This window comes from Variovorax sp. SG517, assembly GCF_013376045.1.
Taxonomy (GTDB): domain Bacteria; phylum Pseudomonadota; class Gammaproteobacteria; order Burkholderiales; family Burkholderiaceae_C; genus Variovorax.
Window position 1 is genome coordinate 1 of the sequence record NZ_JABMJG010000018.1, and the last position, 52,721, is coordinate 52,721.

At 67.4% G+C, this 52,721-nt stretch carries 61 protein-coding genes, 1 tRNA gene and 1 pseudogene (1 of these 63 running past the window's edge); 27 read left to right on the top strand and 36 right to left on the bottom strand.

The annotated features are described in order from the left end of the window. Positions 1–304 precede the first annotated feature (304 nt). The 3 genes and pseudogenes from FHT32_RS33505 to FHT32_RS33510 form a co-directional block, all read right to left on the bottom strand. Positions 305–1,480 carry an ATP-dependent endonuclease gene (locus FHT32_RS33505; protein ID WP_256099269.1) on the bottom strand — a complete coding sequence of 392 codons (1,176 nt, stop codon included), beginning with the start codon at positions 1,478–1,480 and terminating at the stop codon, positions 305–307. A gap of 465 nt (positions 1,481–1,945) precedes the next feature. Then, a pseudogene (locus tag FHT32_RS35535) lies at positions 1,946–2,098 on the bottom strand (AAA family ATPase); the annotation flags it as partial. A 406-nt stretch (positions 2,099–2,504) separates the two neighbouring features. Then, a complete protein-coding gene (locus FHT32_RS33510; RefSeq protein WP_176668852.1) occupies positions 2,505–2,849 on the bottom strand; it encodes a helix-turn-helix transcriptional regulator in 345 nt (114 codons plus the stop codon). Between the two features lie 93 nt (positions 2,850–2,942). Here FHT32_RS33510 and FHT32_RS33515 point away from each other — a divergent pair, with 93 nt between their 5' ends. From FHT32_RS33515 to FHT32_RS33575, 14 genes are all read left to right on the top strand, one after another. Next, positions 2,943–3,149 (top strand): hypothetical protein, encoded by a 207-nt coding sequence (locus tag FHT32_RS33515; RefSeq protein WP_176668853.1) that lies wholly within the window; start codon positions 2,943–2,945, stop codon positions 3,147–3,149. Between the two features lie 35 nt (positions 3,150–3,184). After that, a complete protein-coding gene (locus FHT32_RS33520) occupies positions 3,185–3,382 on the top strand; it encodes a hypothetical protein (protein WP_176668854.1) in 198 nt (65 codons plus the stop codon). Positions 3,383–3,432: 50 nt separating this feature from the next. Further along, entirely contained in the window at positions 3,433–3,636 is a 204-nt protein-coding gene (locus tag FHT32_RS33525; protein WP_176668855.1) for a hypothetical protein, read from the top strand. Further along, positions 3,633–3,956, top strand: coding sequence for an ogr/Delta-like zinc finger family protein (locus FHT32_RS33530; RefSeq protein WP_176668856.1), 324 nt, complete (start codon positions 3,633–3,635; stop codon positions 3,954–3,956). The genes FHT32_RS33525 and FHT32_RS33530 overlap by 4 nt, the downstream gene beginning before the upstream one ends. Before the next feature lie 93 nt (positions 3,957–4,049). Continuing rightward, positions 4,050–4,424: a hypothetical protein gene (locus tag FHT32_RS33535; RefSeq protein WP_176668857.1), complete on the top strand. Its 375-nt coding sequence runs from the start codon at positions 4,050–4,052 to the stop codon at positions 4,422–4,424. After that, positions 4,421–4,744, top strand: coding sequence for a hypothetical protein (locus FHT32_RS33540; protein ID WP_176668858.1), 324 nt, complete (start codon positions 4,421–4,423; stop codon positions 4,742–4,744). Before FHT32_RS33535 ends, FHT32_RS33540 begins: the two co-directional genes overlap by 4 nt. Beyond that, positions 4,744–4,878 (top strand): hypothetical protein, encoded by a 135-nt coding sequence (locus FHT32_RS35245; protein ID WP_256099270.1) that lies wholly within the window; start codon positions 4,744–4,746, stop codon positions 4,876–4,878. Before FHT32_RS33540 ends, FHT32_RS35245 begins: the two co-directional genes overlap by 1 nt. Positions 4,879–4,885: 7 nt before the next feature. Beyond that, positions 4,886–7,741 (top strand): toprim domain-containing protein, encoded by a 2,856-nt coding sequence (locus tag FHT32_RS33545; RefSeq protein WP_176668859.1) that lies wholly within the window; start codon positions 4,886–4,888, stop codon positions 7,739–7,741. A 14-nt stretch (positions 7,742–7,755) separates the two neighbouring features. Further along, complete coding sequence (locus FHT32_RS33550; protein ID WP_176668860.1) at positions 7,756–7,962, top strand: hypothetical protein; 207 nt, start codon at positions 7,756–7,758, stop codon at positions 7,960–7,962. Positions 7,963–7,964: 2 nt separating this feature from the next. Further along, on the top strand, positions 7,965–8,111 hold the full coding sequence (locus FHT32_RS33555; protein WP_176668861.1) for a hypothetical protein: 147 nt from the start codon (positions 7,965–7,967) through the stop codon (positions 8,109–8,111). Continuing rightward, on the top strand, positions 8,108–8,314 hold the full coding sequence (locus tag FHT32_RS33560; RefSeq protein WP_176668862.1) for a hypothetical protein: 207 nt from the start codon (positions 8,108–8,110) through the stop codon (positions 8,312–8,314). The genes FHT32_RS33555 and FHT32_RS33560 overlap by 4 nt, the downstream gene beginning before the upstream one ends. 272 nt (positions 8,315–8,586) lie before the next feature. Continuing rightward, complete coding sequence (locus FHT32_RS33565) at positions 8,587–8,856, top strand: hypothetical protein (protein ID WP_176668863.1); 270 nt, start codon at positions 8,587–8,589, stop codon at positions 8,854–8,856. 23 nt (positions 8,857–8,879) lie between these two features. Further along, positions 8,880–9,587: a hypothetical protein gene (locus FHT32_RS33570; RefSeq protein WP_176668864.1), complete on the top strand. Its 708-nt coding sequence runs from the start codon at positions 8,880–8,882 to the stop codon at positions 9,585–9,587. 316 nt (positions 9,588–9,903) lie between these two features. Beyond that, positions 9,904–10,968, top strand: a complete 1,065-nt coding sequence (locus FHT32_RS33575) for a tyrosine-type recombinase/integrase (RefSeq protein ID WP_176668865.1) — start codon at positions 9,904–9,906, stop codon at positions 10,966–10,968. A 306-nt stretch (positions 10,969–11,274) separates the two neighbouring features. Here FHT32_RS33575 and FHT32_RS33580 read toward each other — a convergent pair. From FHT32_RS33580 to FHT32_RS33680, 21 genes are all read right to left on the bottom strand, one after another. Beyond that, a tRNA-Arg gene (locus FHT32_RS33580) sits at positions 11,275–11,351 on the bottom strand. Positions 11,352–11,715: 364 nt separating this feature from the next. After that, positions 11,716–12,327 carry an alkylhydroperoxidase domain protein gene (locus tag FHT32_RS33585; protein WP_176668866.1) on the bottom strand — a complete coding sequence of 204 codons (612 nt, stop codon included), beginning with the start codon at positions 12,325–12,327 and terminating at the stop codon, positions 11,716–11,718. A gap of 13 nt (positions 12,328–12,340) precedes the next feature. After that, positions 12,341–13,018: a CMD domain protein gene (locus FHT32_RS33590; RefSeq protein ID WP_176668867.1), complete on the bottom strand. Its 678-nt coding sequence runs from the start codon at positions 13,016–13,018 to the stop codon at positions 12,341–12,343. Between the two features lie 16 nt (positions 13,019–13,034). Continuing rightward, entirely contained in the window at positions 13,035–14,108 is a 1,074-nt protein-coding gene (locus FHT32_RS33595) for a putative FMN-dependent luciferase-like monooxygenase (RefSeq protein WP_176668868.1), read from the bottom strand. A 165-nt stretch (positions 14,109–14,273) separates the two neighbouring features. Then, positions 14,274–15,806 (bottom strand): sensor domain-containing diguanylate cyclase, encoded by a 1,533-nt coding sequence (locus FHT32_RS33600; protein ID WP_176668869.1) that lies wholly within the window; start codon positions 15,804–15,806, stop codon positions 14,274–14,276. A 98-nt stretch (positions 15,807–15,904) separates the two neighbouring features. After that, the gene (locus FHT32_RS33605; RefSeq protein ID WP_176668870.1) at positions 15,905–16,366 is read right to left on the bottom strand and encodes a hypothetical protein; all 462 of its coding nucleotides are present in this window, start codon (positions 16,364–16,366) and stop codon (positions 15,905–15,907) included. A gap of 112 nt (positions 16,367–16,478) precedes the next feature. After that, complete coding sequence (locus FHT32_RS33610) at positions 16,479–16,676, bottom strand: hypothetical protein (RefSeq protein ID WP_176668871.1); 198 nt, start codon at positions 16,674–16,676, stop codon at positions 16,479–16,481. Between the two features lie 87 nt (positions 16,677–16,763). Beyond that, entirely contained in the window at positions 16,764–17,024 is a 261-nt protein-coding gene (locus FHT32_RS33615) for a hypothetical protein (RefSeq protein WP_176668872.1), read from the bottom strand. A gap of 175 nt (positions 17,025–17,199) precedes the next feature. After that, the gene (locus FHT32_RS33620; protein WP_176668873.1) at positions 17,200–17,466 is read right to left on the bottom strand and encodes a hypothetical protein; all 267 of its coding nucleotides are present in this window, start codon (positions 17,464–17,466) and stop codon (positions 17,200–17,202) included. A 91-nt stretch (positions 17,467–17,557) separates the two neighbouring features. Continuing rightward, positions 17,558–18,496, bottom strand: a complete 939-nt coding sequence (locus FHT32_RS33625) for a cupin domain-containing protein (RefSeq protein ID WP_176668874.1) — start codon at positions 18,494–18,496, stop codon at positions 17,558–17,560. Continuing rightward, positions 18,493–19,797, bottom strand: a complete 1,305-nt coding sequence (locus FHT32_RS33630) for a Zn-dependent hydrolase (RefSeq protein ID WP_176668875.1) — start codon at positions 19,795–19,797, stop codon at positions 18,493–18,495. Before FHT32_RS33630 ends, FHT32_RS33625 begins: the two co-directional genes overlap by 4 nt. Beyond that, entirely contained in the window at positions 19,797–20,678 is an 882-nt protein-coding gene (locus FHT32_RS33635) for an alpha/beta fold hydrolase (RefSeq protein ID WP_176668876.1), read from the bottom strand. The genes FHT32_RS33630 and FHT32_RS33635 overlap by 1 nt, the downstream gene beginning before the upstream one ends. Before the next feature lie 13 nt (positions 20,679–20,691). Then, on the bottom strand, positions 20,692–21,867 hold the full coding sequence (locus FHT32_RS33640) for a pyridoxal phosphate-dependent aminotransferase (RefSeq protein WP_176668877.1): 1,176 nt from the start codon (positions 21,865–21,867) through the stop codon (positions 20,692–20,694). Then, positions 21,864–22,697: an SDR family oxidoreductase gene (locus FHT32_RS33645; protein WP_176668878.1), complete on the bottom strand. Its 834-nt coding sequence runs from the start codon at positions 22,695–22,697 to the stop codon at positions 21,864–21,866. Before FHT32_RS33645 ends, FHT32_RS33640 begins: the two co-directional genes overlap by 4 nt. Positions 22,698–22,759: 62 nt before the next feature. Then, positions 22,760–23,497, bottom strand: a complete 738-nt coding sequence (locus tag FHT32_RS33650) for a GntR family transcriptional regulator (RefSeq protein WP_176668879.1) — start codon at positions 23,495–23,497, stop codon at positions 22,760–22,762. A gap of 67 nt (positions 23,498–23,564) precedes the next feature. Continuing rightward, positions 23,565–24,404, bottom strand: coding sequence for a TauD/TfdA family dioxygenase (locus tag FHT32_RS33655; RefSeq protein ID WP_176668880.1), 840 nt, complete (start codon positions 24,402–24,404; stop codon positions 23,565–23,567). A gap of 47 nt (positions 24,405–24,451) precedes the next feature. Then, entirely contained in the window at positions 24,452–25,222 is a 771-nt protein-coding gene (locus FHT32_RS33660; RefSeq protein WP_176668881.1) for a class II aldolase/adducin family protein, read from the bottom strand. After that, entirely contained in the window at positions 25,222–25,980 is a 759-nt protein-coding gene (locus FHT32_RS33665; RefSeq protein ID WP_176668882.1) for an ABC transporter permease, read from the bottom strand. Before FHT32_RS33665 ends, FHT32_RS33660 begins: the two co-directional genes overlap by 1 nt. Continuing rightward, entirely contained in the window at positions 25,959–26,717 is a 759-nt protein-coding gene (locus FHT32_RS33670) for an ABC transporter permease (RefSeq protein WP_176668883.1), read from the bottom strand. Before FHT32_RS33670 ends, FHT32_RS33665 begins: the two co-directional genes overlap by 22 nt. Further along, positions 26,714–27,565 carry an ABC transporter ATP-binding protein gene (locus FHT32_RS33675; protein ID WP_176668884.1) on the bottom strand — a complete coding sequence of 284 codons (852 nt, stop codon included), beginning with the start codon at positions 27,563–27,565 and terminating at the stop codon, positions 26,714–26,716. The genes FHT32_RS33670 and FHT32_RS33675 overlap by 4 nt, the downstream gene beginning before the upstream one ends. An 11-nt stretch (positions 27,566–27,576) precedes the next feature. Beyond that, on the bottom strand, positions 27,577–28,584 hold the full coding sequence (locus tag FHT32_RS33680) for an ABC transporter substrate-binding protein (RefSeq protein WP_176668885.1): 1,008 nt from the start codon (positions 28,582–28,584) through the stop codon (positions 27,577–27,579). Between the two features lie 138 nt (positions 28,585–28,722). Between FHT32_RS33680 and iaaH the strand changes: the two genes are divergently transcribed. The 4 genes from iaaH to FHT32_RS33700 all read left to right on the top strand — a co-directional run bounded on the left by iaaH (position 28,723) and on the right by FHT32_RS33700 (position 33,217). Beyond that, entirely contained in the window at positions 28,723–30,165 is a 1,443-nt protein-coding gene (gene iaaH / locus FHT32_RS33685) for an indoleacetamide hydrolase (RefSeq protein ID WP_176668886.1), read from the top strand. A gap of 78 nt (positions 30,166–30,243) precedes the next feature. After that, on the top strand, positions 30,244–30,552 hold the full coding sequence (locus tag FHT32_RS33690) for a hypothetical protein (protein WP_176668887.1): 309 nt from the start codon (positions 30,244–30,246) through the stop codon (positions 30,550–30,552). A gap of 132 nt (positions 30,553–30,684) precedes the next feature. After that, positions 30,685–31,842: a DSD1 family PLP-dependent enzyme gene (locus FHT32_RS33695; protein ID WP_176668888.1), complete on the top strand. Its 1,158-nt coding sequence runs from the start codon at positions 30,685–30,687 to the stop codon at positions 31,840–31,842. 121 nt (positions 31,843–31,963) lie between these two features. Beyond that, entirely contained in the window at positions 31,964–33,217 is a 1,254-nt protein-coding gene (locus FHT32_RS33700) for an acyl-CoA dehydrogenase family protein (RefSeq protein WP_176668889.1), read from the top strand. Between the two features lie 48 nt (positions 33,218–33,265). Here the strand turns inward: FHT32_RS33700 and FHT32_RS33705 are convergent, their stop codons facing one another. After that, a complete protein-coding gene (locus FHT32_RS33705) occupies positions 33,266–33,580 on the bottom strand; it encodes a hypothetical protein (protein WP_019653070.1) in 315 nt (104 codons plus the stop codon). 393 nt (positions 33,581–33,973) lie between these two features. Then, on the bottom strand, positions 33,974–34,804 hold the full coding sequence (locus tag FHT32_RS33710) for a crotonase/enoyl-CoA hydratase family protein (protein WP_176668890.1): 831 nt from the start codon (positions 34,802–34,804) through the stop codon (positions 33,974–33,976). An 89-nt stretch (positions 34,805–34,893) separates the two neighbouring features. On the opposite strand from FHT32_RS33710, the gene FHT32_RS33715 reads away from it, so the two are divergent. After that, complete coding sequence (locus FHT32_RS33715; RefSeq protein ID WP_176668891.1) at positions 34,894–36,768, top strand: PhoX family phosphatase; 1,875 nt, start codon at positions 34,894–34,896, stop codon at positions 36,766–36,768. Between the two features lie 37 nt (positions 36,769–36,805). Beyond that, positions 36,806–37,204, top strand: coding sequence for a DUF488 domain-containing protein (locus FHT32_RS33720; RefSeq protein WP_176668892.1), 399 nt, complete (start codon positions 36,806–36,808; stop codon positions 37,202–37,204). A 6-nt stretch (positions 37,205–37,210) separates the two neighbouring features. Here FHT32_RS33720 and FHT32_RS33725 read toward each other — a convergent pair whose 3' ends face one another. Beyond that, positions 37,211–37,819, bottom strand: a complete 609-nt coding sequence (locus FHT32_RS33725; protein WP_176668893.1) for a glutathione S-transferase — start codon at positions 37,817–37,819, stop codon at positions 37,211–37,213. 129 nt (positions 37,820–37,948) lie between these two features. Between FHT32_RS33725 and FHT32_RS33730 the strand changes: the two genes are divergently transcribed. After that, entirely contained in the window at positions 37,949–38,407 is a 459-nt protein-coding gene (locus tag FHT32_RS33730) for an Lrp/AsnC family transcriptional regulator (protein WP_176668894.1), read from the top strand. A gap of 17 nt (positions 38,408–38,424) precedes the next feature. On the opposite strand, the gene FHT32_RS33735 is transcribed toward FHT32_RS33730, so the two are convergent. Beyond that, positions 38,425–39,327 carry an SDR family oxidoreductase gene (locus FHT32_RS33735; protein WP_176668895.1) on the bottom strand — a complete coding sequence of 301 codons (903 nt, stop codon included), beginning with the start codon at positions 39,325–39,327 and terminating at the stop codon, positions 38,425–38,427. A 141-nt stretch (positions 39,328–39,468) separates the two neighbouring features. Between FHT32_RS33735 and FHT32_RS33740 the strand changes: the two genes are divergently transcribed. Then, positions 39,469–40,344: a CoA transferase gene (locus FHT32_RS33740; protein ID WP_176668896.1), complete on the top strand. Its 876-nt coding sequence runs from the start codon at positions 39,469–39,471 to the stop codon at positions 40,342–40,344. A 6-nt stretch (positions 40,345–40,350) separates the two neighbouring features. Here the strand turns inward: FHT32_RS33740 and FHT32_RS33745 are convergent, their stop codons facing one another. Both FHT32_RS33745 and FHT32_RS33750 read right to left on the bottom strand, forming a co-directional pair. Continuing rightward, positions 40,351–41,265 (bottom strand): hypothetical protein, encoded by a 915-nt coding sequence (locus tag FHT32_RS33745; RefSeq protein ID WP_176668897.1) that lies wholly within the window; start codon positions 41,263–41,265, stop codon positions 40,351–40,353. Positions 41,266–41,302: 37 nt separating this feature from the next. Continuing rightward, positions 41,303–42,220 carry a DMT family transporter gene (locus tag FHT32_RS33750; protein WP_176668898.1) on the bottom strand — a complete coding sequence of 306 codons (918 nt, stop codon included), beginning with the start codon at positions 42,218–42,220 and terminating at the stop codon, positions 41,303–41,305. Positions 42,221–42,454: 234 nt separating this feature from the next. Between FHT32_RS33750 and FHT32_RS33755 the strand changes: the two genes are divergently transcribed. Both FHT32_RS33755 and FHT32_RS33760 read left to right on the top strand, forming a co-directional pair. Continuing rightward, entirely contained in the window at positions 42,455–42,835 is a 381-nt protein-coding gene (locus tag FHT32_RS33755; protein ID WP_176668899.1) for a tautomerase family protein, read from the top strand. Between the two features lie 17 nt (positions 42,836–42,852). Further along, positions 42,853–43,497 carry a cold shock and DUF1294 domain-containing protein gene (locus tag FHT32_RS33760; protein WP_176668900.1) on the top strand — a complete coding sequence of 215 codons (645 nt, stop codon included), beginning with the start codon at positions 42,853–42,855 and terminating at the stop codon, positions 43,495–43,497. Positions 43,498–43,513: 16 nt separating this feature from the next. Here FHT32_RS33760 and FHT32_RS33765 read toward each other — a convergent pair whose 3' ends face one another. Further along, complete coding sequence (locus tag FHT32_RS33765) at positions 43,514–45,922, bottom strand: YgiQ family radical SAM protein (RefSeq protein ID WP_176668901.1); 2,409 nt, start codon at positions 45,920–45,922, stop codon at positions 43,514–43,516. A 157-nt stretch (positions 45,923–46,079) separates the two neighbouring features. Between FHT32_RS33765 and FHT32_RS33770 the strand changes: the two genes are divergently transcribed. After that, positions 46,080–47,030 carry a helix-turn-helix domain-containing GNAT family N-acetyltransferase gene (locus FHT32_RS33770; RefSeq protein WP_176668902.1) on the top strand — a complete coding sequence of 317 codons (951 nt, stop codon included), beginning with the start codon at positions 46,080–46,082 and terminating at the stop codon, positions 47,028–47,030. Positions 47,031–47,154: 124 nt separating this feature from the next. Here FHT32_RS33770 and FHT32_RS33775 read toward each other — a convergent pair whose 3' ends face one another. From FHT32_RS33775 to FHT32_RS33790, 4 genes are all read right to left on the bottom strand, one after another. After that, a complete protein-coding gene (locus tag FHT32_RS33775) occupies positions 47,155–47,937 on the bottom strand; it encodes a 3-hydroxybutyrate dehydrogenase (RefSeq protein ID WP_176668903.1) in 783 nt (260 codons plus the stop codon). Between the two features lie 58 nt (positions 47,938–47,995). After that, positions 47,996–48,745, bottom strand: coding sequence for an acetoacetate decarboxylase (locus tag FHT32_RS33780; protein ID WP_176668904.1), 750 nt, complete (start codon positions 48,743–48,745; stop codon positions 47,996–47,998). Between the two features lie 101 nt (positions 48,746–48,846). After that, the gene (locus tag FHT32_RS33785; protein ID WP_176668921.1) at positions 48,847–49,977 is read right to left on the bottom strand and encodes a patatin-like phospholipase family protein; all 1,131 of its coding nucleotides are present in this window, start codon (positions 49,975–49,977) and stop codon (positions 48,847–48,849) included. Positions 49,978–50,119: 142 nt separating this feature from the next. Further along, positions 50,120–50,569 carry a CHRD domain-containing protein gene (locus tag FHT32_RS33790; RefSeq protein ID WP_176668905.1) on the bottom strand — a complete coding sequence of 150 codons (450 nt, stop codon included), beginning with the start codon at positions 50,567–50,569 and terminating at the stop codon, positions 50,120–50,122. Positions 50,570–50,685: 116 nt separating this feature from the next. On the opposite strand from FHT32_RS33790, the gene FHT32_RS33795 reads away from it, so the two are divergent. After that, positions 50,686–51,258 (top strand): DUF924 family protein, encoded by a 573-nt coding sequence (locus tag FHT32_RS33795; protein ID WP_176668906.1) that lies wholly within the window; start codon positions 50,686–50,688, stop codon positions 51,256–51,258. A gap of 18 nt (positions 51,259–51,276) precedes the next feature. Here FHT32_RS33795 and FHT32_RS33800 read toward each other — a convergent pair whose 3' ends face one another. After that, positions 51,277–52,200: a YihY/virulence factor BrkB family protein gene (locus FHT32_RS33800; protein ID WP_176668907.1), complete on the bottom strand. Its 924-nt coding sequence runs from the start codon at positions 52,198–52,200 to the stop codon at positions 51,277–51,279. Positions 52,201–52,298: 98 nt separating this feature from the next. Here FHT32_RS33800 and FHT32_RS33805 point away from each other — a divergent pair, with 98 nt between their 5' ends. Further along, on the top strand, positions 52,299–52,721 hold the 5' portion of the coding sequence (locus tag FHT32_RS33805; protein WP_176668908.1) for a chromate transporter. The gene runs 147 nt beyond the window's last position; the window shows 423 of its 570 coding nt (coding positions 1–423); its start codon is at positions 52,299–52,301; its stop codon lies off the right edge, out of view.

Consider the following 52,721-nt stretch of genomic DNA (forward strand, 5'->3'; position numbering starts at 1 on the left):
GGGCTAGGAGGACTGAGCCCCGTTGAGTACAGGATGAAGGACGCCATCCAGTTGGCATGATCTAGACAGTGTCCAAGGTTTGGGGGTCGGTTCAGTCTTAGTGGACACGAGCATCCTTTGCTCCTAACGCCGATTCAAGATGGGTTCACGGGACGCTTACCTTGGAACAACAGGCGCCTACCAAGTACTGAACCAGCATGGGCGTAAGGGAAAGACTAGGCATTGGCACCTCGTATCGCGATATACATCGATTCACTGCTCCCCGATTCACCCAGCGGCAGCGCTACTTGCTCCAGGCGATTCACTAACTCGAAGTGACGAGCAGGATCCTTCTCAGAAAGTCTCTGAGCGGGTCAAGATGGAGCGGATTGTTCGCGATCAGCCAAGACACAAGGGTAGGCACGTCGCGCGTTTTTCTAAACTCTTGAGTCGCGTTCGAGACAGCAGAGAACAACTGCTCGAGCACCTTTGCACCGTCAATTTCCGCCTCCCTGCTCAGATCGAAGCCCGAGAGCGCGGCTTCAACTTGTGCAAGCTCGCACTCGCAACCTAGTTCTTTGAGTGCAGCATGAATCGCGTGAGGCTCGATCAAATAGCTTTCCAGCATACGTCGATCTAAGAATCGGAGCCGATTCTTAGACTGCAACTCAATGCGAACCTTGTCCTCCCTTTTTCTTTTCTCGGCATCAAGAAGTACACATATCATCGGCGGGACTAGGCCTGCAGACGTCGACAAGCGCTCATAGATCGAAACGATCTCATCCGGCGGCATGCCGTTCTTCTTTTCAAATGTCCCGGTTCGCTCCACCCGGAGCACCGCTGTTCCTGCGGCAATTTCAGGACACGCATAGCGAAGGACTTCAGGAAAGACAAGCTCTTCTGTTTGCCCCTCGACCCATAGCACTCGATCCTTTCCGTGTAAATCGGTGACACTTATGCCTAGGCGTGCGAGTTCCCCGCGAATGGTATGCAACTTTTCGCGCGTGGCTTGCTTTACGACCGTGGCCGAGTTTTCAAGATCCAGAAAACTGATCGTCGAGGTATCAACAGCCGTCAGAACGTCGGCAGAATGGGCTGTCAATATGAACTGATGACTCTTACCTTCGGACTCTAAAATTGCCAAAAGCTCACGCAAAGCGCGCGGGTGTAGAAACGCGTTCGGCTCGTCAATTGCGATGACCTGAGGTTCGCGTGCTGTCAATAGAACGTAGAGGATTGCGACAACATTTCCGATACCAGTGCCCATTCGGCCGATGGGTGTAGCCAGATCCTGACGTCGAGCCTCCGGACCATGAGGCAGGCAATAGAGCGCAAAAACGTTGTTGGGAATCGGCGTGCTTTGCACCCATGAAACATCAGGGAAGATGCGTTGGACCCACTCGCAAAGCTTCCGATGTCCATGAGCATCGCTTGTTTGCAAACGGTTGATGAAATAGGGCAGCCGCGCCGCCTCACGATCGAGCACCAGATCGTTCACCATTCCACACTCTGATCCGGGCCTGCGTTGAGCCCCAAATCGATAAACTCTCGCCGCGCACCGATCCACCAAGTTCTTCAGGCCTTGCCCTAGCGATTGCGGTCCGATGGCAGAAGTCGTGTATTGACCAATACCGCCAGGGGAAACGCGAAACCCAGAAGTTAGAGAAGAGTCCCACTCGTACATGGACCCTTGAATCACAGTGCTGGAGGAGAAAGCCGCTGACCGACCACGTGGCTCAAGTGTCAGATTCACTTGGAGCTCCGGATCTTGCAAAAAGATCCGATCGAGGTGGCTATCAATACCGTGGGTGCCTCCACTGGGGCTGGTGATTGGTAGCCCAAACTGTTCTGATCCATACATTCGCGCCAACTCCAGAGTAGAAGTCTTGATTCCAACTTCGCCTCTTGAAGACCCACGCGGAACATCTCCGAATGATGGGAGGGTGATGCTCGAGCGATGGGGGTCGTTGTTCAAGGGCGCTAGGTCGAGCGCTTCAAGAACAGTTGATTTGCCTGCATTGTTTCCCCCGAGAATTAGATTAAACCCCTCATTGAAATGAAGAGTTTGCGCTTCATTAAAGCTCTTGTGGTTCTCGATAGTGACATGACAAATACGCATGGTGCCTTACGATGATCCGTCCGTGTCTAAGTCTGTCTGCAATCAAGGAATGCACTGTAAAGACAGAGCTTTCCCTAGTACAACCGTAGAGGTCAGCGCGTCTCACTGCGCGCTCGATCCGAGCACCAGCCGCGAAAGTGCTCGATCGGTGCATTGACTCTTCAACTGCGCCGGCTTGAGGGCGCCCTTGGGTCTAATGACTGGCATGAGGAGGACGTACTCTGGTAGAGCCCGATCTCAACATGTCGCCGTGCTCAACTTCATGTTCACCGTCCTCCAAGCAGCTCAATCATTGAAATCAAGCAAGCTGTGCGCTGCTTGGCTCGTATCCTTGGGATCAAACCACTCACCGGTCCCCAGCCACCTGAGCAGGGCCCATAGAAGCTGAAACCATGGAGATCGCCTGCTACCCGGTCTTTTGTTTCGCGAGCGAAGAAAGCACCCTCCGGGCCGCAGCGCGCCCCTCTTCATCCGAATGCTTGTAGTTGTCCAACAGCGCGGCCTCATCCGGTGTCAGTCGGCTCTCAACCGGCGCAGCTCTTTGGCCCACCAGGACGTAGAGCACATCGACGCCGAGATCAGCCGCTGCGACTAGCGCATCGGCGTTGGGCGACTGCTCACCTTTCTCCCAAGCGAGCAGCGTCCGCCGCGACACGTCGAGTGCAGCAGCAAATTGTTCCTGCGAGAGGCCCGTTCGATCGCGCTCCTCGCGCAAGCGATCACCAACAGCCGCGCGATTTTTCTCACTCATATGTTGACTTGCGAGAAATTTCTCGCAAGAATGGCTTCACTGTGCAATTTTCTGTCTCATGAGCATACACAGCCACGAGTGCCGCCGCCTCCCATGAAAACCGCCAAAACTCCTGTTCGACGCGCACCAAACGGTGCAGTCAGCGACAAGCCCATTGCGGTGCGCCTGCATCCTGAAGAGCTCGAGCGGTTTAAGAGCCGCGCCGCTCGCGAGCAGCGATCCATGGCTTCCGTAGTTCGACTCGCCGCCCTTCGCGGCCTGGACGAATGCGACCGCACCAACACGCCGCTCACGGCCTGACCTTTCGCTGCAGCAATCCTCGGAAGGCTCCACCCATGTACCCCGATCCCAAGCGCGTGCGCTCCAACCGCTACACGATCCGCCTCGACGACTACGAGGATGGCCTCGTTCAGGCCATGGCGAACTACCAGGGCGAGCAGCTCGCAACGCTGCTGCGCGAACTGGCTCTGCGCGAAGCGCGTCAGGTGCTGGGGCTGGTTCATGAGCCGAGTCTCGACCAGCGCGCCGCCTGAAGGAAGGCCGCATACAGCCGCCCCACGGCGCAACAAGAGCAGCCGAAAAGATGCCCGAGCACACCATCACCTTCACAGATGAAGACCACGCGCTGATCGAGCGCGTGCAGCTGGAGCGCGGGTTCCCCTCTTTCGAGTCCGCCGCCGAATGGCTGGTGAAGGCCCGGCTTCGCCGCGCCGCGCGCGCCACTACCGGGCGCGGCCGTGCCCTCTACCTCGTCGACCGGCGCCCTGCGCCCTCGGAGCCGGGATGAGACTGCGCTGCCCTCACTGCGACCACCTCGGGTCCATCCGGACCACCAAGGTGATGACGCCGACCGTGTCGCAGCACTACGTCGTTTGCGGCAACTTCGAATGCGGGCACACGTGGCGCGCGACCGCCGAGGCGGACATGACGATCTCGCCTTCGGCAACGCCTGCGCCGACCGTACATCTGCCGCTCGCATCGCACATGCGGCGCGACGTGCTGGCCCAGCAAATCCGCTCGGGCAGCACAGCCGAGCACACGCCCTTGATGACCCCGCCCGAGACGCGTGACCTCTTCGCGCCGGCCGGCCTCGACGGCCCTTCATAGCGCGCTCGAGCGCCCGCTCGATCTCCCCTTCCCCATCCCCTGCGGTGCCTGTTCGGAGGCCCTGCGGGACGTGCTCACCCCGGAGGTTTTCACATGAACGACTCAGCACCCAGCTACCTCGCCCCGCGCCCCGCGCAGGTGCCCCTCGAGCCGCAGTACGCCAGACAACGTCGCTTCGGCGCGGACTCGACGGACGCCTTTGCAGGCACAGCATCGGCCGACCGACAACACGAAGACGAATGCAGCCCGCCGATGGGCCGCGCGAGCGTGTACCGCGATGCCAAAGAGGATCTTGCCCAGCTGCGGATCGACATCGGTTCCGGCACTGAGCTGCGCGCCACCTTGACGCTCCATGCCGCCGGCTTGCGCGACCTCGCCGCCCGCCTCCTCGACGCCGCCCACGACGTCGAATCCAATCCTGCCGCCGTCCTGGCTGAGGTTGTACGCGCGGCGGGTGACGCACGATGAGCACCCGGGTCCTCGATCAAGGCGGCAATCACTGGGTCGCCCACGGCCAAACCATCTGCCACAAGCAGAGCGGCAATCCTGACGCGACGCCCGGCGTCGGGCTCGACGTCTACTCGTACCACAGCGCAGGCGGCAGCAACAGAAGCCATCGCCCCTTCGTGCTGGTGATCGTCGGCTCGGGCCCAACCGCCGGGATCTTGCCGCTGCACATCACCCCGGACGATGCCCGCGCGCTCGCCACAAGCCTGAACCGTGCCGCAGCTACCGCCGAGGCTGCTGATGCGGCCGTACTGGCGCGTCGCAGCAGGGTAGCTGCGTGATGGGTTCACAGCTCGCTCGCCTGCTGCTGATGCGCGCGCTGGCCGCTGCCGCGCGCTCTCTGTTGCCCGCCCTCGTGGTGGTGCTGATCTCCGCCCTGCTCGGCCGCGCGCTCGCGCTGGCTGGGCTGCTCTGAGGAATTCATGAGCGGAGATCTTCTCGACGACATCGCCGACGCGCTGGCGAACGACTACGAGTTCAAGCGCACGTCGGACGGCCGTTTCCTGCAGAAGGGCATCTGCCCGAGCTGCGGGAAGAAGTCGCTGTGGACCTATGCCGCGACCCCGTGGGTAGTGCGGTGCGACCGGCTCAACAACTGCGGCTACGAAGCCCACGCAAAAGACCTTTACCCGGACTTCTTCAACTCGTGGACCGAGCGCTACCAGAAGCCCGAACAGGACAAGCCGTCGGAGCAGCAGAACCCCACCGCCGCCGCCGATGCTTATCTCCGGGAAGGGCGCGGCTTCGACCTCTCGCTCATCAAGGGCACCTACACCCAGGAGCACTACTTCGACGCCCGCGCCGACCGTGGCAACGGCGCCGGCACGGGCACCGTGCGATTCCAGCTCGCCGGCACCTGGTGGGAACGCTTCTTCGACCGGCCGCATCGCTTCGGGAAGAAGAAGGCGAACTTCAAGGCCGGCGGCAGCTACGCGGGCACGTGGTGGGCCATGCCCGGCCTCTCGTTCGTTGCGCCGCCGCCGGCCACACCCGAGACGGCCATGGCCCAGGCAATGCAGGCCGCGTCACCTGCGGGCCCTTTGCGGCCTTCCAGCCCGCCTCCGGAAGAGCTGTGGCTGGTAGAGGGCATCTTCGATGCCATCGCGCTGGCGCACCACGGCATCGCGGCCGTGGCGCTGCTGAGCTGCAACAACTACCCGGAGAAGGCCCTGGCCGAGGTCAAGGCCGTGGTCGAGGGCCAGAACGGTGCCGTCGACCTGCCCCGGCTGGTGTGGGCCTTCGATGGCGACAAGGCCGGCCAGGACTTCACCCTGAAGTACGTCAGGCGCGCGCGGGAGGCCGGCTGGGTCTGCTCGGCGGCGCAGATCCCGCAACGCGGCAAGGCGAAGGTCGACTGGAACGACCTGCACCAGCGCGGCAGGCTCGAAGAGAACCACCTCGAAGACTACCGCTACCACGGCGCCCTGCTGCTGGCTGCCACGCCGCAGGACAAGGCCCTGCTGATCTACAACCGGACCGGCAAGCAGAGCTTCGACTTCGACCACGTCAACCGCCTGTACTGGTTCAAGCTGGATCTCGACCGGTTCGGCAAGGCCGAGGACAGGATCAAGCAGGCCATCGCCGAGGGGCATACGCCGCCGATGGGCGACGAGGATCTGCGCACGCAGGCCTTGAAGGAATCCGGCGTGCTGCAGCCCATCGCCAACTGCAAGCCGCAGGCCCTTTACTACCAGAAGAACGAGGTCACCGGCGAGGCCTGGTACTACTTCCGCGTCACGTTCCCGCACGACGGACCCGAGGTCAAGGGCACCTTCACCGCCGGCCAACTGACCACGGGCAGCGAGTTCAAGAAGCAGCTGCTGCACATGGCCGCCGGCGCGATCTACAGCGGCTCGAGCCAGCAGCTCGAGGTGATGATGCAGCGCCAGCTGGACAACATCAAAACCGTCCAGACCGTCGACTTCATCGGCTACAGCGCGGTGCACAAGACCTACCTGCTGGGCAAGGTCGCGGTGCGCGAGGGCGCGATCCACGAGGCCAACAAGGACGACTACTTCGACTTCGAGAAGCTGTCGATCAAGACGCTGCAAAAGTCGATCCAGCTGCAGGTCAACACCGACCGTGAAGGCTACGAGCGCGCCTGGCAGAAGCACCTGTGGTCCGCCTTCGGCGCGAAAGGCTACATCGCCCTCGCCTACTGGTTCGGGAGCCTGTTCGCCGAGCAGGTGCGCGCCGAGCAGCAGAGCTTCCCGTTCCTCGAGATCGTGGGCGAGCCCGGCTCGGGCAAGACCACGCTGATCCAGTTCCTCTGGAAGCTGTGCGGGCGCGACTACGAGGGCTTTGATCCGTCGAAGTCGACTTCGGCCGGCCGGCTGCGCACCTTCACGCAGGTAAGCAACCTGCCCATCGTGCTGATCGAGTCCGACCGCGAGACAAAGAGCGGAGGTCAGGCGCACGTGAAGAGCTTCGACTGGGACGAGCTCAAGGACGCCTACAACGGCAACAGCATCCGCACCACCGGTGTGAAGACCGGCGGCAACGAGACCTACGACCCGCCCTTTCGCGCGTCCATCGTCATCAGCCAGAACAACCAGGTGCAGGCCTCGCAGGCCATCATGGAGCGGATCTGCCACATGACCTTCGACACAAGAGGGTTCACGACCGCGAGCTACGAGAGCGCGAAGGCGCTGGAGAAGATCGAGATCGAGCAGGTCAGCGGTTTCATCCTGGCCGCGCTCAAGCGCGAGGCGGACGTGATGGCAACCATCGCGGCCGACCACGACCAAAACATTCAGTTCCTGCTCGCGCAGGACGGCATCCACAAGCCACGCATCGCGAAGAACCACGCGCAGCTGCTTTCCATGTCGAAGGCGCTGCGCGCTGTGGTGCCGCTGTCCGATGAACAGTTCAGCCAGGTGCAGGCGCAGATCGTCGCCATGGCTCGCGAGCGGCAGCAGGCCATCAACGCCGACCACCCGCTGGTGCAGGAGTTCTGGGAAGCCTTCGACTACCTCGACGCCTTGGGCGTGGAGTCGGTCAAGCACGGCCATCTCGACCGCCCACTGCTCAACCACAGCCGCGACGGCAAGCAGATCGCCGTCAATCTCAACGAGTTCGTCGAGAAGGCGAATACACACCGCCAGCAGATCCCCCTGCTGGCGGAGCTGAAGAAGGTGCTGCGCACCAGCAAGACCCGGCGCTTCGTCGACATCAAGTCGGTCAACAGCGCGATCCGGACCACCCCCAACGCCGAAGGCCCCGACACCCCAAAGACCGTGCACTGCTGGGTCTTCGAGCATCCGGGGCGCGGCGCCTGACCACGAAGGCTCCCATGCACATCACCGCCGCGCAGCCGTTCCGCTGCCACTACCGCCACACGGTCCCCGGCCAGGCGCCCATCGCGCTCTTCATCCAGCTGCGGGCCCGCGACGCGTTCGCCGCCCAGCAGATCGCCGAGGCCGCGCTCGGGCGCCTCGTCGACCGCGTGGAGCCCGCTCCCTTTCCCGTTTCCACCACCAACTCTGCAAAGGAGGTTTGACCATGCACGCCTACATCGTGAAGGTCATCGACGCCGCCGGCGTCTTCTACGGCTACACCCAGCTCGCAGCCTCGTGCGCCGCAGCCGAAGGCATCGCCTTCGAGCGCTTCGGCAACTTGCGGCTGCTCAGCGTGCGGAGGTCCGCATGACCGGCGCGCGCAAGACCATGCCGACGCGCGGCGTGTACGCCGCCGGCTTCAAGTACCGGGACTCGTACCACACCAACATCCGCGAGACGTTCAAGGTGGCGCGGGCCGCGCTGACGCGCGAGGCGAACCGCAAGGCCCAGGAGCGCCAGCAGAGCCTCGAACTGGACAACGTGGTACCCATGCCCGCGCGAGGCGGCAAATGAGCTGCGTGGACGTCGCTACAGCGCCAGAGGCGCCGGCCGCGCTGCTCGTGCACGGCAGGCCCGAGGCGCATGCATTCGGAACTCTGTTCCGCGCCTGCGAGCTGTGCAGGCACTCGACGGCGCTTGCCGGTCGGCTGCTCTGCGACAGCCCAGCAGTTCGCCTGACTGGTCAGCCCGAGGCGCTGGATGTAGCCCGAGCGGCTTCCAGCAGCTGTGGGCCCAACGCCCGACACCTCGACATGCCGGGCTGGCATTGATCGCTTCGAGCCTTTATGGCCCACGCAACCGAGCCCACCGACCAGATGCTGCGCGAGGCCTGCGCGCGCATGGCGGAGCGCTTTCGCTGGGCCGACGACTTCGAGGCGGTGATGCAGGACCGCGTGCGCAGCCGGATGGTGCGCATTGCAGCCCGGCACCCCGCCGCCGCAGGCAGGGCACCAGCGCCGCGCGCGCCGTCCTGCCGTCCCTTGCAGCCGTCCGCCGGCTGCCTTCCCTTCATCGACCGCAAGCGCGCCGCCGCAGGCGAGCGCGATGACGACTGATCAGATCCTTTCACAGAGTCAACATGAACCGCGTCTACATCGAATCCCCGCGCCCCGCCAGCAGCAGCTCACAACGCAGCATCATCGTGATCGCCTTCACCGGAAAGACCGGCGCAGGCAAGGACAGTGCCGCAGCTGTACTGGTCAACCGTTGCCAGTTCGAATCCATCGCGTTCGCCGACGGTCTGCGCCGCGAGATCGCGGCAGCGTGGCGCATCGACGAGCGGATGCTCGACCATCGGCCGACGAAGGAATGGGCCATCCCGGCGCTCGCCGTGGGCATGTGCAGCGACCCGGCCTTCATCAGCTGGTGCTTCGACGCCGGCGAAAGCCTGCACGAGCCCCGAAGTCCGCGCTGGGCGATGCAACACTGGGCGGACTTCCGGCGCCGGTACCGGCCCAGCTACTACGCCGACATCGCCACGCGCTGGATTGCCAGGAAGGCAGCAGTCGGGTTCCGTCGTTTCGCGATCACCGATCTGCGAGATCCCGTCGAGGTGACAGCACTGCGCGCCCTCGGCGTCCAGCTCAGCGTCGTACGGGTTCACAGCCCGAACGCGACGCCGCTCAGCGCCGACACGGCGCACCACAGCAGCGAGCGTCACCAGATCACTGTCGACTTCGATCTGCGAAACGATGGAAGTCTCGAGGCGCTGTGCGAGAACGTGCTGTCGCTGCCACCTGTGACGCCTCTACTGGCCTCATGCCGACAACAAGGAACGCATGCATGAAGTCCGTCGAGATCGAAGGCCCTATCCATGACGGAAGCCAGTCGGCGGCGATTGCGGTAAAGACACACCCGCTGGCCACACCTGCGCGCCAGAACGGGAGGGCGATCTTGACCCCTTGTGAGCTTCAAGAGCTCACGGGGTACAGGCGCGCGGCCGAACAGCTCGCAGAGCTTCTACGTCAAGGGTTCTACAGAGCGCGCCGATCTCGATTCGACGGAAGCGTCATCCTCGAGCGCCCTCACTACGATGCGATCTGCGCCGGTGCCCGCGCGCCGGCCAACGGCCCCAAACTTCGACCAGTAGCGAGGAAGAGATCATGAAGCGTGACCTCCCACCGAGGGTCTATGAGAAGAACGGCAGCTACTACCACGTCGCCGCGTTGGGCGAAAAACGGAAGTGGACCAAGCTCTGCCGCATCAAGGAAGGCCTGTCGTCGATGTACCTGGCATTGGCCAAGATCGAGACGGACAAGGCGCTCGACGACATGATGCCCAAGGTGTGCGCCGACTGGATGAAGGAGATCGGCAGCAAGCACGGGAAGAAGTCACAGGCGGACCACAGGACGCACAACAAGGCGATCTCCGAGGCGTTTCTCGAATTCCGCGCCCGCGATGTCACGCCCCCTGTCGTCGTCGAGTTCCTTGAACCGTGGGACGAGCAGCCGCGCAGCTACAACGCCTACCGTGCGGCGCTGCGCGAGCGCATGCGATTCGCCGAGGTGAAGGGTTTCAGGCCCGCCGGAAGCAACCCGGTCGACTCGGTCAAGACGAAGAAGGTGAAAGCCCGCACGAGGTACATCACGGATAGCGAGCTACGCCGGATCAAGGTTGCCGCCTGCTATGGCGACGATGGCAACAGGACGCGCTCAGGACACACCATCTGTTGCCTGATCGACATGGCATATCTGACCGGCCAACGAATCAGCGATCTGCTGGGCCTTGAGTGGACCCAGATCCGAAAGGAAGGAATCCTTTTCGAGCCGTCGAAGACGGAGGACACGACGGCGGTCCGGATCTTGATCGAGTGGACACCGAAGCTGCAGGCCGTGATCGAGCGCCTCAGGCACCCACCGCCAGTGCCTGGCCGTCGAGGCAAGGCGCGAAAGACGAAGCCGGTGAGCATGCGGTACGTTTTCTCGACACTCAAGGGCGAGCCCTACACCTACGACGGAGCATCCACCGCGTGGACCCGCGCGCGGGAGCGAGCCAAGGTCAAGAACGCGCACTTCCACGACCTGCGCGCGAAGGCACTCACAGACATCGATGGCGTCAGCGAACGCGGGATCGGCCAGGCCCAGACTATGGGGGGCCACAGCACCCAGACGCAGACGGCCGACTACGTGCGTCACAAGCGGGCGAAGAAGACCGGCGCGACACGCTGAAACCTGTCTAACGGGGAAATGCCCTCAGAGGGAAAAACACACCCAAAATCGAAAATCCGCGTTAGACAAAACGTCGGCAACCCGTTGATTTATATAGGTTTACCCACTGTTTTGGGACCAGAGGGTCGAAGGTTCGAATCCTTTCGCCCCGACCAAAAAATCGAAATGCAGACAGTCACATGGCGGGCTGTGTGCATTTTTCGTTTGTAGTCTGTATCCCGGAAGGCCGATCACCCGATCGCATGCGCCACCGCAAGGGCCAAAACCGGCCCCAAAAGACGGCGGGAACTGCTCGGGAATGAAAGTTGGCCTGCCCGGAGGGGATCGAACCCCCGACAACCTGCTTAGAAGGCAGGTGCTCTATCCAACTGAGCTACGGGCAGATTTGGAGCTGGAGAGAAGCCAGCAAAATCAATGACTTGAGCGTGAATGCTCTCACGGACGAGCGCGAATTCTACCGAGTTCCGCGTATCGGTTCGGCGGCTGCGAGGCATTGCGCAGCGCGTCGTCAGGCCCGCCAGCTCGCTCGCGGCAACAGTCTCCAAATTTCCACCCAACTGGCCGGATACGCTGGACCTCCTGGTGATGCACCGCCACCTCCAGCCTTGCCCCGAGACGCCGCAGCCCCGCCGCTGAAGGACCCTGAACTTGCTCGACGCACTCCGCGCCCTTCGCGCCGTCTGGGCCGCACTGGTCGCCATCGGCCAGTTCCTGGCCTGGTTGCTGAATCTGCTGCCGTGAGGCCGGTCAGCTGCCTGCGGCCTGCTGCGGCTCCCCCAGCGACAGCATCAGCCGGTTCGCCCAGTTGAAGAAGGCAGCGCCGTGGATGACGTCGGCGATCGCAAGATCGTCCAGTCCTTGCGCGCGCAGTTGCGCCACGTGTTCGGGCCCGAATGCGGACGGCGTGGCGGACAGCGCGACCGACGCCGCGACGATCGCATTCCAGCGTTCGCCAAGCTCGGCCTCCACGCCTTCGTCGAGCAGCCTCTGCACGTCTTGTGTGCGCTGCGAGAAATGCGAGGCGAAGCGCGCGTGCACCGAGGCGCAATAGATGCAGCCGTTGTAGCGTGAAGCCGCGGTGGCCGAGAGTTCGCGCTCGGCGCGCGGCAGGCCGGCTTCGGGGTTGTAGAAGATGTCCTTGTCGGTGCGCGTGCGGGCGCCCAGGATGTCCGGGTCGCGCGCCAGCAGGCGGAAGTACGGCGACTTCGCTCGCGATGCGTCCACCAGCCCCGCGAAATGCCGCTCGGTCAGGTCGGCCTCGGGCAGCGGTTCGAGCCAGGGCAGCCATTCGAGCTGCGCCTGCGTGAAGGCGTTCGGATGAATGTTCCCGGGGTGGTTCAACACGGATTCGGCGCTCATGGTGTTCTTCCGATCAATCGACGAGGGTGACGGGGCGTTGCGCCAGGGCCCGCAGGCCGCTGACGACACGGATCTGGAACGCGAGGAACGCCACGAGCTGCGAGAGCGTCACGACTTCGGTGCTCGACCATCCCGCGTCCAGCAGCGACTGCAGCGCCGCGGCGCTCGCATCGCGCGGGTGGAAGACGAGCAAGTGTGCGTGCTCGAGGCCGGCCGAAAGCCGCTCGCCGAACACCGCGCGCTGCGCGTCGCTCACCGTGTACGGGGCACCATCCGCATCCTCGGCGCTGAGCGGTCCGGCGGGATAGCGGCCATAGGGGCCCTGTGCGTTGCCCCGTTTCGTTTCCGCGCCGATGGCCTCGGCCACTCCTGCGCGGGCGCCCTGCCCTGGCAGCGCATCGGCGTAGAAGCGCGCCACGTCCGCCTGGCCGTGCAGTCCGGCGACGAAGGCGGCGACGGCAAACCGGTCCGCGATCTCGAAGTTCCCGAACAGCGGCGGCGTCGGTGCGAACAGTGCGAGGTAGCTCTGCTGCGCATGGATGCGTGCCTGCTCGCGCTGCGAACGGATGCGGTCGAGGTGGCTGCCGGGCTCGATGCCGGCAAGCCGGTCGATGACGTCGGGCACCGCAGAAGCAAGGGAAGCCGAGGAAAAAGAGGAGGCGGAAGAAGAGGAAGAAGCGATGGCGTTCATGGCGAAAGGAATGCAGCTAGAGAAGTGCGAGTGCCTGGAGATCCGGCGCGCTCGCCCCGCGCGTCCAGCCCAGGGCCGACGCGACCATGGTGGCGGTCAGTTCGATGGAGCGCAGGATCGCCTCGTGCGGCGGATCGACCGAATGCACCTGGCAGACGAGATCGGTCACGCGCGCGAGCGTGCTGTCGGCGCGCAGCGAGGCGATCACGTCTTCCGGCGATCCGACGTGCACGTCGTACTCGGCAATCAGCTGTTCGAGCGGCGCGTCGGGGCCGGCGCGGTCGGCAAGCCCGGCCTGCCCCGAGGCCGCGAAGCGGGCCGCCGAGCGGCGCAGGCCGATGTCGGCCAGGCGCAGCGCCTCCTTGCGCGTGTCCGCGACGAAGACGCTGCGCGAGCCCACGATCCGCGGCGCATGGCCGGAAGGCAGCGCCGCAAGGTAGGCATCGACGATCGGGTTCTGGATTTCCGCGAGCGAGGCATGCGGCGCATGCCCCGGACGCGGCTGCGTGCGCGAGAGCATCAGGCCGTCGCCCGCCTCTCCCGCGCGCGTGCCTCCGCTCACCGAAAAAGTCGCCTGCCAGATTCGTCCCAGCAGCTGCGAGCCCGTGGGGTACAGCGTGTCGCCGCCGGCCAGCGGCTGGCCAGCCCATGCCGAACGCACCGCGGCGAGCTGCCTGGCGAAGATGGCCGAACGGTCGTTGCCGTCCAGCCCGAAGGCCGCGAAGGATTCGGGCGTGCCGCCCGTTCCCACGCCCACCTCGAGCCGGCCGCCCGAGAGCAGGTCCAGCACGATCGCATCCTCGGCCACCCGCACGGCGTTTTCCAGCGGCAGCGTGACGATGCCCGTGCCGAGCCGGATGCGCCGCGTGCGCGAAGCCACGTAGGCCAGGAAGACGAAAGGCGACGGCAGCCCGCCCTCGTGCTCATGGAAGTGATGCTGCGCCACCCAGGCCGAATCGAAGCCGAAGGCCTCGGCGTGGGCGATCTGCGCGGCGGCCAGGCGGTAGCGCTGCGCGGCGGGAACGTCGTCGAGCAGGCGACTGAAGAAGCCGAGGCGAAGCGGGCGTGGGAAATGGGAAGTGCCGGGCATCCGGAGGTCTGAAGGCTGTGTTGTGGCTGGCCTTCGAGTCTTGCCCGTGATGCGGTGCGGAGGGAAATCCGCTTATCGCGCTTGCTTATGCGCTTTGCGCGTATCGCTCCTGCGCTTTGCGCGTATCGCTCCCGCGCGGCGCCGCAGCCGCGCGAGCCCCCGCGCTCATGTCTGCGTCGGATGCATGGCCGTGCAGACGCGGTTGCGGCCTGCCATCTTGGCCGCGTAGAGCGCCCTGTCGGCGGACAGGATCAGTTCCTTCGGCGGGCTCGTGGTCTTGGCGGGGCTGAGGGCGTCCACGCCGGCGCTCAGGGTCACGAAGCCCTCGGGCATGCCGGCATGCACGATCTTCAGGTCGCGAACCGCGCTGCGGATCTTTTCCGCGAGGACGGCGGCGGCGGCCACGTCGGTCTTCGGCAGGATCACGGCCAGTTCTTCCCCGCCGTAGCGCGCGGCCAGATCGCCCGGGCGCCGGGCCGCGAGGCTTGCGATGGTGCGCCCGATCGTCTGCAGGCACTCGTCGCCGGCCGCGTGGCCGTAGATGTCGTTGTACTGCTTGAAGCAGTCGACATCGATCAATATCAGCGCCAGCGTGCTCGCGTCCCGCATGGCGCGGCTGAATTCGCTGTCCAGCGTCACGTCGAACTGCCGGCGGTTCGCCAGGCCCGTGAGGCCGTCTTCCATGGCGAGGGTGTTCAGGGTCTTGTTGAGCGTCTCCAGGGCGTCGCGCGCGCGACGCAGCTCGGCCTCGGTCTTGTTCTGCAGCTCCATCTGCCTGATCAGCCGCCAGCCCACGAAGCCGACGATCGACGTCAGCAGGATGACCCCGCCGGTGTGCCAGAGCGTCTCCTGCCACCAGGCGGCCAGGATCTCGTCCTTGGAGAGAGCCGCCGCGGCGAACAGCGGATAGTTGGCAAGGCGCCGGAAGCTGTTCAGGCGCGTGATGCCGTCCTGCGCCGACAGGATCTCGGCCGTGCCGACCGGCCCCTGGGTCGTGTACGCGCGGAAAAGCCCGGTGTCGCGCATGTTCCGCCCGACCGAGTCGACGCTGAAGGGCCGGCGGGTCATCATCGTCCCGCTCTCGAGGATCAGCGCCACGGCGCCGGCTTCGCCGATGTCGAGGCTGTCGTAGAACTTGCCGAAGAACTCGACGTCGATCGTCGCGAGCGCCACCCCGCCGAAGCTGCCGTCGGGGTTGTCGATGCGCCGCGAGACGGGAATGAGCAGCTTGCCGTTGGTCCGGCTCTTCACCGGCACGCCGATGTGGGGGCCGCGCTGCGTGTGCTCGCGATGGAAGACGAAGTACTCGCGCAGCGCATTGTTCAGGTTCTGCGGCGACTCCTGCCGGGAATTGACGATCCAGTTCCCGTCCTTGTCGTAGACGTGAAGCGCGTCGAGCTGCGGGAGTTCGGCCACCCGCATCGCCAGCAGCCTGTGGAGCCGGTCGAGGGCCGCGGGCCCCGTCCCGTCGTGCTGGATGCGCTCGACGATGCCGATCAGCGCGGTATCGGCCTGCTTGATCGTGTCGTCCGCCTGCTGCGCCATCGCCCGCGCGAGATTCGACGTGGCAACGCTCATCTGCTTGAGCTGGACCGCGCGCGAATGCCAGCTGTTCAGGAAGTCGAGCGCCACGAGGGCGAGGCAGACGACGGCGACGAAGGCCGTCGTCCGGAAGGTGATGGATGGTCGACGAAACACTGCCTGCTTTCGGAACAATGATGTCTGGGCGCCTTGCGCACTTTGACACATCTCCGGCCGGATTCGCAGCAATCCGGCGTGGCCGCCAGCTACACGGCTCAGACAGGCCGCACGTCGAAGAAGGCCTCGTCGGTTTCACCCAGGTCGCGAAAGCCCGCGGTGCGCGCCGCATCGTAGGCCTTGGCCCAGCGCCTGGCCATGGCGATCTCAGCCTTCGAGAGGTCGCTTTCGCTCGACTCGCTCGCGTTCTGGAATGCGCGCAGCGCCTCGACGACGTCGTCGCCAAGCTGCCGGTCGAGCTCGCGCCGGAAGCGCTGCTCGGCGACTTTCACGGCATCGGCTGCCGGATGCGAATAGTCCGCGAGCCGCACGGTGTAGGCGAAGCGCGCCTCGACTTCGACGTCTTCGAACCGGAACGGCTCCTCGTGCGCCGTCTGCGGAAACGGCGGCTCCGCCGGCAACCGCGGTAATGGCGGCAATGGCGGCAAATGCGGCTGGGGCATGGAAACAGGCAAGGCTGCCACCGCAGCCCTCGGGAAGAAAAGCTCGAACTGGTTCATGGTTCATCGCCCAGGCGCACGGGGGCGCCGATCGGGCTTGCAGCCAAAGACTGTACGAATATACAGTCTTTGGCAACCATTAACCAGCCTGCAAACGGCAGGAGCGGCCGATTCAACGGCGCTCGTGGATCATCCGCCAGACGTTGCACCCGTTCACGCAAGGCTGGCTCGGCAGGCCTGGAGACGGCTGTACGGCCGCGACCGGCGACGTGACGAACGAGAAGCCCGCGGGGTCGCTGCCCGGCGAAGGCGTGCCGCCCATGACGATGGCAGTCATGCTGACCGCCGCCACTTTTGTAACCATCAACATGATCGTCTCCAGCAGTTGGTCACAAGTTCAAGATAGCTCTGCTGTAGACAAAAGTTGCAGGGACTTACCCTCGATGCATCGCCGGCCCTACTCCGCCGGCGGGGGCCTCTTACCCTCGCCCAGGTCGCGTGGCGGCTCGATCGCCTCCCCCGCCTCCACATAGTTGGCCTCCACCGGATGAACGATGGAGGCCGCCGACTCTCCATCGAAGCGAACCAGCAGGTGCTCGCCGCTCGCACCGGTGATGACTCCGAAGCGGCCCTGCAGTTCGACCCTGCCGCCGCGCCGTGCAGGCACCCTGAAGCGGATGCGGATGTACGGAAGACCTACCCTGAAATACTCAACCATGCGCACTCCCTGACCTGTTGTCGCTGGGGTCGAGAGCATTGCCATGGCCCCCGTGGCTGGGGCAACGTCGATGACCGGAAGGCTCAATCTCGTCGTCGGTCCATGGGGTGCGTGTCAGCCGGGACCGATCCCCGCTGACAGCCGCCGGGCATTCCGGCGGGCAGCCCGTGGCTTCTCAGCGGGGATTGCCGACTGCGGTTTCCGTGGTGGAAATCAGGTCGCCGGCCTCTTCGCGGGGTCCGACGTTCAGGTCTTCGGAGAGGCCCTTCAGCACGACGTAGCCCGCCTGCAGGGCCTCGGCGTAGGTGGCGAATCCGGTGGCGGCTTCCATCAGCGGCTCGAACTCCATCGAGTTGTCGAAGGATTCCAGCAGCACCCAGAAATAGTCGCCCGCCTCGTGTTGTTCTACGGTCAGGGCGATGGAGATGAGTTGGCCGGCCATGCGCGCATGGTGGCGCGCCCGAATGACAGCCCGAAGAAGCGGGCGTGAACGTTCTGCTTCCCTGCCCGCGCTCGTCGCAGGCAGGCGCCGCTCAGCCGATGGCCTCGAGGAATTCGAATCCCATCGTCCGCGCGTGATAGTGCAGACCGCCGTCCTGCACGATCAGGAAGCGTGCGCCGCGCGGGCCGGCGTTGTGATGCGAATGCGGCGCGCCGGGCGGCGTGACCAGCGTGGCCCACGGCGTCCAGGGGCACACCGCGTCGCCCACCACCGAGTGGCAGCCCTCGCCCTGCACCACCAGCGTCACCGCGGCCGAGTTGTGGCGATGGGTGCGCTGGTGCGTGTGCGGCTCCAGGGTGTTGAAGCTCAGCGTCAGCGTGGGCGTGAGGTTGCGCGCGGCGGCCTGGCGGTCGGACGAGAAGATCAGCGCGCGGCCGGAGGTCTCGTCGCGCGTGGCGCAAGAGAACATCAGCTCGAACTGGCGCTCGATCTCCGCGGCCGGATAGTGCACGACATCGATGGTCGCCCCGTCGACCGGCGCCGGCTGCGCACGCTCGAAGGCCAGTTGCGGCTCGTTGCCGACCGTCCACAGCAGCGCGCCCTCGGCGCCCGCCTCGATGCGGTAGCCCGATGCGCCGGGCAGCAGGAACACGTCGCCCGGGCCAAAGGCGAAACCGTCGGTCGCCCCCGCCAGCCTGCCGCTGCCGGAAATCACGTACCAGACCGACCCGGTAGCGCGCACATCCAGCGGCAGCAGCGCATCGCGGGCGGCGATGCGCACATAGCGCGCGAGCATCAGCGGCGTGGTGGCCGGAAAGCCGCAGTCGAGCGCGCGCGACTGGTCGCAGTCGAAGACGCCATGGTGCCCCTGCGGAGGCGGCGCGAAGAGCCGCGCGGGCACTTCGGGCAGCTTCACGTCGAAGGCGTTGCCGGAGTTGAAGAAACGCGCCCTGGCCTGCGCCGCGCTGGCCGGCGCGCGCGGGTGCTGCATGGGCAGGTCGGCCATGTCGACGGCAGCGGCGGCATTCATGGCTCGTCTCCCATTCCGCCCCTTGCATAGGGCAACAGCACGCGCAGCAGCACGTTCGCCCCGGCCGCCACGTGCGCGGGCTCGGCCCACTCGTGCTCCGCATGGCTCACGCCGTCGCGGCAGGGAATGAAGATCATCGCGCTGGGACACAGCGGCGCCAGGTGGCGCGCGTCGTGGCCGGCGGCCGAGAGAATGGGCATGTGCGGCTGCCCGATGCGCTCGGCCGCATCCGCGATCGCCCGCTGCAGCTTCGCGTCGAAGCCGTTGGACGGGGCATCGACGAGGGCCGTCACGCTCGCCTGGCACGGCGCGGCGAGCGACTCGCACAGTTCGACCAACCGCTTTCCCAGACGGTCGAGCACCGCGTTGTCGGGATGCCGCAGGTCGATGCGCAACGCCACCCGCTCGGGCACCACCGAGGGCGCGTTGGGCTCCGCCTGCAGCCGGCCGATGGTGAACTTCACCGCCTCGTCATGACCGCCGATCTCGGCGTAGAGCGCCGCCGCGACGCGCGAGAAGGCCGCGAGCGCGTCGCGCCGGTCCGCCATCGCGAGCGTGCCGGCGTGGCCGCGCTCGCCTTCGATCACGACATCGAATGTCTTCTTGCCCTGGATGCCGGTGACCACGCCGATCACGCGTTCGTGCGCCTCCAGCAGCGGCCCCTGCTCGATGTGCGCCTCGACATAGGCCGCCACCGGAAAGCCCAGCGGGCGCCGGCGCAGTTCCGGAAAAGCCGCATGCAGCGCATCGAGCGCGTCGCCGACCGCGACGCCCTCGGCATCGCGCGCCTCGCGCACGGCCTGCAGGCTGCGCACGCCGGCAAAGGCTTCCGAGCCCATCATGCCCGGCGCGAAGCGCGAGCCCTCTTCGTTCATCCACGCCACGCAGACGATGTCCACCGGCGGACGTACGCCGCGCCCGGCCAGCGTGGTCAGCACCTCCAGCGCCGCGACCACGCCATACACCCCGTCGAAGCGCCCGCCTCCGGGCTGGCTGTCGAGGTGGCTGCCCGCGAGCACGGGCGGCGCCTCGCGGTCGGCACCCGGCAGCGCGATGAAGAGGTTGCCCGCCGCGTCGGTCGACGGCTCCAGCCCGGCCGACAGCGCCCAGCCGATCATCGCGTGCCATGACGCGATCTCTTCCGCGCTCAGCGCCTGCCGGTTCACGCCGCCGCCCGGCGTGGCGCCGATGCGGGCGAGCGCCATGAGCCGGTCCCACAGCCGGTCGGCGTCGATGCGCCAGATGCCCTGCCCCTCGGCGGCGGCGACAACGGCGTCGGCGGAGGCGGTTGCCGCGCTCATCAGTCGGTCTTCATGATCTGGCTGGGCAGCGCGCGCGGGTCGCGCGGCTTCCACTGGCCGGCCTCGACCTGGGCGAAGAATTCGGCCAGCAAGGCGTTGAACGCGGCGGGCTCTTCCAGGTTGAGCGTGTGGCCGGTCTTGGGCATCACGGCGAGGCCGCAGGCCGGCAGCGTCTTCTTGAGGAAGATGCCGGGCTGAAGGCAATGGTCGTCCTCGTCGCCGACCACCACGAGCGAGGGCACGGCCATCGCGCGCAGGTCGCCTTCCAGGTCGTAGATCGAGGGGCGCCGCGCCTGCACGCCGCGCATGGTGTTGGCCGCGCCAACGGCATCGTGCTGGCCCAGCCAGGTCGCGAATTCCTGCCAGCCGCGCGGGTCCTTGTTCTGGAACTGCACGCGGCTCGCGCCCAGCGAGTAGGTGCGGGCGAATTTCTCGGAGCCCTGCGCCTCGAACTGCCTGGCCACCTCGAGCGAAACGCCGCGGAAGTACTCCTCGTGCGCCTTCTCGGCACCGTAGCCCGCGCCGGCAATCACCAGCGACGAGGCCCGCTTCGCATGCCGAAGGCCGAAATGCAGCGTCGCGAAGCCGCCCATCGACAGCCCCACGATGTGCGCGCGCGCAAGGCCCAGCGCGTCCATCACGGCCACGATGTCGTCGGCCGCGATGGCCTGCGAATAGCGCTCCACGTCGGCCGGCACGTCCGAGGGCGGGTAGCCCCGCGCGCCGAAGGTCACGCACTGGTGGCGACGCGCGAAGTAACGCATCTGCGGCTCCCAGCTGCGGTGGTCGCCGCCGAACTCGTGCACGAACACGATCGGCGTGCCGCTGCCCGCAGTCTCGTAGTAGAGGCGAACGCCGTCGGGGGTGGTGGCGAAACTCATCGTCGGCGACTCCTCAGAACAGCGCCGCCGTCACCGGCAGGCTGCGCGCGCGCTCCACGGCCTGCGGCAGCACGTCGCACAGCGCCTGCGCCCACGCCCTGGGCACGGTGGTGGAGATCTTCACGAAGCGATGGCCGAAGCGCGGCGTGTGGTACGTGCCCTGCCGCACCATGATGTCGTGCTCGCCGAGCGCGGTGACCAGCGCCTCGGGCGTCACGCCTGCCTTGCTGCACTCGACCACGATGAAGTTGGCCTGCGACGGGAACACCGGCACCTCGAAGCCCGGCAGCTTCGCGAAGGCGTCGACGATCATCCGCTGGTTCTCGCGCTGCTGCGCGATCACCTCGGCCATCCATTCGGCCTTGACCGACAGGCCCGCGATGGCCGCGCGCTGCGCCAGCACGCTCGCGCCCAGCGGCGCCTGCGAGTGCGGCAGGATGCGCGCGAGCAGTTCCGGCGAAGCCACCAGCGCGCCGAGGCGCAGGCCCGCGAGTCCGAGCCACTTCGAGAAGCTCACGATGGTCACGGTGCCTTCCGGGTAGAAGCGCGAGGCCAGCGTGTGGCTGTCGGCGAAGTCGCGGTAGGTGCAGTCGTGAATGAGGATGGCGCCGATCTCGCGCGCGCGCTCGGCGAAGGCGCGGATCTCGTCCTCGGTGTAGGTGGTGCCCAGCGGGTTGTTCGGGTCCACGAGGTAGATGACGGCGGTGTTCGCATCGGTCGACGCGGCCAGCGCCTCGGCCGAGAGCTTGAAGCCGTGCTCCGGCCCGTAGATCGGAATCTCGGTGATCGCCGAGCCCGCCTTGGCCGCGAATTGCAGCGGCCACTTCCAGCCGGGGTCGGTGGTGACGAAGCCCTTGCCCGCCACGCAGAAGGCCCGGCAGGCCAGCGCCAGCGCGGAGACCGCGCCGTCGGTCACCACGGCCGACTGGTCGGGCACGCCGAGGTCGCACACGATGGCCGAGCGCAGCGCCTCCATGCCCAGCGGCGGCGCGTAGGCGTGGAAACTCTCGTCGTCGATGGCATCGTGCAGCGCCTTGCGCACGGCAGGGTGCAGCGGAAAGTGGTTGGTGTTCTGGCCCAGCCACATCAGCTCGGGGTTGGTGAACAGGCGGTCGAAGTACCGGTTACGCGTCTCCGCATCGCTGGTCACGGCCGGCACCGCGGCGGCGGGGTTCAGGGCCGCGTTCATGCCGCGAGCCTTTGCGCCTGCTCGGCCGCCATGGCCTTCTTGCTGGTCTTGATGATCGAGCCGCGCGCCGCGATGCCGCCGTCGATGGTCACCACCGTGCCGGTGATGTAGCCCGCGCGCGGCGAGGCCAGGAACACCATCAGCTCGGCCACCTCTTCCGGCGTGGCCGGGCGTCCGCCTGGGTAGTTGTCGAACAGCTCTTCCCAACGGCCTTCGTCGCCGTGGGTGTCGAGGGCCCGGCGCTTCATCAGCTTGACCATGCGGTCCGTGGCCACCGGCCCGGGGTTCACGCCCACCACGCGGATGCCGTCGTCCAGGCTCACGCCGCCGAGCGCGCGCGTGAAGGCCATCACGGCCGCGTTGCCGGTGGAGCCGGCGATGTAGTTGGCGTCCCAGTTCTCGCCGGAGTTTCCGATGTCGTTCACGATCACGCCGCCGCCCGCGGCCTTCATGCGCGCGTAGTAGATCTGGCTGAGCTCCATGTAGCCCAGCACCTTGAGCTGGAAGCCCCGGCGCACCACCGCGAAGTCGAGCGACTCGATCGGACCCGCGGGAATGTCGCCCGCGTTGTTCACGAGGATGTCGACGTGGCCCGCCGCCTCGGCCAGTTGCGCCATGGCGCCGGGGGCAGCCAGGTCCATCGGGTGGATGCGCACATTGATCGGATGGAGCTTCTCGATCTCCTCCTTGGCCGCTGCGAGGGCGACGCCGTCGCGCGCGGCGAGTTGCAGATGGCAGCCTTCGGCCGCGAACGAGTGGGCGGCCGCAAGGCCGATGCCCTTGGAGGCACCGGTGATGAGTACGGTCTTGCCTTCGAGTTCGAGTTTCATGGGTTGTCCTGGGATGCGGGAATGCGATCGGAAAGGGGATGGAAGAAGGAAGAACGGAAGCCTCAGGCGACGCCCGCGTCCTGCTCGGACAGCGCGGCGATCAGGTCGACGATGTCGTCCTCGAGCAGGCTCACGTGGTCGATGGCGGCGTTGAACGCGGCGCCCGGGTCGTTGCGCCGGATGGCGTCGAGGATGGCGCCGTGCTCGCCGATGGTGGCGCTCATGCGCCCGGGCTGGAAGGTCACGTAGCGGCGGTACACGCGCACCCGCTTGCGCAGCGCGCGCGTCTGCTCGGCGAGGTAGTGCGTGTTGGAGGCTTCGTAGAGCGCGTCGTGGAAGTCCTGGTTCACGTCGTAGAAGCGCGAGTGATCGCCCGATGCGAGGATGCTCGTCAGGTCGTCGTGCAGCTGGCCCATGCGCTGCTTCTGCGCCTCGGTGGCGCGACGCGCGGCGAACTTGGCGCACAGGCCTTCCATCACCGCCATCATCTGGAACATCTCGATGAGCATGGGCAGCGAGATGCGCGCCACGCACACGCCGCCCTGGCGGCTGCGCAGGTCGACGAGCCCGGTGGCGGCCAGCGCTTTCAGCGCCTCGCGAACCGGCGTGCGCGACACCTTGAAGCGATCGGCCAGCTCGGCCTCGTCGAGCCGTGCGCCGGGCTTGAGCACGCCGCTGACGATCAGGTCCTCCAGCGTGTCCTTCAGCTCGTCTGACAGCGTCGCGCCCTTGCCGCGCTGGCGCTCGCGTGCGCGCGGCGCTGAAGTGTCGGCGGTCATCTCGGGTTCATCGGGTTCCATGTTCTTGCCTTCCTTGTTGTGTTTGTCTTTGTCGGTGCATTTCCAACACGCCGCGCCCTGGGCGGTTTCAGAACGGGCGGTCTCCGGCCACCGTGGTGCGGTGCATCACGCGGCGATAGACCTGGTCGTCATAGGGCGTGGCGCGGTGCATGGTGCAGCGGTTGTCCCACACCAGCAGGTCGCCCGCGAGCCACTTGTGGCGGTAGCTGAACTCCGGCGAGATGGCGTGCGCGTTCAGCTCGGCCAGCAGCGCCGCGCTCTCGTCGGCGGGCAGGCCGTCGATCTGCTTGACCACGTCCTCGCCCACGTAGAGCGAGAGGCGGCCGGTCTCGGGGTGCGTGCGCACCAGCGGATGCACCACGTCGGGCGTGGCGGCCAGCTGCTCGGGCGTGAGCGGGTTGCGGTCGGCGAAGGCCTTGCCGTAGTAGTTGGCATAGCTGTGCGTGGCCGTCATGTGCCGGATGCGCGCCTTCGTGTCGTCGTCCAGCGCCTCGTAGGCGGCGTGCATCGAGGCGAAGAAGGTGTCGCCTTCCACCGGCGGCACCTCCAGCGCGTAGAGCAGCGCGCCCATCGAGGGCTCGGCCTTGTAAGAGAGGTCGGAGTGCCAGTTCCAGCCCTCCTTGTGGTTGCCGATGGGCTTGCCGTTCTCCGACACGTTCGACAGCACGTAGACCTCCGGGTGCTCCTTCTTCAGGAACTGCGTGAGCACGTGGCCCAGCAGCGGCCCGAAGCGGCGCGAGAAGGCCACGTGCTGCGACTCGTTGATGTGCTGGCCGCGAAACAGCAGCACCGAGCGCTGGTTGAGCGTGTCGCGCAGCACCGCGAAGTCGGCGTCGCTCACGGGTTCGCGCAGGTCTAGCCCCTTGACTTCGGTGCCGATGAAGGAGGTGAGGTTCTCGAGTTGCATGGTCGGGATGTGTCTCTGGGGATGAACAGGAAGGAAGTTGCCGGCGATCAGAGCCGGTAGTCGGGCTGGGTGCGCTCCAGCATGCGCAGGAACGCAGGCCATTCGCGCGTGCCGGGCGGCAGGATGTCGCCCGCGAATTCGGTGAACTGGCGCGCGGCCAGTTCGCTCACCTCGGGCTGCGGGTACACCAGCGATTCGCCGGGCGCCACGCCGCCCTGCGCGAGCAGTTGCACCTTGGCTGCCTTCTCGAAGTAGTACATGAGGATGAAAGCCTCGGGGATGGTGCGCCCCACGGTCAGGATGCCGTGGTTGCGAAGCACCAGCGTGTGGTGCGGGCCCAGGTCGCGCACCAGCCGCTCGCGCTCGCCGGTCTCCAGCGCCACGCCCTCGTAGTCGTGGAAGGCGGTGTGGCCCTGGTAGCGCATCGCGAACTGGCTCAGCGGCGCCAGCCCGTTGGGCATGGCGGCGATGGCGGTGCCGGCTTCCGAGTGCGTGTGCAGCACGCACAGCGCGTCGGGGCGCCCCGCGTGGATCGCGCTGTGGATCACGAAGCCGGCCCGGTTGACCTCGGCGTCGGTGTCGTCCACCTTGTTGCCGTCCAGGTCGATCTTCACCAGCGAAGAAGCCGTCACTTCCGAGAACAACAGCCCGTAGGGGTTGATGAGGAAGTGATGCTCCGGCCCCGGCACGCGCGCGGAGATGTGGTTGTAGATCAGGTCGTCCATGCCGAAGTGAGCCACCAGCCGGTAGCAGGCGGCGAGCTGCACGCGCAGCTCGGCTTCGGTCTCGGGGTACGCCGCGGGATTCGCTTTCGTCATCATCGCCACCAGACCAGTTTTTGATCGATCCACACGAGCAGGCCGTAGAAGACCATGCTCGCCAGCGACGCCACCAGCACCGCCGACCACACGCTCAGCAGGTCGACCTGCTGCGTCGATTCATAGATCATTCGCCCCAGCCCCGCATAGGCACCCAGCATCTCGCCGACGATCGCAACGATCATGCTGCGCGGCACGCCGATGCGCAGGGCAGTGACCACCGAGGGCATGGCCACCGGCAGGCGCAGGCGCCAGACGATCTTCAGCTGCCCCGCACCGAAGCTGCGCATCAGGTTCACGGCCGCGAGGTCGGCCTGCTTCAGGCCGTGCAGCGCATTCACCAGCATCGTGAAGCCGACCGCCAGCGCCACCAGCGCGATCTTCGAGGCGGCACCGAGGCCGAACCAGATCAGGAAGAGCGGCGCATAGGCGACCGTTGGCACCGCGTTCACCGCCACCGCCAGCGGCATCACGATGCGTTCGAGCGGCGGCGCCAGCAGCAGCACCACGGCCAGCAGCAGCCCGAGCAGGCCACCCAGCGCATAACCGCCGAGCGCCTCGCCCAGCGTGGCCAGCAGCGCGCCCGTCAGGCGACCGGTGTCCGTGAAGGCATGCTGCACGATCGTGCCCAGGCTGGGCAGCACGAAGGGCGGAATGCCGAAGAGCCATATCGCGCCCTCCCACACCGCCAGCAGCACGGCGATGCCCAGCAGCACCGGCGCTACAGGCGATGCCATCAGCTTTCGCTGCGCCACCATACGAGCCTCCTTTCCACGAAGGCGAGCAGCCCGTAGAGCAGCGCACCCATCAGCCCGCAGGCGAACATCACCACCCACAGGCGCACCACCAGGTCGGCGTTCATCGCCTCCATGAGCATCACGCCCAGGCCCACGGTCTCGCCAAACCACTCGCCCACCACCGAGCCGATCAGGCTCAGCCCGATGGCCACGCGCAGCCCGACCATCACCTGCGGCAGCGCCGAAGGCACGGCCAGCTTGAAGAACATCACGAAACGGCCGGCACCGAAGCTCTTCATCAGCGCGATGCGTTGCGGGTCGCACGACTTCAACCCGCGCAGCGTGTTCACAGTCACCGGGAAGAAGGTCAGGAAGAAGGCGGTCATCACCTTGGCCAGCAGCGAGTTGCCGAACCAGATGACGATGAGCGCGCCGAAGGCCACCACCGGCACCGTCTGCGACACCACGAACAGCGGGAACACCGAGCGCTCCATCCAGCGCGAATAGGTGAACACCGTGCCGCAGGCGCAGCCGAACAGCGCACCCATCGCGAAGCCGAGCACGGTCTCCAGCAGCGTGCGGCCGAAGCCGCGCGCGAGCTGGGGCCACACCGACCATGCGTCCTGCGCGATGGCGCTGAGCGCCGGCAGGTAGCGCGGCGACGGCGCGAAGGCATGCACGCAGACCTCCCACACCAGCGCCAGGCCGACGAAGGCCAGCGCGGGCGAGCGCACTGCGCGCTGCAGGAAATCGTTCACGAGGCGGTGCCCTCCTGCGCGAAGGTCTTGCGGCTTTCTTCCTCGATCTCCGCCAGCAGGCGTTGCTTGATGCGGATGAACTCCGGCGTCAGCACCACCGACGGGTCGCGCGGGCGCGGCAGGTCGATCGCGGTCTCGCTCTTCACCGTGCCGGGGCGCGCGCTCATCACCAGCACGCGGTCGCCCAGCACGATGGCCTCGTCGATGTCGTGCGTGATGAAGAGCACGGTGCGCCGGTGGCGCGCCCAGATGTCGAGCAGCCAGTGCTGCATGCGGCTGCGCGTGAGCGCGTCGAGCGCGCCGAAGGGTTCGTCGAGCAGCATCAGGTCACGCTCGAACAGGAAGGTGCGCATCAGGGCCACGCGCTGGCGCATGCCGCCCGAGAGCTGGTGCGGGTGGTGGTTGGCAAAGCCCGCCAGGCCGAACTCGGGCAGCATGGCTCGGGCGCGCTCGCGCGCCTCCTTGCGCGGCACGCCCTCCACCTCGAGCGCGAGGATGGCGTTGTCCAGCACGGTGCGCCACGGAAACAGCAGGTCGCGCTGCGGCATGAACGACACCTTGCCCAGCAGCTGGCCGTCGCGCTGCGGCGCGCCGCCGAACAGCAGCGAGCCGTCGTCGTCGGGCGGCAGCAGGCCCGCGATCATGTTGAAGAGCGTCGACTTGCCGCAGCCCGAAGGCCCCACGAGCGTGACGAACTCGCCCTTGGCGATGCGCAGGTTGACGCCCGACACCGCGACGGTGCGCGCCTGCGCTTCGCCGAAGCGCTTCCAAACGTTGACCAGCTCGAGCATGGGCGGCGCCGTGTCGGCTGCCACCGGCGGCATCACTTCGTGAGGCATGAACTTCATGGCGCGGCGGCTCAGAACTTCTTGTCGGCCATGGGCACCTGGGTCCAGAAGCTGGGGTCGTAGGCCTTCGAGAGATCCGCCGGCGCCTTCAGCGCCTTGTAGCCCACGAGCTGGGTCTGCATCTTCTCGACGGTGGGCAGGTCGATGGCGAGGATGCCGTCGGTGGTGCCCTTGCCGGCCTTCACGAGCTTCTCGAACTCGTCGAGCATGGCTTCCTGGTGCGCACGGTTGAGGCTGGGGGCCGCGGCCATGACGATGTCGATGGCTTCCTTCTTGTTCTGCAGCGCGTACTTCCAGCCCTTGATGGTGGCCGTGAGGAAGGCTTGCACCTGCTGCGGCTTCTCGTTGCGGTACTTCTCGGACACGAGCACCGTGTCCTGCTGCACCACCACGCCGTAGTCGTCGGGCTTGATGAGCGTGAGCTTGTCGCCCAGGCCCTGCTCCTTCAGCGTGTTGAGCTCGTTGTAGTAGGTGGCCGCAGCTACGTCGAACTGCTTCTCGACGAAGGGCGCCATGGAGCCCGACTGGGGAACGATGGTCAGGTCGCTCTGCTTCACGCCGGCCGAAGCGAGCATCGAGTACAGCGTGTACTGCGTGCCGGTGAACCAGGTCGCGACCTTCTTGCCGGCGAAATCCTTCACCTTGGTGATGCCGGAATCCTTGTAGGTCACGTAGGTGAAGGGCGTGTTCTGCACGGTCACGCCGATGCACACCAGCGGCAGGCCCTTCTCGCGGGCGAGCAGCACGGTCTCGGTGCCGCCGGCAAGGCCGAAGGTGTCGTTGCCCGAGGCGACCAGCGTCTCGACGTTCAGGTTGGGACCGCCTGGGTTGATCGTCAGGTCGAGCCCGGCCTGGTCATAGAAGCCCTTGGCCTTGGCCACGTAGAAACCGGCGAACTGCGCCTGCGCCAGCCATTTGAGGCGCAGCGAGACCTTCTCGGCGGCGGACGCGGGCATGCCCGCCAGAAGAGCCATCGACGTTGCGACGGCGGCCAGGATACGCAAGGACTTGAAAGACATTGGACGGCCTCGTGAATACAAAAAACTCTTAAAGCAGTATCCATGCCATGTTGTTTTGGCCTGTTTTCCGGCGCCGGAAGCGTGAATTGGCCCAAAACATGCACCCGAGTGCAGCTTCTGCCCCACTTCGAGCCTTTCATGAACCGAATCCATGCGCTGACCGATCTTTCCGCTCGCGAGGCTGCCGGGCTGATGTCGCGCGGCGAACTTCGAGCCGCCGACTACGCACAGGCGCTGCTGGAGCGCGCGGATGCCACCGCCCCCTACGGCGCCCTGCTCCACCTTGACCCCGAAGCCCTCCGCACCGCGGCCGCCGAACTCGACGCCGCCCCTCGCCCCTCGCCGGGAACGCTGCCTCTATATGGCGTGCCGCTCGCCTTCAAGGACAACATCGACGTCGCCGGCATGCCGACCACGGCCGGCAGCCCGTGGATGGCGGACCACCGCCCACGCATCCACGCCGGCGTGACACAGCGGCTGCTTGACGCGGGCGCGCTGGTGCTCGGCAAGACGAACCTGCACGAGTGGTCGCAGGGCGTCACCGGCCACAACCACGGCTTCGGGCCCTCGCGCAATCCGTTCGACGCCGCGCGCATCACCGGCGGCTCCAGCGGCGGCAACGCGGCGCTGCTGGGGCTGCGCGCCGCGCCGGCGGCCATCGGCACCGACACGGGCGGCTCGGTGCGCGTGCCGGCCGCGCTGTGCGGCCTGGTGGGCTTCCGGCCGACCACGCACCGCTGGCCCGACGACGGGCTGGTGCCGATCTCGCCCACCTTCGACACCGCCGGCGTCATGGCGCGCTGCGTCGACGATTGCGTGCTGGTCGACCACGCGGTGGCCGGCGGCCCGCTGCAAGTGAGCCCGACACCGCTCGCGGGCGTGCGCCTCGGCGTGCCGGAAGCCTATTTCTGGGAGGAGCTCGATCCGCCCGTGGCGCAACTGGCCCGCGAGCGCCTCGAGCTGCTGCGCGAGGCTGGAGCCGTTCTGGTGCCCTGCGATCTGGCCGAGGCCGGCGCGCTCTTCCGCGAAGCGTCGATGACGATCTCGCTGCACGAGATCCTGCCCGCGCTGGCCGCCTACTTCGCGCGGCACGATCGCCCCTTCGACGCACGCGCGCTCACCGGCGCGGTGGTCAGCCCCGACGTGCGGCCGCTTTTCGAACGCCTCTTCGGCGCCACGGCCATCGCGCCGGAGGCCTATGCGCACGCGCTGCACACCCTGCGCCCGCGGATGCGGGCGGCATACCGCGACTGCTTCGCCCGGCACGAGCTCGCCGCCCTCGTCTTCCCGACCAGCCCGCTGACTGCCGCGCGCATCGGCGAGGACGTGGAAGTGTCGCTGTGCGGCCGTTCGACCAGTGCGTTCGCGGCCTACATCCGCAACACGGGGCCGGCCGGCATGGCGGGCCTACCGGCGGTGAGCCTGCCGATGGGACTCGCCTTCGACGGCCTGCCCGCGGGGCTGGAAATCACCGGCGCGGAAGGCTCCGATCCGGCGCTGCTGGCACTGGCCCTCGGCATCGAAGCCGTGCTGCCGAAGGCGCCAATCGCCCTCGCCGTGGAAAAGTTGGCAAGCCGCTGAAACCCTCGTCGCAAAAACACTACGCTCCTTCGCGCGACAGGCCTTCACGCCATGGCACACGATCGGCGATGCTCAAGCATGCCGATTGCAAACTCACGTCCTCCGCCCTCGCGCTTCGGATGGCGCGTCGCCGCCCTCGCCTACACGGTGACGGGCGTCGTCTGCATCCTGGCTAGCGCGGTCGCGCCCGACAGCGACGTGAGCCTGCTCGTGGCCATCGCGGGTGGGCTGCCGTGGTCGCTGAGCCTGCTGACCCTCGGCCTCTCGCCCGGCGTGGCCGACACGGCGCTGCTGATGCTGGCTGCGAGCTGGTCGGCCAATGCCGCGCTGCTCTGGTGGCTGGCGCTGCGCCGGCCCAGCCGCCACGAGCCTTCTCACCCCGCCTAGCCACCCGGACTGGCATCTCCCAGGGAGCCCGAGAGCGATTCGGTGCGATCATCTCGCCCCGAAATCCTGCGCGCCGAAATGCCGCGCGCGGGGCGCCCTCAACACGAAGACCGAGACAAAGGCTTTTCCCCGATGCCCCAAGACCTGCAGCAAGTCAACGCGCCGCTGATCGGCGTTCCCGGTGGCCGCCATCTGCTCGACACCCCCGCACTGCTGATCGACCTGCCCGCGATGACGCGCAACATCGAACGCATGGCCGCCTTCGCCAAGGCACGCGGCGTGAACCTGCGGCCGCACGTGAAGACGCACAAGTCGGTCGAGATCGCGCGGCGCCAGGTGGCGGCGGGCGCCATCGGCGTGAGCTGCGTGACGATGGGCGAGGCGGAGGTGATGGTCCAGGGCGGAATTCCGGGCGTGCTCATCACCTCGCCCGCGGTCACGCCGAGCAAGATCGCAAGACTCATCAAGCTGGCGCAGCGGGCGCGCCCGGGCGACGTGATGGTGGTGGTCGACAACCCGCAGAACCTGGCCGACCTGGCACGCGCCGCGAGCGAGCTCACGCACCCGCTCGACGTGCTGGTGGACTACGGCGCCGGCTACAACCGCACCGGCTGCGCCACGCAGGCGAAGGTGCTCGAGCTGGCCGCGCTGGTGGCTGCGGAGCCGCGCCTTCGGCTGCGCGGGCTGCAGTCGTATGCGGGCAACCTGCAGCACATCGTGGCGCGCGACGAGCGCAGCGCCGCGGCAGCCGGGCTGCGCGAGACCGTGGCGGGCATCGTGGCGGCCGCAAGGCGGCAGGGCCTGAACTTCGACATCGTGACGGGCGCGGGCACAGGCACGCACGACCTCGATTCGCAGGAGAACGCCTTCACCGAACTGCAGGCGGGCTCGTACGTGTTCATGGACGCCGAGTACTCGCGCGTGCTGGCAAACGGTGACCAGCCCTCGCCCTTCGAGACCTCGCTCTTCGTACAGACGGCGGTGGTCAGCACGAACGCGGCCGACTGGGTGACCGTGGACGGCGGCACCAAGTGCTTCTCCACCGACAGCGGCGTGCCGCTGGTGGCCAAGGGCGCGGACGCCGCGAGCCGCTACGCCTTCTTCGGCGACGAGCACGGCAAGCTGATGCCGCCTCCGGGCTCGCAGGCACCGAAGCCGACGCTGGGTACCCGGGTGGAGTTCGTCACTCCGCACTGCGACCCGACAGTCAACCTGCACGACGCCTATCACGTGGTCGAGGGCGGCACGCTGGTCGCCATCTGGCCGGTGGACGCGCGCGGCAGGCGATAGCAGAAGGGGCCGTCATAAGAAAACGCGAAAAGCGTATTTCACAAGCGCCGCACGGCGGGGGAAAGTCGGCAGCCTGTCCCTTTCTTCTTTCCGGGCGCCCTTCCGGGGCTGCCCCGCCTCCATGGAATCCATCCAAGCAACGACGCGGCCCGCATCGCCGGCGCCCGGCGTGCAAGCTCCCTCCTCGCAGCAGCTTGCCGCCCGCTTCCGCCCTATCTTCCAGCGCATCGCAGAAGGTGCGGTGCAGCGCGAGAACGATCGCGAGCTCGCCTACGAACCCGTCGCCTGGCTCAACGCCGAGCGCTTCGGCGCCCTGCGCGTGCCGCTCGAGCACGGCGGCCTGGGCGGATCGGTGGAGCAGCTCTACGACCTGCTCATCGAACTCGGCGAGGCCGACTCCAACCTGCCGCAGATCCTGCGCGCGCACTTCGGCTTCATCGAGCGGCTCTTCGCCGAGATCGACCCCGCCCTGCATGGCCCGTGGATGCGCCTGGCGGCCGAGGGGGTGATCTTCGGCAACGCCACCACCGAGCTCGGCGAAGGCCCGCTCGGGGAACTGAAGACCACGCTGCGGCGCGACGGCGACGCCTGGCGGCTCGACGGCGACAAGTTCTACAGCACCGGCACGCTCTACGCCGACTGGATCTCGGTCTCGGCCCAGCGCCTGAACGACGACGGCAGCAGCGACCGCGTGATAGCGCTCGTGCCGGCCGAGGCGCAGGGCGTGGAGCGCGTGGACGACTGGCGCGGCCTCGGCCAGCGGCTGAGCGCATCGGGCACCACGCGCTTTCGCAACGTGCGCGTGAAGCCGGAGAACGTGCTGCTCTACGTGCGCGACCAGCCCACGCCGCTGACCGCACATTTCCAGCTCATACACCTGGCCACGCTGGCGGGCATCGCGCGCGCCATCGTGCGCGACGCGGTGGCCTTCGTGCAGCCGCGCAAGCGCATCTACAGCCACGGCAGCGGCGACACGCCGCGCGAAGACCCGCTGGTGCAGCAGGTCGTCGGCCAACTCGCGAGCACGGCCTTCATCGCGGCCTCGACGGTGCAGGCGGTGGCGCGCGGCCTGGGCGAGGTCGACCGCTTCCTTCAGCGCGGCGAGGCCGCGCCCGAGAGCCTGCTGTTCGAAGTGGAGCTGAACACCGCCAAGGCGCAGGCCGGCATCGTCGATGCGGTGCTGCAGGCGGGCACGCGGCTTTTCGACATCGGCGGCGCCTCGGCGCTGCAGGAAGACCGCCGGCTCGACCGGCACTGGCGCAATGCGCGCACGCTCGCCTCGCACAACCCGACCATCTACAAGGGGCGCGTGGTGGGCGAATATCTGCTCAACGGGGTGAGGCCCACTTTCTACTGGGCGGTGGGAAGCGCTTGAAGGGCTGAGACGGCGGCAGTTGCGGCGCAGGCGATCAACGCGGCACCGTCAGACGCGCGGAAGCGCCGCCAGGAAGGTGGACACGACGATCGCCGCGGCCCGGTCGAGCTGCAGGATGTCCGCCACGTCGAAGGCGTGCGGCGCGGTGCGTCCACTCGAACCGAGTGGCTTGCGGATCTCGACAAGGACTTCGGCCGCCAGTTCGCGGTCGCTGCGCGGCCGGCCGTCGGGGTGCATCACCCATTCATCGACTTGATCGAATGGAATGCTGCGGAAGACTCCCACTATGGGGACGTACTTGTAGCGATCCTCGCCCACCAGGATGGGCACGCTGAGGTTACAGAAAAACGTGGTCGTCGACATGCAGGATCGCCGTCGCTAGGCAAAGCCTTAAATTGTTAATGAGTGCGCTGTCTGGAGCCATCCTCCGCAGGAGTTGTCAGAGGAAGAGACGTGACCTTCTGCACACAAATTGCCTCCATCCTCATCGATTCTCGCGTCAAAACAACCACTTTATTCTTACATAAAGATACACCAAAGGGAATTTCTAATGTTTTCGGCTGTTGCGGCGCGAATTGAAGGGCCAGCCGAACGAAAGACGCAGGTGTAAACACGCCTGCGGTGAGACGGGGGATGCGAGGGTGCGCGAGAACGGTGCCCGCGGACACGGGAGTTACCCGGCCGCCCTGTTCGCTCGGCGGCGCGGATTGGTCCTAATCGGCCCTTCGGGCCGGCTGCCGGAGGGGCCTGGAGAAATCAGGCCGGCGCGCTGAAGCGCGGCGCGCGCCGTTCGATGTTGGCCTTCACGGCCTCGGTCTGGTTGGGGCTGCCGATCAGCGCCTTCTGCTCCACCGATTCGGCCAGCAGCAGTTCGGCCGCGCTCTGCGAGAGCGATGCGTTCAGCAGCCGCTTGCCCGCGCGGATCGCGTCGGGGCTCTTGCCGGCGATCTCGTGCGCCATCTGCAGCGCCTCGGCCAGCGGGTCGGCGCTGACGCGGGTGGCGAAGCCCAGGCGCAGCGCCTCTTCGCCCGAGAAGATGCGCCCGGTGAAGGTGAGTTCGCGCACCACGTCGCTGCGAGCGAGTTCGCGCATCAGCACCATGCCGGCCATGTCGGGCACCAGGCCCCACTTGATCTCCATCACCGACAGCTTGGTGTCGGGCGCGACGATGCGGATGTCCGCCCCCAGCGCCACCTGCAGGCCGCCACCGAAGGCCACGCCGTGCACCGCGGCGATGACGGGCACCGGCACCTCGCGCCAGACCATCGCCACCTGCTGGGCGGCGTTCGCGATGCCGTGGGTGCGCACCACCAGGTCGGCCCCTGCGGCGCCCTCGCCCAGCACGTCGGCGCCAGCGCCCTGCTGCTGCATGCGTTCGAACGAAGCTATGTCGAGCCCCGCGCAGAAGGCCTTGCCGCGGCCCGAGATCACCACCGCGCGCACCGCCTTGTCGCCGCGCAGGGCCTCGCCGGCCTCGATGAGCGCATCGAACATCGCCGGGTCGAGCGCGTTCATCTTGTCGGCGCGGGCGAGTTGCAGTTCCACGACGCCGTCGGCGTGGCGGGTCCGTTCGATGCGGTCGGTCATTCGATGTCTCCTGGGCGGTTGCCGCGCCAGTATCGCCGGGCCCGGGCTCAGGCGATGATGGCGGCTGTCGCCTACACAACACCAAAGCCATGCCCCTGGACCGCCGCCACTTTCTCATTCAATCGGGTTCCGCCGCCGCCGTGGTCGCACTGTTCGGACAGGGCTGCGCCTCGACGCCAGCGCCTCAATCCGCGGGCCCCGGCGAGACGCTGGGCTTCACCGGCGTGCCGGCGTCCCTGCACGACGGCATCGTGATACCGCCCGAATACGAATGGCAGCTGCTCTATCCCTGGGGCACGCCCACCGGCGTCGCGGGCCGCATGCCGCCCTTCGCACCCGACGCGAGCAACAGCGCCGACGACCAGGCCGTGCAGGCCGGCATGCACCACGACGGCATGCATTTCTTCGCGCTCGATGCCACAGGCGAACGTGGCCTGCTCGTGATGAACCACGAGTACACCGACGAGCAATTGCTCCACACCGACGGCGTGAAGGAATGGACCGCCGACAAGGTCCGCAAGTCGCTGCACGCCATGGGCGTCTCGGTGATCGAAATCCGGCGCAGCGGCCAGGGCTGGCAGCAGGTGCTGCCCTCGCCCTTCGCACGCCGCGTGCACGGCAACACGCCGATGCGCATCGCCGGGCCCGCCGCCGGCACGCCGCTGATGCGCACCGCGGCCAATCCGGCGGGCGATGCGGTCTTCGGCACCTTCGCCAACTGCGCGATGGGCGTCACGCCGTGGGGCACCTACCTCACCTGCGAGGAGAACTTCCACGGCTATTTCGGCGGGCCGAAGGACGCGGCCCGCAACGCCACGCCGGCCCAGCGCCGCTACGGCACGGTGGCCGGGTCGCAGTGGGTCGAGTACTGGCGCTTCGACGAGCGCTTCGACCTCAGCCGCCACCCGAACGAGCCGCACCGCTTCGGCTGGGTGGTCGAGATCGACCCGTTCGACCCCGCGGCCACACCGGTCAAGCGCACCGCACTGGGCCGCAAGCGCCAGGAGAGCGCCACCTGCACCGTCGCGAAGGACGGCCGCCTGGTGGTCTACATGGGCGACGACTCGCGCTTCGAATACATCTACAAGTTCATCAGCCGCGACAAGGTGCGCCCCGGCACCGACGCCGCCGCGCGCGCCGCCAACCGGCACCTGCTCGACGAAGGCACGCTCTACGCGGCGCGCTACGACGCCGGCGACCGCGGCCAGTGGCTCGAACTCACGCACGGACGCAACGGCCTGGACGCGACGAACGGCTTCGCCGACCAGGCGGAGGTGCTGATCCACGCGCGGCTGGCGGGCGACCAGGTCGGCGCCACGAAGATGGACCGCCCCGAGTGGATCGCCATCCATCCGCAAAGCGGCGAGGTCTACGTCACGCTCACCAACAACAGCCAGCGCGGCGACGCCGGCAAGCCCGCTCCCGATGCGGCCAACCCGCGCGCCAACAACCTCTTCGGCGGCATCCTGCGCTGGCGTGAGGACGCAGGCGATGCGGCTTCCACCGGCTTCTCGTGGGACCACTTCGCGCTCGCAGGCGACCCCGCGCAGCCCGGCAGCGGCGCGCGCTACCCCTCGGCCGGCGCCGATGCGTTCGGCGCACCCGACGGACTGCACTTCGACCGCGGCGGCCTGCTCTGGATCCAGACCGACCTGAGCGGCCAGGTCATCGGCAAGCCGCCCTACACCTCGCTGGGCAACAACCAGATGCTGTGCGCCGACCCGGCCTCGGGCCGCATCAAGCGCTTCCTCACCGGGCCCAACGGCTGCGAGATCACCGGCTGCGTGGTCACGCCCGACCGGCGCACGCTGTTCGTCAACATCCAGCACCCGGGCGAGGCGCGCGACGACGGCGACACGAAGCACAGCAGCGCCTGGCCCGACGGCACCACGCCGGGCAGCGCCCGGCCGCGCTCGGCGACGCTGGCGATACGGCGGCGCGACGGCGGTATCGTCGGCACCTGAGACAACAAATCGAACAGGCGAGAAAAAGGACACCAGCATGAGCATCCGCATCGTCCGCCTCGGCACACCGCGCGCCCCCGACGAGGGCCTTCGCGTCGGCACCGTGCGTCGTCCGCCGCGCGGCGTTCCGAAGACCGAGTTCGCCTCGCAGGACTGGTACGACGTGTGGTACCCGAACCTCGCGCCGTCCGTCGAAGCGATGAAGCAGGCGCAGGAAGCACAGAAGGCGGAATCGCCCACGCAGTGGAACGCCTTCGTGCGCAAGTTCAAGGCCGAGATGGCCGAGCCCGACGCGAGCCGTAGCCTCGACCTGCTGGCCGCGCTGTCGCACGGCGCTTCGCTCTCGGTGGGCTGCTACTGCGAGGAAGAATCGCGCTGCCACCGCTCCGTGCTGCGCAGCCTGCTGGCGGAGCGCGGCGCGAAGATCGTCGACTGATTCCGCTCAGACCATCGGCGCGCCGACGAACACCGGCAGGCGCTCGGCTTGCGCGGAGTACGCGGCCAGCGCCGGGTAGTCGTTCGGCGAGATCGCGTCGGGCGTCATCAACTGCGTGAACGCCCAGGCCACGGCTGTCGAAATGCCGGCCTGCGTCATCGTCTCTTCATTGACCGACAGCGGCTCGGCAGCGAGCTCGCCTTCGAGCGCCGAATACGCAGCGGCGAGCTGGCCCCGCACACGGTCCATCCACGGCTGGTGCAGCTTCTCGGCCGGGCGCAGCTGGCGCTCGTAGACGATCTGCACCGTCTTCTCGCAGGCCGCGAGCGCGAGCCCCGTGAGGCGCAACTCGCGCAGCCGCCGCGCCGGGTCTGAAGGCATCAGGCTGCGCCCGCTGAGCGCCTGGGCGTAGTCGATGATGAGCGTCGAGTCCATCAGCACCGAGCCGTCGTCGCAGACCAGCGTGGGCGCCTTGACCACGGGGTTGATCGCGCGGAACTGCTCGAAGGTGCTGAAGACCGAGATCGAGCGGTGTTCGAAGGAAACGCCGAGCAGGCGCAGCGAGATGGCGGTGCGCCGCACGTAGGGCGAGTCGAGCATGCCGACGAGTTGCATTGGATGGTTTCTCCTGAAGACGGGTCCCACGATACCGGCGGGGCCGCGGATGCCGAATGGCAAGCCATCGAAAATAGCGGCCGCAAACCGATCAACCATCGGCGGCCATTCGCCTGCCCTCTTCCGCCCATGAACATCGACAAGAAAGACCGCCTGATCCTCGAAGCGCTCCAGACCGACGCGCGCCAGAGCCTGGCCGCCATCGGCAAGCGCATCGGCCTGTCACAGCCGGCCATGAGCGAGCGGGTGCGCAAGCTCGAGGAGGCCGGCGTAATCGAGGGCTACGGCGCGCGCGTCAACCTGCGCGCGCTGGGCGTGGGGCTGCAGGCCATCATCCGCATCGACACCACGCATGCGGGCATCGCCAGGTACCTGAAGCTGTTCGAATCGATGCCCGAGGTGCTGAGCGCCGACCGCGTGACCGGCGAAGACTGCTTCTTCGTGCGCTGCGCGATCGCCGAGCCGGCCGACCTGGAGCGCGTGGTGGACGCGCTGGCGGTCGATGGCTCGGTGACCACGTCGCTGGTGCTGTCGAGCCCGGTGAACAAGCGGGTCACCGTGCACGCGGCCAGGCCGCCGAAGAAATAGCAAATGGACGGCAGCCCTCAGCGCTGCGCCTTGTCCTTCTGGTTCTGCGCCTCGATGCGTTCGCGCGCGGCCAGCCAGTCGGCGTCGCTCCACTGGCGCAGTTCGTAGAAGTTGCCGCCGGTGGCCAGTGCGTTGCCGCCGTCCATCATGATGCTCTGGCCGGTGAGCCAGTCGCACTGGCCCGGCGCCATCAGGAAGGAAGCCAGGTTCTGCAGCTCGCTCATGCGGCCGGTGCGCGCCATCGGGTTGTTCTGCTTGCTGCGCGCGCCGGGCTCCTCGCCGGGGTTCAGGCGCTTGCTCATGCCTTCGGTCGGAATCTCGCCGGGGCCGACGGCGTTCAGGCGGATGCCGTGGCGCGCCCATTCGACCGCGAGCGACTTGGTCATGACCTCGATGCCGGCCTTGCTCATGGCCGAGGGCACGACGTAGGGGCTGCCGTTGTCGACCCAGGTGACGATGATGCTCATCACGCTGCGGAAGGCGTCGCCCTGCTTCCATTCGCCCGACTTCGCCTGCGCCACCCAGCGCTTGCCCACCGCCTGCGTCACGTAGAAGCTGCCGTGGAACACGATGTTGGCGATGGCGTCGAAGGCGCGCGGCGAGAGGGCCTCGGTGGGCGAGACGAAGTTGCCCGCCGCGTTGTTCACCAGCCCCGTGAGGCCGCCGCTCTGGAACAGGCTCTCGACCATCTCGTCGACCTGCTGCGCGATGCGGATGTCCACGCCGAAGGTGTCGATGCGCCGCTGCGGGAACTGCTTGCGCCATTCGGCCGCCGTCTCCTCGCAGACCGACTGGCGCCGGCCGCAGATGGCCACGTCGGCGCCGAGGCTCAGGAAGCGCTCGGCCATCGCCCGGCCGAGGCCGGTGCCCCCGCCGGTCACCAGGATGCGCTGGCCGCTCATGAGGGAAGTCTCGAACATGATTCGTCTCCTTGGTCGATGGGAGGCGGCACGCGCCGCCACCGGCACATGCTACGCGCGCAGCGCCTTTGCGGCTTGCGTGAGGTGGCTCCGGCCCTCGGGCGAGAATGCGCGAAACGATTCTTCCGGAGACGACGACCGATGCCGAGCCCCGCCGACGATCAAGCCTTCGCACCGCTGGAGGGCGTTCGCGTCCTCAGCCTCGCGCTGAACCTGCCCGGCCCCGCCGCGCTGCTGCGCTGCCGCCGAATGGGCGCCTCCTGCCTGAAGCTGGAGCCGCCCGGCGGCGATCCGATGGGCCTCTACAACCGCCCCGCCTACACCGCGCTGCACGAGGGCATCGAGATCCGCACCCTCGACCTCAAGACCGAGGCCGGCCAGCAGCAGCTGCACACCGAGCTTGCCTCCACCGACGTGCTGCTCACCTCGTTCCGCCCCTCGGCGCTCGCCAAGCTGAAGCTCGACTGGGCCACGCTGCAGGCGCGCCACCCTTCGCTGTCGCAGGTGGCCATCGTCGGCGCGCCGGGAGAGCGGGCCGAGGAGCCGGGCCACGACCTGACCTACCTTGCCGAAAGCGGCCTCGTCACCGGCACCGAGCTGCCGCCCACCCTCTACGCCGACATGGGCGGCGCCCTGCTCGCGAGCGAGGCGGTGCTCAAGGCCATGCTGCTGCGCTCGCGAAAGGCTGGCGGCGTGCACCTGGAAGTGGCGCTGAACGCGTCGGCCGACTGGCTCGCCCTGCCCCGCACCTGGGGCCTGACCCAGCCTTCGGGCGCGGTCGGCGGCGCGCATGCGGGCTACCGCGTCTATCCCTGCGCCGACGGCCGGGTGGCGGTGGCGGCGCTGGAGCCACATTTCGCGAAGCGGCTGTGCGAAGCCGCGCAGATCGCCTCGCACGACATGCTGGCGCCGGCCACGCGCGAGGCGCTGGCTGCCTGGCTGCTGACGCGCACGCGCGCCGAACTCGATGCGATGAGCCGCGAGCGCGACGTGCCGCTGCTCGCGCTGGCCGATTGAAAAGGCTCAGCGGCCGGGGCCGTCGCGCTGCCGGTCTTCTCGCTTGAGCGCGAGGTAGGTGTCCAGATCGATCTCGTGCAGCTGGCGCGGGTACTGCTCGGCGGCCGCGAACCAGCGCCGCTGGCGGCGCTCGGCCTGGTCCGGCCCCGGCGCCGAGAGGTAGGCGTCGAGCGTCAGGAAGTAGCGCATCGCGTTGCGCTCCACCAGCCCCCGCAGGCCGCGGATGTAGTCGGGCTGGCCCTCGGGCGTCTTGCCGATCACGGTGAAGCCCACCTTGTCGCTGCCGAAAGTCGCCAGATAGGCCATGGTGCCCAGGCGCACCATGGTGTTGTGGTCGTAGCTGTAGCTGAAGTGCAGGAAGCTCTTGCGCTCGTCGAGCGCCACGGCCTCGAGCGTCACGCGGTAGTTGCTGGTGCCCAGCGGGCCGCTTTCGGCGGAAAGCTCCACCAGCAGGTGATCGGGCGAGCTGCTGCTGACCCGGTAGACGAAAGGCAGTTCGAAGGCCTGATCGATCGGCTTGTCGTAGCGGCGCACCACGTAGAGCGTGAGCATCTCGCGCCCCTGCGGGCCGCTGGCGACGCTGCAGCGCCGGTTGTTGACGTGCAGGGTCAGCACCTCGCACCAGTGGGCGGAGCCCTTGAGCGCGGCGCCGATTTCAGCGAGCGGATGCTCGACCACGGCATGGACGTCGCCCTGGAGGCCGTCGGCCGTCTCCATGGAATCGAGCTGCACTGGCCGGCCGAAGCTGCTGCGGTTCAGCTTGTCGCTCAGGCGCTGGTGGGTGGCCCGCAGCGTCTCGGCGGAGGAGTTCTCCGTCGGGGCCGCGAACGAAGACCGCATCGGACAGGCTGCGAACAGCAGCAGCGCCGCCACAGCCAGAGTGCGTGTCCATGGAGCCGGCGGGTGGGGCGAACTGCTCATGGGCCACACCATACAACGGACCGCCCCGCCCTCGCCTTCAGTCGGACAGCGCGGGCTTGCTGCGCCGCACCAACAGCAGCATCGCGCCGGCCAGCAGCAGGGCCCCGGCCCACTGGCGCGGGGTCAGCGCCTGCAAGAACAGCGCCGCGGCCAGCAAGGCCGCCACCAGTGGCTCGATCAGCGTGCCGACCACCGCCGCCGTCGGCGAGAGGCGCCGCGCGCCCCAGGCGAAGGCCAGGTAGGCCACCGAGGTCGTCACCACGCCCGTGTAGCCCACGCCCAGCCACTGCGCGCCGCCGGACGGCCAGGTGATGCCCGAGGGCAGCGCGACGGCCAGCATGCACAGCGCCGCCACCGTCATACCCCAGGCCGAGGCCGTGACCGCCGGCACCCGCGCAGGCATGCGCGCGTTGCCCAGCACCACCATCGCGTAGCAGAAGGCAGAGCCCAGCGACCAGGCCACGCCGGCCGCATGCCCCGGCGCCAGCGGGCCCCATCCTCCCGCGGGCATCACCAGCAGAAGCACGCCCGCCAGCGCGAGCAGCAGGCCCGCGACGAGCCTCGGGCCGAGACGCTCATAGCCGCGCAGCACCGACACCAGCGCGACGATCACCGGCGCACAGCAGATCGAAATGACAGTCGGCAGCGCCGCCCCCAGGTGCACGATGCCGGCGAACCAGCAGCTCACGTTGAGCGCCATCGCAGCGCCCGTGGCCAGCATCTGCAACCGCTCCCGGCCACCGAGATCGGCCCAGCCGTCCCCCGGTATCGCAGGCGCGCGCCAATGTAGCCACCACAGCAGCGGCAGCCCCAGGGCGAACCGCGCCAGCGACAGGCTCTGCGGCGCGATGCCGCCGTCGATCAGGAATTGCGCCACCAGCGCACCGCCGCCCCACAGGGCGCCGGCCAGCAGCACGCCGCCCCAGGCCAGGGCGGCAGACGTTCTTGCGTTCATTGATGAAAGTTCTTTCTCCATGACGCCCGCCATGGCCGATCGCTTCAGGACCGGGGTTCAGGCAGCGGGCGTGACCATCCGAACCGCCGGCCGGCCGAGAAGGCGCGACTGGCGGCAACCGCGTGGGTCTGAGCGCGAGGCGCGCTTCAGCAGCGGACGGCGGACGGGGGAGAAAGAAGATGGCGGGCCATGTCGCGTATCTTATGCGCCCAAGACTTTTTCGAGGAACAGCACATGCCACTCGTGCGAATCGATCTTTCCAGCGACGCCGCCGAAACCCTGGGCCCGGCCATCGGCGACCTGGTCTACCAGGCCATGCGCGACACCATCAACGTGCCGGAGCACGACAAGTTCCAGGTCATCACGCGGCACGCCCCGCACGAGCTGGTGCATCCGGCGAGCTACCTCGGCGTGGCGTATTCGCCGGGCTTCGTGCTGATCCAGATCACGCTGAACCTCGGGCGCACGAAGGAGATGAAGAAGGCCTTCTACAGGCGCGTGGCCGACGACCTGCACGGCCAGCTGGGCATCCGGCGCGAGGACGTGTTCATCAATCTCGTCGAGGTGGCGAAGGAGAACTGGTCCTTCGGCAACGGGGAGATGCAGTACGCATAGCGGCGAGAATCCCGCCGATGAAACGCCAGGGCACGCTCGTTCGATGGGAGAAGGACCGGGGCTTCGGCTTCATTCGCTGTCCCGAAATCTCCGCCGATGTGTTCGTGCACCTGCGCGACTTCGCAGACCGCGGTACCACGCCGCAGGTCGGCATGCGGCTGGATTTCGATGAGATCCACGTGGGCGGCAAGGGGCCGCGCGCGGTGGCGGTTCGGGCAGCGGGTGCTCCGCAGCAGCGTCCGCAAGGGCGCGTGAAGCAACAGCAGCGCCGCCCTGCCCCTTCTTCTTCAGCTTTTTCTTCACCTTCGTCATCACTGCCGATGGCGCTGCTGCTCGTCGGCTATGCGGCGCTGCTCGGCTACGGCGTATGGACCGGCCGGATCCCGCCGATCGCCCTTGGCGTGTTGCTGCTGCTGAGCCTGTCGGCGCTCTTCATCTATGGCGTCGACAAGAGCGCGGCCCAGGCGGGCCGGTGGCGCACTGCGGAAAGCACGCTGCACCTGCTCTCGCTGGCCGGTGGCTGGCCGGGCGCGTGGATCGCGCAGCGGCTGTTCCGCCACAAGGTGAGCAAGAAGAGCTTCATGGCCGTCTACTGGGCCACGGTGCTGGCCCACGTGGCGGCTGTCGGCGCCTGGGTGGGCCGGCTCGTGCCGGCCCTTTGACGGAGTCCGAAGCCGCTCAGCGCGGCTTGCGGATGCTGCCGCGCACCGGGCCTGCGGGCTTGCGCCCAGCGGAACCCGTGCCCGAACCGTTGTCGCGCGGTGGCAGGCCGGTGTGCTGCGTGAGGATGCGGCCCTTGGAGGGCTTCACCGGTGCCAGCTTGACCGGCGCGGCCTTGGCAGTGGCCGGAGCCGCCGTCGAGTTCTTGCGGCGCGCGCTGGTGTAGCCGCCGTCGGTCAGCGGCTGCCACGTCGGAATGAGGTGGTGCTTGCCGTTGCCGATCAGATCGGCGCGGCCCATGCTCTTGAGGGCCTCGCGCAGCAGCGGCCAGTTGTTGGCGTCGTGGTAGCGCAGGAAGGCCTTGTGCAGGCGGCGGCGCTTGTCGCCGCGCACGATGTCCACCGTCTCGCTCTCGCGCGTGATCTTGCGCAGCGGGTTGCGGTTGGAGTGATACATCGCGGTCGCGGTGGCCATCGGGCTCGGGTAGAAGGTCTGCACTTGGTCGGCACGGAAGCCGTTCTTCTTGAGCCAGATCGCGAGGTTCATCATGTCCTCGTCACTGGTGCCCGGATGCGCGGCGATGAAGTACGGAATGAGGTACTGCTTCTTGCCAGCCTCGGCCGAGTACTTCTCGAACATCTGCTTGAACTTGTCGTAGCTGCCGATGCCGGGCTTCATCATCTTCGTGAGCGGGCCCTGCTCGGTGTGCTCGGGCGCGATCTTGAGATAGCCGCCGACGTGGTGCTGCACCAGTTCCTTCACGTACTCGGGCGACTGCACGGCCAGGTCGTAGCGCAGGCCGGAGCCGATCAGGATCTTCTTGATGCCCTTGAGCGCGCGCGCCCGGCGGTAGATCTTGATGAGCGGGTCGTGGCTGGTGCTGAGGTTCTGGCAGATGCCCGGGTACACGCAGCTGGGCTTGCGGCAGGCGGCCTCGATCTCGGGCGACTTGCAGCCGATGCGGTACATGTTGGCCGTGGGGCCGCCTAGGTCGGAGATGGTGCCGGTGAAGCCCTTCACCGAGTCGCGGATGGCCTCGACCTCCTTGATGATCGAGTCTTCCGAGCGGCTCTGGATGATGCGGCCCTCGTGCTCGGTGATGGAGCAGAAGGTGCAGCCGCCGAAGCAGCCGCGCATGATGTTCACGCTGAAGCGGATCATTTCCCACGCCGGGATCTTCGTCGCGCCGTCGTGGCTGCCGTTCTCGTCGGCGTAGCGCGGATGCGGGCTGCGCGCGTACGGCAGGTCGAAGACGTGGTCCATCTCGGCCGTGGTGAGGGGAATGGGCGGCGGGTTGATCCACACGTCGCGCGCCGTGGTGCCCTCGCCGTGCGCCTGCACCAGCGCGCGGGCGTTGCCGGGGTTGGTCTCCAAGTGCAGCACGCGGTTGGCGTGCGCATAGAGCACCGGGTCGCTGCGCACCTGCTCGTATGAAGGCAGGCGGATCACCGAGCGCTCGCGCGGCGGCACCTTGGTCTTGCCCTTGCCCTGCAGCGCGGGGTTGGGCACGAAGTTCAGCGGCTTGATGGCGGGGTTGACCACGGAACCGGCAGCCGAGCCGGCAGCCTCAGCCGCCTTCGCGACGGCTTCGGCCTCATCTTCCTTCGCGCAGGTCGCGCCGTTGGCCTTGGCCTGGTCAGACACCATGAGGTACGGGTTGACGTGCGCCTCGACGCGGCCGGGCTCGTCGACGCTGGTGGAATCGATCTCGAACCAGCCTTCAGGCGTCTCGCGCCGCACGAAGGCGGTGCCGCGCACGTCGGTGATCTGCTGGACCGGCTCCTTGGCGGCGAGGCGGTGCGCGATCTCGACGATGGCGCGCTCGGCGTTGCCGTACAGCAGCAGGTCGCACTTGGCGTCGACCACGACGGAGCGGCGCACCTTGTCCGACCAGTAGTCGTAGTGGGCGATGCGGCGCAGCGAGCCTTCGATGCCGCCGAGGATGATCGGCACGTCGTTCCAGGCTTCCTTGCAGCGCTGCGAATACACGATGGCCGCGCGGTCGGGGCGAGCGCCGCCGACGTCGCCGGGGGTGTAGGCATCGTCGCTGCGGATCTTCCGGTCGGCCGTGTAGCGGTTGATCATCGAATCCATGTTGCCGGCGGTGACGCCGAAGAACAGGTTCGGCTTGCCCAGCGCCATGAAGGGCTCGGCGCTCTGCCAGTCGGGCTGCGCGATGATGCCCACGCGAAAGCCCTGCGCCTCCAGCATGCGGCCGATGACCGACATGCCGAAGCTGGGATGGTCGACGTAGGCGTCGCCCGTGACGACGATGATGTCGCAGCTGTCCCAGCCGAGCGCTTCCATCTCCTTGCGCGAGGTCGGCAGGAATTTCGCCGTGCCGAAACGGGCCGCCCAGTACTTGCGGTAGCTGGTCAGCGGCTTGGCGGCACGCGCGAAAAAGGAGACGTCGACGGGAGCGTTCATCGGTGGGAGTTGACAGCGCCGCGGAGCGCCGTTGTGGGCAACCCTCGATTTTAGGGTTTTCCACCATGCCTGTCGCCCCGACCGAGGTGTGACCGGACTTTCCCGAAGGACTCATGCCGGGCCAATTTGATTGCCAAAGTCAAACAACTTAATGACAATGGCAACCATGTCCACGACTTCGCTTCCCATCGATACCGCCGCCGTCAAGGCGATCCGCCAATTCAACCGCTTCTACACCCGCCGCATCGGCGCCCTCGATCCCTACCTGGGCAGCGCGATGTCGCTGACCGACGTGCGCGTTCTCTACGAGCTGGCGCACCGCGAGGTACCCGTTGCGAGCGAGATCGGGCGCGACCTCGGGTTCGACGCCGGCTACCTCAGCCGCATCCTGCGCCGCTTCGAGAACGAAGGCTGGCTGGTGCGCGAGCCCCATCCGCGCGACGCACGCCAGAGCGTGCTGCGCCTGACCGAGGCGGGCCATGCCGCTTTCGCGCCGCTGCAGCAGAAGTCGCGCGAAGAGGCGGCCGCCCTGCTCGCCTCGCTGGCGCCCGCCCAGCGCCAGCAGCTGGTGCACGCCATGGGCACGGTGCAGTCGCTGCTCGATCCCCAGGCGCCGCCGGAGCGGCCTCAAGCCGCCATCCTGCGCGAGCCCGGCCCCGGCGACATCGGCTGGGTGGTGCAGCAGCACGGCGAGATCTACGCGCGAGAGTACGGCTGGAACAGCACCTTCGAGGCGCTCGTCGCGAACATCGCAGGCGAGTTCCTGCTCAAGTTCCAGCCCGAATGGGAGCGCTGCTGGATCGCCGAGCTCAACGGCGAACGGGTCGGCTCGATCTTCGTGGTGCGCAAGTCGGCCACGGTGGCGCAGTTGCGCCTGTTGATCCTCACGCCCGGCGCGCGCGGGCTGGGGCTGGGCGGCAAGCTGGTGGACGAATGCATCGCCTTCGCACGCCTGAAGGGCTACCGCAAGATGGTGCTGTGGACCAACAGCTGCCTGACGGCCGCCCGCGGCATCTACGCCAGCCGCGGCTTCCAGCTCACAGGTTCCGAGCCGCACGAAGGCTACGGCACGCCGCTCGTGGGCGAGACCTGGGAGCTGAAGCTCTAGTCTTGGCCGGGCCGGATTTGCTCCTTCCCCCTCTGGGGGAAGGTTGGGATGGGGGCAGACAGCTTTCGATAGATGCGCCGCTTGCCCCCACCCCGGCCCTCCCCCAGAGGGGGAGGGAGAAGGCTCACTGCATGAACCAACCGTGGCTCACCACCAGCGACTGCCCGGTCAGCGCATTCGTCGGGAACCCCGCGAACAGCAGCGCCACACGCGCCACGTCCTCCGTGGTCGTGAACTCGCCGTCGACCGTCTCCTTCAGCATCACGTTCTTGATGACTTCCTGCTCGGTGATGCCCAGCGTCTTCGCCTGTTCGGGAATCTGCTTCTCCACGAGCGGCGTGCGCACGAAGCCCGGGCAGATCACGTTGGCGCGCACGCCGTGCTTGGCACCTTCCTTCGCGACCGTCTTGGCCAGGCCGATGAGGCCATGCTTGGCCGTCACGTAGGGCGCCTTCAGCAGCGAGGCCTCCTTGGAGTGCACCGAGCCCATGTAGATCACGCTGCCGCCGCGGCCCTGCGCGTACATGTGCTTCAGGCAGGCCTTGGTGGTGAGGAAGGCGCCGTCGAGGTGGATGGCGAGCATCTTCTTCCAGTCGGCGAAGCTGAATTCCTCCACCGGATGCACGATCTGGATGCCCGCGTTGCTGATCAGGATGTCGATGCCGCCGAAGGCCGCCGCGCCCTCTTCCACCGAGGCGTTGACCTGGTCTTCGTTCGTCACGTCCACGCCCACGCCGATGGCCTGCGCGCCCGTGGCCTTGAGTTCGGCCGCGGTGGCGTCGGCCGCTTCCTTGTTCAGGTCGGCAATGATGATCTTGGCGCCTTCCTGCGCGAACAGGATGGCGATTTCCTGGCCGATGCCGCTGGCCGAGCCGGTGATGTAGGCGACCTTGTCCTTGAGTTGCATGGTGATTTCCTTGACGGTTGGGGTTGGAAAGCCGACGACCTGAGGCCGCCAGCAAGAATCAGGCGAGATAGTCGTGCTCGACGGTGCCGAGCGCGAGCGTCATGTCGGCGATATAGTGCACCGCCGACTCCACCTTGCGCACCGGCAGGTCGGCAACCGGCGCGAGCGCATGTGGATGCAGTTCGAGCGAGCCCGGCCCGCCCCATGCGCCGTGCAGCGTCACGTCGACCATGTGATAGCGCACCAGCTCGCAGATGCGGGCCGTGCCGTCGACGTGCGGAATGATCTTCAGCAGGAAATTCGGCTGCGCGATGCCCGCGAGGATGGGCGCAGGGTCGAGCGTGCGGTGCTTGAAGCCCATCGTGGCCTTGGCGATGCGCACCTTGCCATAGTCGAGCGTACCGACCACCACGTCGGTCTCGTAGTCGAGCACCGGCGAGGCGAGCTTCTTCGGAAAGCCCCAGAGCTCGCGCCCGCCGGCGATGGGCGGATGGTCGTTCAGGTACATCGCATGCACGTAGGAGCCCTTCTCCACGCCCTTGTCGGTGCGCAGCTGCACCGGAACGACCTGGCCCGACTCGGTGTAGTCGCCGAAGCCGGTGGAATCGGGCATGCGGATGAACTCGTACTTCACCAGCGGCTCGACCACCTCGAGCGGCTCCGGTACCACCGCGCGCAGGGCCTCGATGTCGGTGCGGTACGTGATGATCAGGAATTCGCGCCTGATGAAGCGGTAAGGGCCTGGCGGAAAGGCGGGGCTGGTCAGCGGCATCGCGAATGCCGTTCGTCGCACGTCTTCAATGTTCATGATGCAGACATTTCCTCCTGGTGAAGCTGAAGCGGTGAAGTGACGGCCCAGTCTCGCGCTGGTTTCTTAGCCGGGGCTGAATCGACCGTCGCCCAGGCAGCTCATCGAGAAAGCCCGGGCCGCTTGACGCGCCCCGAGCCGTGCTCGCCGAGGTCGAAGGTGGTCACGCCGTTCACGGTGGCATCGGCGCGCAGCGTCTCGGGATGGGCCAGCGTCACGCGCATGTCGCGCGCGCCGGCCTCCCAATGCTCTTCGACCGCGGCGCGCGAGAACTCGTAGTCCTTCGATTCCAGCTCGTAGGGCTTGTCGCGGTAGATCAGGTGGAAGATGTCGATGGGCTCGTGCGTGAGCTGCGACTGCACCGCGTGCACGCTAGGGTCGTTGCGCAGGTGGGCCGGCAGCTTGGAGATCAGGTCCGCAATGGCCTGCTGCAGGTTCATGTTGGCGGCCAGCGCGTCGGTGTTCATGCGCGTGCGGCTCGAGTAGGTGATGTCCTTCTGCCGCTCCATCACGCCGGCCATGTTGCGCGGCATCTCGCCGCGCGCGTTGAACAGGTCGACCTGCAGCACCACCAGCGGCTCGTTGCGCGGATGCGTGTCGAGCACGTACTGCAGCGGCGTGTTCGAGACGATGCCGCCGTCCCAGTAGTCGTCGCCGTCGATGCTCACCGGCGCGAAGCCCGGCGGCAGCGCGCCGCTGGCCATGATGTGCTCGGGCCCGATGCGCTGGCGCGTGTTGTCGAAGTACACCGAGTTGCCGGTGCGCACATTCACCGCGCCCACGCTGAAGCGGGCCTCGCAGGCGTTGATGCGGTCGAAGTCGACGAGCCGCTCCAGCGTCGACTTCAGCGGCGAGGTGTCGTAGTAGCTCAGCAGCGGCGCCGCGCCGCCCATCAGGAAGGCCGGCGAATAGCGCGGCTCGAAGAAGCCCGGAATGCCCACCAGCGAGGCCATGGTGGCGCTGTACTGGTTCTGCGTGGCCCGGTCTCCGAGCCACGAGGGCAAGCGCTGCGAAGGCCCGGAAGACACCAGGTGCCAGAACTCGCGAAGCCGATCGACCCGCTTTTCCTGCGCATTGCCCGCGATCAGCGCGGCGTTGATGGCGCCGATGGAGACGCCGGCGATCCAGTGCGGCTGCAGTTCGGTCTCGCTGAGCGCGGCGTACACGCCGGCCTGGTAGGCGCCGAGCGCGCCCCCGCCCTGCAGCACCAGCGCCTTGCGGGCGGTGCGCATGTCCTCGCGGCGCGAGGCGAACGGGTCGAGGGGCTTGGAGGCGGCACGGGTTTTCTTCTTCGGTGGTGTCGTCGTCATGCGTTCATTTGACACCAGCCCCGCGACGCCAAGCTGACCAGGGGCTGTTGCCCCTGGAACGGCTTCACATCTTCGGCAGCATCTGCCCCCGGATCTCGCCGCCGGGGTTGGCGGCCGTGTGGATGTTGGCGTACCACTTGCCCGCCGACAGGTCCGCGGCCTGCGCCGGCGTGAGCGTGGCCTGCCCCTCGATCGGGCTCGCCGGATTGGCGAAGGGCAGCACCACACCCGCATTGGCGCCCGCGGCCGCCGGGCCGTGGAAGTGCGCCATGGTCGCCGGGCCGCTCAGCCCCGTGTAGGTGATCTTGTACTTGAGCACATTGGTGTCGCGGTCGAGCCAGGCCTCGGCCATGCCGCTGCCGCGCGTCATGTTCGGCGGGACTTCGCTCGCCGCATTCATTGCGCCGCTGAAGCTCGCAACGTTCGACTTCGACATCATTCCGCAGCCGGCCAGCGCGGCACCGGCAACGCCGGCGACGAGGGCCGCACGCAAAAGAGCGCCATATTGGGTCATGAGCTTTATCTCCTGGTTGTGAAGGCGACCAAAGCATAGGCAACTGCACGGGCTCCGTCCTGTCGGCCATCGCCCCGACTTGGGCCCGAGCGCACAACCTGAAAGAGAATGTGTCGATGACCTCCCCCGCCTCCACAGCCCTCTCCAACACGCTCCCCACGGCCCGCGAAGTGGTCGATTTCTGGCGCGAGGCCGGCCCCGAGCGCTGGTTCGCCAAGAACGACGCCTTCGACGACGCCTTCATCTCCCGCTTCTCGGATGCCCACCAGGCCGCCGCCCGCGGCGAACTCGACCGCTGGGCCGCCGACGGCCAGGGCGCATTGGCGCTGCTGGTGCTGCTCGACCAGTTCCCGCGCAACGCCTGGCGCGGCAATCCGCACATGCTGGCCACCGACGGAAAGGCACTGGCCGTGGCAAAGCAGGCCATCGAGGCGGGCTTCGACCGGCAGTGCGAGCCCACGCTGCAACGTTTCTTCTACCTGCCCTTCATGCACTCCGAGGTGCTGGCCGAGCAGGAGCGCTCGGTGGAGCTCAACGCCGCGCTCGACGACAACACCCAGCGCTATGCCGTGCTGCACCGCGACATCGTCGCGCGCTTCGGCCGCTTTCCGCACCGCAACAGGATGCTGGGGCGCACCAGCACGGCGGAGGAACAGAAGTTCCTGGACGAAGGCGGCTTCGCGGGCTGAAGCGCGAGGCGGCGCCGCTCAGTCGTCGTTGTGCGGCAGCGGCGCCTCGCGCGTGGGCGACGGGTTCAGCTCGGCGATGCCCTTGGTGTCCTTCATCGAGCCGTAGGTGCGCGCGTAGACCCAGGTGAACTCCGCGCCCAGCAGGAAGATCTGCGCCGAGTAGTACACCCACACCAGCACCACCACCAGCGAGCCCGCCGCACCATAGCCCGAGGCCACGCTGCTCTTGCCGATGTACAGGCCGATCAGGTGCTTGCCCACGGTGAAGAGCAGCGCCGTCACCGCCGCACCCACCCACACGTCGCGCCACTGCACCTTCACGCGCGGCATGATCTTGTAGATCATCGCGAAGATCACCGTCACCATCGCGAAGCTGAAGACGAAGTTGACGACCTGCGCCGTCGTCTCCCAGGCACCGAACACCGGCGACCACCACTTGCCCAGCGCCGCGAGCGCCGCGCTCGCCACCAGCGACACCATCAGCAGGAAGCCGATGCCCATGATCATGCTGAACGACAGCAGCCGCACGCGCAGCATGTTGAACAGCCCCTTGGTGTTGGTACGGGCCGGCGCGCGCCAGATGCGGTCGAGCGCGTCCTGCAGCTCGCCGAACACGGTGGTGGCGCCCACCACCAGCAGCCCGATGCCGACCACGGTGGCCACGATGCCCTCGGTCGGCTTGTTCACGGCCTTGAGCATGCCCTGCACCGCGGCCGCGCCCTGCTCGCCCATCAGGCCCGAGAGCTGCGCGAAGATCTCGCCACGCGCGGCCTCCTGGCCGAACACCAGGCCCGCCACCGCGATCACGATCAGCAGCAGCGGCGCGATCGAGAACACCGTGTAGTAGGCCAGCGCGGCGCCCATGCTCGGGGCGTAGTCGTTGGACCACGAGTTGAAGGCCCGGCGGCAGAGATCGAAGAGCGCGCGCAGTTGCGTGACCATGCTGGAATGTCCTCCTTGGAACCCTTGAAGCGGCAGGGCACCGCCGTGTCGCGGCGGCGCCCTGCATGTCGAATGCCTGCCTACGATAATCGCTCGACATGCAACCGTCTCCCCCCGCAGCCCATCCCCAGTCGCCGCGCGACCTTTTTGTTTCGTTCACCTGGCTCGCGCTGCAGGGCTTCGGCGGAGTCCTCGCCATCGTCCAGCGCGAGATGGTCGAGAAGAAGAAATGGCTCACGCCCGAGCAGTTCCTGGAAGACTGGGCCGTGGCGCAGGTGATGCCGGGGCCCAACGTGATCAACCTCGCGCTGATGATCGGCGACCGCTACTTCGGCCTGCGCGGCGCGCTGGCGGCGGTGGCGGGCATGCTGACCATCCCGCTGGTCGTGATCCTCGCGCTGGCCGTGCTGTACGCGCACTACGCCGGCAATCCGCAGGTGGCGGCCGCGCTGCGGGGCATGGGGGCGGTGTCGGGCGGGCTCATCGCCGCCACGGGCGTCAAGCTGGTGCCCCAGCTGCGC

Excerpts from the sequence above, each read along its gene's own strand:
- FHT32_RS33505 (WP_256099269.1), bottom strand. The coding sequence starts at position 1,480 with ATGGTGAACGATCTGGTGCTCGATCGTGAGGCGGCGCGGCTGCCCTAT.
- FHT32_RS33510 (WP_176668852.1), bottom strand. The coding sequence starts at position 2,849 with ATGAGTGAGAAAAATCGCGCGGCTGTTGGTGATCGCTTGCGCGAGGAG.
- FHT32_RS33515 (WP_176668853.1), top strand. The coding sequence starts at position 2,943 with ATGAAAACCGCCAAAACTCCTGTTCGACGCGCACCAAACGGTGCAGTC.
- FHT32_RS33520 (WP_176668854.1), top strand. The coding sequence starts at position 3,185 with ATGTACCCCGATCCCAAGCGCGTGCGCTCCAACCGCTACACGATCCGC.
- FHT32_RS33525 (WP_176668855.1), top strand. The coding sequence starts at position 3,433 with ATGCCCGAGCACACCATCACCTTCACAGATGAAGACCACGCGCTGATC.
- FHT32_RS33530 (WP_176668856.1), top strand. The coding sequence starts at position 3,633 with ATGAGACTGCGCTGCCCTCACTGCGACCACCTCGGGTCCATCCGGACC.
- FHT32_RS33535 (WP_176668857.1), top strand. The coding sequence starts at position 4,050 with ATGAACGACTCAGCACCCAGCTACCTCGCCCCGCGCCCCGCGCAGGTG.
- FHT32_RS33540 (WP_176668858.1), top strand. The coding sequence starts at position 4,421 with ATGAGCACCCGGGTCCTCGATCAAGGCGGCAATCACTGGGTCGCCCAC.
- FHT32_RS35245 (WP_256099270.1), top strand. The coding sequence starts at position 4,744 with ATGGGTTCACAGCTCGCTCGCCTGCTGCTGATGCGCGCGCTGGCCGCT.
- FHT32_RS33545 (WP_176668859.1), top strand. The coding sequence starts at position 4,886 with ATGAGCGGAGATCTTCTCGACGACATCGCCGACGCGCTGGCGAACGAC.
- FHT32_RS33550 (WP_176668860.1), top strand. The coding sequence starts at position 7,756 with ATGCACATCACCGCCGCGCAGCCGTTCCGCTGCCACTACCGCCACACG.
- FHT32_RS33555 (WP_176668861.1), top strand. The coding sequence starts at position 7,965 with ATGCACGCCTACATCGTGAAGGTCATCGACGCCGCCGGCGTCTTCTAC.
- FHT32_RS33560 (WP_176668862.1), top strand. The coding sequence starts at position 8,108 with ATGACCGGCGCGCGCAAGACCATGCCGACGCGCGGCGTGTACGCCGCC.
- FHT32_RS33565 (WP_176668863.1), top strand. The coding sequence starts at position 8,587 with ATGGCCCACGCAACCGAGCCCACCGACCAGATGCTGCGCGAGGCCTGC.
- FHT32_RS33570 (WP_176668864.1), top strand. The coding sequence starts at position 8,880 with ATGAACCGCGTCTACATCGAATCCCCGCGCCCCGCCAGCAGCAGCTCA.
- FHT32_RS33575 (WP_176668865.1), top strand. The coding sequence starts at position 9,904 with ATGAAGCGTGACCTCCCACCGAGGGTCTATGAGAAGAACGGCAGCTAC.
- FHT32_RS33585 (WP_176668866.1), bottom strand. The coding sequence starts at position 12,327 with ATGAGCGCCGAATCCGTGTTGAACCACCCCGGGAACATTCATCCGAAC.
- FHT32_RS33590 (WP_176668867.1), bottom strand. The coding sequence starts at position 13,018 with ATGAACGCCATCGCTTCTTCCTCTTCTTCCGCCTCCTCTTTTTCCTCG.
- FHT32_RS33595 (WP_176668868.1), bottom strand. The coding sequence starts at position 14,108 with ATGCCCGGCACTTCCCATTTCCCACGCCCGCTTCGCCTCGGCTTCTTC.
- FHT32_RS33605 (WP_176668870.1), bottom strand. The coding sequence starts at position 16,366 with ATGAACCAGTTCGAGCTTTTCTTCCCGAGGGCTGCGGTGGCAGCCTTG.
- FHT32_RS33610 (WP_176668871.1), bottom strand. The coding sequence starts at position 16,676 with ATGTTGATGGTTACAAAAGTGGCGGCGGTCAGCATGACTGCCATCGTC.
- FHT32_RS33615 (WP_176668872.1), bottom strand. The coding sequence starts at position 17,024 with ATGGTTGAGTATTTCAGGGTAGGTCTTCCGTACATCCGCATCCGCTTC.
- FHT32_RS33620 (WP_176668873.1), bottom strand. The coding sequence starts at position 17,466 with ATGGCCGGCCAACTCATCTCCATCGCCCTGACCGTAGAACAACACGAG.
- FHT32_RS33625 (WP_176668874.1), bottom strand. The coding sequence starts at position 18,496 with ATGAATGCCGCCGCTGCCGTCGACATGGCCGACCTGCCCATGCAGCAC.
- FHT32_RS33630 (WP_176668875.1), bottom strand. The coding sequence starts at position 19,797 with ATGAGCGCGGCAACCGCCTCCGCCGACGCCGTTGTCGCCGCCGCCGAG.
- FHT32_RS33635 (WP_176668876.1), bottom strand. The coding sequence starts at position 20,678 with ATGAGTTTCGCCACCACCCCCGACGGCGTTCGCCTCTACTACGAGACT.
- FHT32_RS33640 (WP_176668877.1), bottom strand. The coding sequence starts at position 21,867 with ATGAACGCGGCCCTGAACCCCGCCGCCGCGGTGCCGGCCGTGACCAGC.
- FHT32_RS33645 (WP_176668878.1), bottom strand. The coding sequence starts at position 22,697 with ATGAAACTCGAACTCGAAGGCAAGACCGTACTCATCACCGGTGCCTCC.
- FHT32_RS33650 (WP_176668879.1), bottom strand. The coding sequence starts at position 23,497 with ATGGAACCCGATGAACCCGAGATGACCGCCGACACTTCAGCGCCGCGC.
- FHT32_RS33655 (WP_176668880.1), bottom strand. The coding sequence starts at position 24,404 with ATGCAACTCGAGAACCTCACCTCCTTCATCGGCACCGAAGTCAAGGGG.
- FHT32_RS33660 (WP_176668881.1), bottom strand. The coding sequence starts at position 25,222 with ATGACGAAAGCGAATCCCGCGGCGTACCCCGAGACCGAAGCCGAGCTG.
- FHT32_RS33665 (WP_176668882.1), bottom strand. The coding sequence starts at position 25,980 with ATGGTGGCGCAGCGAAAGCTGATGGCATCGCCTGTAGCGCCGGTGCTG.
- FHT32_RS33675 (WP_176668884.1), bottom strand. The coding sequence starts at position 27,565 with ATGAAGTTCATGCCTCACGAAGTGATGCCGCCGGTGGCAGCCGACACG.
- FHT32_RS33680 (WP_176668885.1), bottom strand. The coding sequence starts at position 28,584 with ATGTCTTTCAAGTCCTTGCGTATCCTGGCCGCCGTCGCAACGTCGATG.
- iaaH (WP_176668886.1), top strand. The coding sequence starts at position 28,723 with ATGAACCGAATCCATGCGCTGACCGATCTTTCCGCTCGCGAGGCTGCC.
- FHT32_RS33690 (WP_176668887.1), top strand. The coding sequence starts at position 30,244 with ATGCCGATTGCAAACTCACGTCCTCCGCCCTCGCGCTTCGGATGGCGC.
- FHT32_RS33695 (WP_176668888.1), top strand. The coding sequence starts at position 30,685 with ATGCCCCAAGACCTGCAGCAAGTCAACGCGCCGCTGATCGGCGTTCCC.
- FHT32_RS33700 (WP_176668889.1), top strand. The coding sequence starts at position 31,964 with ATGGAATCCATCCAAGCAACGACGCGGCCCGCATCGCCGGCGCCCGGC.
- FHT32_RS33705 (WP_019653070.1), bottom strand. The coding sequence starts at position 33,580 with ATGTCGACGACCACGTTTTTCTGTAACCTCAGCGTGCCCATCCTGGTG.
- FHT32_RS33710 (WP_176668890.1), bottom strand. The coding sequence starts at position 34,804 with ATGACCGACCGCATCGAACGGACCCGCCACGCCGACGGCGTCGTGGAA.
- FHT32_RS33715 (WP_176668891.1), top strand. The coding sequence starts at position 34,894 with ATGCCCCTGGACCGCCGCCACTTTCTCATTCAATCGGGTTCCGCCGCC.
- FHT32_RS33720 (WP_176668892.1), top strand. The coding sequence starts at position 36,806 with ATGAGCATCCGCATCGTCCGCCTCGGCACACCGCGCGCCCCCGACGAG.
- FHT32_RS33725 (WP_176668893.1), bottom strand. The coding sequence starts at position 37,819 with ATGCAACTCGTCGGCATGCTCGACTCGCCCTACGTGCGGCGCACCGCC.
- FHT32_RS33730 (WP_176668894.1), top strand. The coding sequence starts at position 37,949 with ATGAACATCGACAAGAAAGACCGCCTGATCCTCGAAGCGCTCCAGACC.
- FHT32_RS33735 (WP_176668895.1), bottom strand. The coding sequence starts at position 39,327 with ATGTTCGAGACTTCCCTCATGAGCGGCCAGCGCATCCTGGTGACCGGC.
- FHT32_RS33740 (WP_176668896.1), top strand. The coding sequence starts at position 39,469 with ATGCCGAGCCCCGCCGACGATCAAGCCTTCGCACCGCTGGAGGGCGTT.
- FHT32_RS33745 (WP_176668897.1), bottom strand. The coding sequence starts at position 41,265 with ATGAGCAGTTCGCCCCACCCGCCGGCTCCATGGACACGCACTCTGGCT.
- FHT32_RS33750 (WP_176668898.1), bottom strand. The coding sequence starts at position 42,220 with ATGAACGCAAGAACGTCTGCCGCCCTGGCCTGGGGCGGCGTGCTGCTG.
- FHT32_RS33755 (WP_176668899.1), top strand. The coding sequence starts at position 42,455 with ATGCCACTCGTGCGAATCGATCTTTCCAGCGACGCCGCCGAAACCCTG.
- FHT32_RS33760 (WP_176668900.1), top strand. The coding sequence starts at position 42,853 with ATGAAACGCCAGGGCACGCTCGTTCGATGGGAGAAGGACCGGGGCTTC.
- FHT32_RS33765 (WP_176668901.1), bottom strand. The coding sequence starts at position 45,922 with ATGAACGCTCCCGTCGACGTCTCCTTTTTCGCGCGTGCCGCCAAGCCG.
- FHT32_RS33770 (WP_176668902.1), top strand. The coding sequence starts at position 46,080 with ATGGCAACCATGTCCACGACTTCGCTTCCCATCGATACCGCCGCCGTC.
- FHT32_RS33775 (WP_176668903.1), bottom strand. The coding sequence starts at position 47,937 with ATGCAACTCAAGGACAAGGTCGCCTACATCACCGGCTCGGCCAGCGGC.
- FHT32_RS33780 (WP_176668904.1), bottom strand. The coding sequence starts at position 48,745 with ATGAACATTGAAGACGTGCGACGAACGGCATTCGCGATGCCGCTGACC.
- FHT32_RS33785 (WP_176668921.1), bottom strand. The coding sequence starts at position 49,977 with ATGCGCACCGCCCGCAAGGCGCTGGTGCTGCAGGGCGGGGGCGCGCTC.
- FHT32_RS33790 (WP_176668905.1), bottom strand. The coding sequence starts at position 50,569 with ATGACCCAATATGGCGCTCTTTTGCGTGCGGCCCTCGTCGCCGGCGTT.
- FHT32_RS33795 (WP_176668906.1), top strand. The coding sequence starts at position 50,686 with ATGACCTCCCCCGCCTCCACAGCCCTCTCCAACACGCTCCCCACGGCC.
- FHT32_RS33800 (WP_176668907.1), bottom strand. The coding sequence starts at position 52,200 with ATGGTCACGCAACTGCGCGCGCTCTTCGATCTCTGCCGCCGGGCCTTC.